At 30.6% G+C, this 57,671-nt stretch carries 54 protein-coding genes, 8 tRNA genes and 2 pseudogenes (2 of these 64 running past the window's edge); 18 read left to right on the forward strand and 46 right to left on the reverse strand.

All coding sequences use genetic code 11. The annotated features are described in order from the left end of the window. A protein-coding gene (gene ciaB, locus FBF22_RS04410) for an invasion protein CiaB (RefSeq protein WP_002885584.1) crosses the window boundary here: on the reverse strand, nucleotides 1-290 show its beginning. The gene continues 1,543 nt to the left of window position 1, outside the view; the window shows 290 of its 1,833 coding nt (coding positions 1-290); it begins with the start codon at nucleotides 288-290; its stop codon lies beyond the left edge, outside the window. 61 nt (nucleotides 291-351) lie between these two features. Here ciaB and FBF22_RS04415 point away from each other — a divergent pair, with 61 nt between their 5' ends. Next, nucleotides 352-765, forward strand: a complete 414-nt coding sequence (locus FBF22_RS04415; RefSeq protein ID WP_002853544.1) for an acyl-CoA thioesterase — start codon at nucleotides 352-354, stop codon at nucleotides 763-765. A 39-nt stretch (nucleotides 766-804) separates the two neighbouring features. On the opposite strand, the gene kcuS is transcribed toward FBF22_RS04415, so the two are convergent. The 9 genes from kcuS to FBF22_RS04460 form a co-directional block, all read right to left on the reverse strand. Further along, nucleotides 805-1,002 (reverse strand): KCU-star family selenoprotein, encoded by a 198-nt coding sequence (gene kcuS / locus FBF22_RS04420; RefSeq protein ID WP_002867452.1) that lies wholly within the window; start codon nucleotides 1,000-1,002, stop codon nucleotides 805-807. Next, a complete protein-coding gene (locus tag FBF22_RS04425) occupies nucleotides 983-3,094 on the reverse strand; it encodes a carbon starvation CstA family protein (RefSeq protein WP_165433268.1) in 2,112 nt (703 codons plus the stop codon). The genes kcuS and FBF22_RS04425 overlap by 20 nt, the downstream gene beginning before the upstream one ends. 166 nt (nucleotides 3,095-3,260) lie before the next feature. Then, entirely contained in the window at nucleotides 3,261-4,190 is a 930-nt protein-coding gene (locus tag FBF22_RS04430) for a ribose-phosphate pyrophosphokinase (protein WP_002853293.1), read from the reverse strand. Between the two features lie 107 nt (nucleotides 4,191-4,297). Beyond that, entirely contained in the window at nucleotides 4,298-4,957 is a 660-nt protein-coding gene (locus FBF22_RS04435; protein ID WP_002853290.1) for an amino acid ABC transporter permease, read from the reverse strand. Between the two features lie 10 nt (nucleotides 4,958-4,967). Next, a complete protein-coding gene (locus FBF22_RS04440; protein WP_002853332.1) occupies nucleotides 4,968-5,720 on the reverse strand; it encodes an amino acid ABC transporter permease in 753 nt (250 codons plus the stop codon). Between the two features lies 1 nt (nucleotide 5,721). Then, on the reverse strand, nucleotides 5,722-6,501 hold the full coding sequence (gene peb1A / locus FBF22_RS04445; RefSeq protein WP_165432993.1) for a bifunctional adhesin/ABC transporter aspartate/glutamate-binding protein PEB1a: 780 nt from the start codon (nucleotides 6,499-6,501) through the stop codon (nucleotides 5,722-5,724). Between the two features lie 21 nt (nucleotides 6,502-6,522). Next, entirely contained in the window at nucleotides 6,523-7,251 is a 729-nt protein-coding gene (locus FBF22_RS04450) for an amino acid ABC transporter ATP-binding protein (protein ID WP_052777659.1), read from the reverse strand. Nucleotides 7,252-7,386: 135 nt separating this feature from the next. After that, nucleotides 7,387-8,175, reverse strand: coding sequence for a CheR family methyltransferase (locus FBF22_RS04455; protein WP_002853285.1), 789 nt, complete (start codon nucleotides 8,173-8,175; stop codon nucleotides 7,387-7,389). A 15-nt stretch (nucleotides 8,176-8,190) separates the two neighbouring features. Further along, nucleotides 8,191-8,745 carry a chemotaxis protein CheB gene (locus tag FBF22_RS04460; RefSeq protein ID WP_002853263.1) on the reverse strand — a complete coding sequence of 185 codons (555 nt, stop codon included), beginning with the start codon at nucleotides 8,743-8,745 and terminating at the stop codon, nucleotides 8,191-8,193. Between the two features lie 165 nt (nucleotides 8,746-8,910). Here FBF22_RS04460 and rpiB point away from each other — a divergent pair, with 165 nt between their 5' ends. The 6 genes from rpiB to ychF are packed head-to-tail and all read left to right on the forward strand — an operon-like array spanning nucleotide 8,911 to nucleotide 13,388. Beyond that, complete coding sequence (gene rpiB / locus FBF22_RS04465) at nucleotides 8,911-9,348, forward strand: ribose 5-phosphate isomerase B (RefSeq protein WP_002885429.1); 438 nt, start codon at nucleotides 8,911-8,913, stop codon at nucleotides 9,346-9,348. After that, nucleotides 9,348-9,680 (forward strand): membrane protein, encoded by a 333-nt coding sequence (locus FBF22_RS04470; RefSeq protein ID WP_002853247.1) that lies wholly within the window; start codon nucleotides 9,348-9,350, stop codon nucleotides 9,678-9,680. The genes rpiB and FBF22_RS04470 overlap by 1 nt, the downstream gene beginning before the upstream one ends. Continuing rightward, nucleotides 9,677-10,225 carry an adenine phosphoribosyltransferase gene (apt, locus tag FBF22_RS04475; protein ID WP_002859569.1) on the forward strand — a complete coding sequence of 183 codons (549 nt, stop codon included), beginning with the start codon at nucleotides 9,677-9,679 and terminating at the stop codon, nucleotides 10,223-10,225. The genes FBF22_RS04470 and apt overlap by 4 nt, the downstream gene beginning before the upstream one ends. A gap of 18 nt (nucleotides 10,226-10,243) precedes the next feature. Continuing rightward, entirely contained in the window at nucleotides 10,244-10,840 is a 597-nt protein-coding gene (locus FBF22_RS04480) for a DedA family protein (RefSeq protein WP_002854047.1), read from the forward strand. After that, on the forward strand, nucleotides 10,837-12,288 hold the full coding sequence (locus FBF22_RS04485; RefSeq protein WP_002885430.1) for a leucyl aminopeptidase: 1,452 nt from the start codon (nucleotides 10,837-10,839) through the stop codon (nucleotides 12,286-12,288). The genes FBF22_RS04480 and FBF22_RS04485 overlap by 4 nt, the downstream gene beginning before the upstream one ends. Next, nucleotides 12,285-13,388 carry a redox-regulated ATPase YchF gene (gene ychF / locus FBF22_RS04490; RefSeq protein ID WP_002853275.1) on the forward strand — a complete coding sequence of 368 codons (1,104 nt, stop codon included), beginning with the start codon at nucleotides 12,285-12,287 and terminating at the stop codon, nucleotides 13,386-13,388. The genes FBF22_RS04485 and ychF overlap by 4 nt, the downstream gene beginning before the upstream one ends. A gap of 21 nt (nucleotides 13,389-13,409) precedes the next feature. On the opposite strand, the gene argH is transcribed toward ychF, so the two are convergent. The 5 genes from argH to FBF22_RS04515 are packed head-to-tail and all read right to left on the reverse strand — an operon-like array spanning nucleotide 13,410 to nucleotide 20,907. Then, complete coding sequence (gene argH, locus FBF22_RS04495; RefSeq protein ID WP_165433267.1) at nucleotides 13,410-14,792, reverse strand: argininosuccinate lyase; 1,383 nt, start codon at nucleotides 14,790-14,792, stop codon at nucleotides 13,410-13,412. Between the two features lie 9 nt (nucleotides 14,793-14,801). Beyond that, nucleotides 14,802-16,376 carry a phosphoenolpyruvate carboxykinase (ATP) gene (gene pckA / locus FBF22_RS04500; protein ID WP_002885431.1) on the reverse strand — a complete coding sequence of 525 codons (1,575 nt, stop codon included), beginning with the start codon at nucleotides 16,374-16,376 and terminating at the stop codon, nucleotides 14,802-14,804. Nucleotides 16,377-16,388: 12 nt separating this feature from the next. Then, a complete protein-coding gene (locus tag FBF22_RS04505) occupies nucleotides 16,389-18,188 on the reverse strand; it encodes a biotin/lipoyl-containing protein (protein ID WP_002859573.1) in 1,800 nt (599 codons plus the stop codon). 31 nt (nucleotides 18,189-18,219) lie between these two features. Next, entirely contained in the window at nucleotides 18,220-19,560 is a 1,341-nt protein-coding gene (locus tag FBF22_RS04510; RefSeq protein WP_011049815.1) for a sodium-dependent transporter, read from the reverse strand. Nucleotides 19,561-19,572: 12 nt separating this feature from the next. Continuing rightward, nucleotides 19,573-20,907: a sodium-dependent transporter gene (locus FBF22_RS04515; protein WP_165432991.1), complete on the reverse strand. Its 1,335-nt coding sequence runs from the start codon at nucleotides 20,905-20,907 to the stop codon at nucleotides 19,573-19,575. Between the two features lie 232 nt (nucleotides 20,908-21,139). Between FBF22_RS04515 and FBF22_RS04520 the strand changes: the two genes are divergently transcribed. From FBF22_RS04520 to FBF22_RS04530, 3 genes are all read left to right on the forward strand, one after another. Next, nucleotides 21,140-21,478 carry a F0F1 ATP synthase subunit C gene (locus tag FBF22_RS04520; RefSeq protein ID WP_002860554.1) on the forward strand — a complete coding sequence of 113 codons (339 nt, stop codon included), beginning with the start codon at nucleotides 21,140-21,142 and terminating at the stop codon, nucleotides 21,476-21,478. Between the two features lie 35 nt (nucleotides 21,479-21,513). Continuing rightward, a tRNA-Leu gene (locus FBF22_RS04525) sits at nucleotides 21,514-21,599 on the forward strand. A gap of 195 nt (nucleotides 21,600-21,794) precedes the next feature. Then, nucleotides 21,795-22,706, forward strand: coding sequence for an AEC family transporter (locus FBF22_RS04530; RefSeq protein ID WP_002873968.1), 912 nt, complete (start codon nucleotides 21,795-21,797; stop codon nucleotides 22,704-22,706). Between the two features lie 7 nt (nucleotides 22,707-22,713). On the opposite strand, the gene FBF22_RS04535 is transcribed toward FBF22_RS04530, so the two are convergent. The 12 genes from FBF22_RS04535 to secA all read right to left on the reverse strand — a co-directional run bounded on the left by FBF22_RS04535 (nucleotide 22,714) and on the right by secA (nucleotide 32,049). After that, the gene (locus tag FBF22_RS04535) at nucleotides 22,714-26,226 is read right to left on the reverse strand and encodes an acyl-[ACP]--phospholipid O-acyltransferase (RefSeq protein WP_002885671.1); all 3,513 of its coding nucleotides are present in this window, start codon (nucleotides 26,224-26,226) and stop codon (nucleotides 22,714-22,716) included. Between the two features lie 44 nt (nucleotides 26,227-26,270). Beyond that, nucleotides 26,271-26,651 carry a hypothetical protein gene (locus tag FBF22_RS04540; protein ID WP_002853267.1) on the reverse strand — a complete coding sequence of 127 codons (381 nt, stop codon included), beginning with the start codon at nucleotides 26,649-26,651 and terminating at the stop codon, nucleotides 26,271-26,273. 66 nt (nucleotides 26,652-26,717) lie between these two features. Then, nucleotides 26,718-26,794 (reverse strand) — tRNA-Asp (locus tag FBF22_RS04545). A gap of 51 nt (nucleotides 26,795-26,845) precedes the next feature. Further along, nucleotides 26,846-26,921: transfer RNA gene (locus FBF22_RS04550), tRNA-Val, on the reverse strand. A gap of 6 nt (nucleotides 26,922-26,927) precedes the next feature. Beyond that, nucleotides 26,928-27,003: transfer RNA gene (locus FBF22_RS04555), tRNA-Arg, on the reverse strand. A 19-nt stretch (nucleotides 27,004-27,022) separates the two neighbouring features. Then, nucleotides 27,023-27,098, reverse strand: a tRNA-Lys gene (locus FBF22_RS04560). 4 nt (nucleotides 27,099-27,102) lie between these two features. Next, nucleotides 27,103-27,179, reverse strand: a tRNA-Asp gene (locus FBF22_RS04565). Nucleotides 27,180-27,230: 51 nt separating this feature from the next. Next, nucleotides 27,231-27,306, reverse strand: a tRNA-Val gene (locus FBF22_RS04570). 7 nt (nucleotides 27,307-27,313) lie between these two features. Then, nucleotides 27,314-27,389 (reverse strand) — tRNA-Lys (locus FBF22_RS04575). Nucleotides 27,390-27,450: 61 nt separating this feature from the next. Further along, the gene (locus tag FBF22_RS04580; RefSeq protein ID WP_002885219.1) at nucleotides 27,451-28,236 is read right to left on the reverse strand and encodes an amino acid ABC transporter permease; all 786 of its coding nucleotides are present in this window, start codon (nucleotides 28,234-28,236) and stop codon (nucleotides 27,451-27,453) included. A 22-nt stretch (nucleotides 28,237-28,258) separates the two neighbouring features. After that, the gene (locus FBF22_RS04585; RefSeq protein WP_002853329.1) at nucleotides 28,259-29,464 is read right to left on the reverse strand and encodes an ABC transporter permease; all 1,206 of its coding nucleotides are present in this window, start codon (nucleotides 29,462-29,464) and stop codon (nucleotides 28,259-28,261) included. Next, nucleotides 29,461-32,049 (reverse strand): preprotein translocase subunit SecA, encoded by a 2,589-nt coding sequence (gene secA / locus FBF22_RS04590; RefSeq protein WP_002885216.1) that lies wholly within the window; start codon nucleotides 32,047-32,049, stop codon nucleotides 29,461-29,463. The genes FBF22_RS04585 and secA overlap by 4 nt, the downstream gene beginning before the upstream one ends. Before the next feature lie 99 nt (nucleotides 32,050-32,148). Here secA and lolA point away from each other — a divergent pair, with 99 nt between their 5' ends. Then, nucleotides 32,149-32,658, forward strand: a complete 510-nt coding sequence (lolA, locus tag FBF22_RS04595) for a LolA-like outer membrane lipoprotein chaperone (RefSeq protein WP_002885213.1) — start codon at nucleotides 32,149-32,151, stop codon at nucleotides 32,656-32,658. Here lolA and FBF22_RS04600 read toward each other — a convergent pair. Both FBF22_RS04600 and pif1 read right to left on the reverse strand, forming a co-directional pair. Further along, entirely contained in the window at nucleotides 32,655-33,389 is a 735-nt protein-coding gene (locus FBF22_RS04600; protein ID WP_002885211.1) for a hypothetical protein, read from the reverse strand. The two genes, lolA and FBF22_RS04600, sit on opposite strands and share 4 nt — an antisense overlap. Nucleotides 33,390-33,398: 9 nt before the next feature. After that, nucleotides 33,399-34,741, reverse strand: a pseudogene (gene pif1, locus FBF22_RS04605) (ATP-dependent DNA helicase Pif1). A 48-nt stretch (nucleotides 34,742-34,789) separates the two neighbouring features. On the opposite strand from pif1, the gene FBF22_RS04610 reads away from it, so the two are divergent. Then, on the forward strand, nucleotides 34,790-36,136 hold the full coding sequence (locus tag FBF22_RS04610) for an SH3 domain-containing C40 family peptidase (protein ID WP_002885209.1): 1,347 nt from the start codon (nucleotides 34,790-34,792) through the stop codon (nucleotides 36,134-36,136). Between the two features lie 11 nt (nucleotides 36,137-36,147). Here the strand turns inward: FBF22_RS04610 and FBF22_RS04615 are convergent, their stop codons facing one another. The 16 genes from FBF22_RS04615 to rpmH all read right to left on the reverse strand — a co-directional run bounded on the left by FBF22_RS04615 (nucleotide 36,148) and on the right by rpmH (nucleotide 50,131). Then, the gene (locus tag FBF22_RS04615; RefSeq protein WP_002885206.1) at nucleotides 36,148-37,020 is read right to left on the reverse strand and encodes an N-carbamoylputrescine amidohydrolase; all 873 of its coding nucleotides are present in this window, start codon (nucleotides 37,018-37,020) and stop codon (nucleotides 36,148-36,150) included. After that, entirely contained in the window at nucleotides 37,017-37,904 is an 888-nt protein-coding gene (locus tag FBF22_RS04620; protein WP_002853291.1) for a cation diffusion facilitator family transporter, read from the reverse strand. Before FBF22_RS04620 ends, FBF22_RS04615 begins: the two co-directional genes overlap by 4 nt. Next, nucleotides 37,901-38,878 (reverse strand): agmatine deiminase family protein, encoded by a 978-nt coding sequence (locus FBF22_RS04625; protein WP_002859225.1) that lies wholly within the window; start codon nucleotides 38,876-38,878, stop codon nucleotides 37,901-37,903. The genes FBF22_RS04620 and FBF22_RS04625 overlap by 4 nt, the downstream gene beginning before the upstream one ends. Before the next feature lie 98 nt (nucleotides 38,879-38,976). After that, nucleotides 38,977-39,411 (reverse strand): META domain-containing protein, encoded by a 435-nt coding sequence (locus FBF22_RS04630; protein ID WP_002860707.1) that lies wholly within the window; start codon nucleotides 39,409-39,411, stop codon nucleotides 38,977-38,979. 15 nt (nucleotides 39,412-39,426) lie between these two features. Next, the gene (locus FBF22_RS08655; RefSeq protein ID WP_002886201.1) at nucleotides 39,427-39,546 is read right to left on the reverse strand and encodes a hypothetical protein; all 120 of its coding nucleotides are present in this window, start codon (nucleotides 39,544-39,546) and stop codon (nucleotides 39,427-39,429) included. Between the two features lie 15 nt (nucleotides 39,547-39,561). Beyond that, nucleotides 39,562-40,095, reverse strand: coding sequence for a methyl-accepting chemotaxis protein (locus tag FBF22_RS08660; RefSeq protein ID WP_002867433.1), 534 nt, complete (start codon nucleotides 40,093-40,095; stop codon nucleotides 39,562-39,564). A gap of 456 nt (nucleotides 40,096-40,551) precedes the next feature. Beyond that, the gene (locus tag FBF22_RS08665; protein WP_002885201.1) at nucleotides 40,552-41,013 is read right to left on the reverse strand and encodes a hypothetical protein; all 462 of its coding nucleotides are present in this window, start codon (nucleotides 41,011-41,013) and stop codon (nucleotides 40,552-40,554) included. A gap of 98 nt (nucleotides 41,014-41,111) precedes the next feature. Further along, a complete protein-coding gene (gene purH, locus FBF22_RS04650; protein WP_002885200.1) occupies nucleotides 41,112-42,644 on the reverse strand; it encodes a bifunctional phosphoribosylaminoimidazolecarboxamide formyltransferase/IMP cyclohydrolase in 1,533 nt (510 codons plus the stop codon). 2 nt (nucleotides 42,645-42,646) lie between these two features. Then, on the reverse strand, nucleotides 42,647-43,417 hold the full coding sequence (locus tag FBF22_RS04655; protein WP_002885199.1) for a DnaJ domain-containing protein: 771 nt from the start codon (nucleotides 43,415-43,417) through the stop codon (nucleotides 42,647-42,649). Further along, nucleotides 43,414-45,600: a phosphoribosylformylglycinamidine synthase subunit PurL gene (purL, locus tag FBF22_RS04660; RefSeq protein WP_002885197.1), complete on the reverse strand. Its 2,187-nt coding sequence runs from the start codon at nucleotides 45,598-45,600 to the stop codon at nucleotides 43,414-43,416. The genes FBF22_RS04655 and purL overlap by 4 nt, the downstream gene beginning before the upstream one ends. A 10-nt stretch (nucleotides 45,601-45,610) precedes the next feature. Then, nucleotides 45,611-46,939: a tRNA uridine-5-carboxymethylaminomethyl(34) synthesis GTPase MnmE gene (gene mnmE / locus FBF22_RS04665; RefSeq protein WP_002853495.1), complete on the reverse strand. Its 1,329-nt coding sequence runs from the start codon at nucleotides 46,937-46,939 to the stop codon at nucleotides 45,611-45,613. Then, on the reverse strand, nucleotides 46,932-47,750 hold the full coding sequence (locus FBF22_RS04670) for a Jag N-terminal domain-containing protein (protein ID WP_002869900.1): 819 nt from the start codon (nucleotides 47,748-47,750) through the stop codon (nucleotides 46,932-46,934). The genes mnmE and FBF22_RS04670 overlap by 8 nt, the downstream gene beginning before the upstream one ends. Continuing rightward, on the reverse strand, nucleotides 47,747-49,339 hold the full coding sequence (yidC, locus tag FBF22_RS04675; RefSeq protein WP_002867428.1) for a membrane protein insertase YidC: 1,593 nt from the start codon (nucleotides 49,337-49,339) through the stop codon (nucleotides 47,747-47,749). Before yidC ends, FBF22_RS04670 begins: the two co-directional genes overlap by 4 nt. Continuing rightward, on the reverse strand, nucleotides 49,336-49,677 hold the full coding sequence (gene yidD / locus FBF22_RS04680) for a membrane protein insertion efficiency factor YidD (RefSeq protein ID WP_002869899.1): 342 nt from the start codon (nucleotides 49,675-49,677) through the stop codon (nucleotides 49,336-49,338). Before yidD ends, yidC begins: the two co-directional genes overlap by 4 nt. After that, nucleotides 49,674-50,000 carry a ribonuclease P protein component gene (gene rnpA / locus FBF22_RS04685; RefSeq protein ID WP_002859217.1) on the reverse strand — a complete coding sequence of 109 codons (327 nt, stop codon included), beginning with the start codon at nucleotides 49,998-50,000 and terminating at the stop codon, nucleotides 49,674-49,676. Before rnpA ends, yidD begins: the two co-directional genes overlap by 4 nt. After that, complete coding sequence (gene rpmH / locus FBF22_RS04690; RefSeq protein WP_002776864.1) at nucleotides 49,997-50,131, reverse strand: 50S ribosomal protein L34; 135 nt, start codon at nucleotides 50,129-50,131, stop codon at nucleotides 49,997-49,999. Before rpmH ends, rnpA begins: the two co-directional genes overlap by 4 nt. Nucleotides 50,132-50,261: 130 nt before the next feature. Here rpmH and FBF22_RS04695 point away from each other — a divergent pair, with 130 nt between their 5' ends. The 3 genes from FBF22_RS04695 to FBF22_RS04705 are packed head-to-tail and all read left to right on the forward strand — an operon-like array spanning nucleotide 50,262 to nucleotide 52,533. Beyond that, nucleotides 50,262-50,741 (forward strand): GNAT family N-acetyltransferase, encoded by a 480-nt coding sequence (locus tag FBF22_RS04695; protein ID WP_165433266.1) that lies wholly within the window; start codon nucleotides 50,262-50,264, stop codon nucleotides 50,739-50,741. Further along, nucleotides 50,738-51,346, forward strand: coding sequence for a uracil-DNA glycosylase family protein (locus FBF22_RS04700; protein WP_002859215.1), 609 nt, complete (start codon nucleotides 50,738-50,740; stop codon nucleotides 51,344-51,346). Before FBF22_RS04695 ends, FBF22_RS04700 begins: the two co-directional genes overlap by 4 nt. Beyond that, complete coding sequence (locus FBF22_RS04705; protein ID WP_002885195.1) at nucleotides 51,343-52,533, forward strand: hypothetical protein; 1,191 nt, start codon at nucleotides 51,343-51,345, stop codon at nucleotides 52,531-52,533. Before FBF22_RS04700 ends, FBF22_RS04705 begins: the two co-directional genes overlap by 4 nt. On the opposite strand, the gene FBF22_RS04710 is transcribed toward FBF22_RS04705, so the two are convergent. Next, nucleotides 52,525-52,899: a thioesterase family protein gene (locus tag FBF22_RS04710; RefSeq protein ID WP_002853400.1), complete on the reverse strand. Its 375-nt coding sequence runs from the start codon at nucleotides 52,897-52,899 to the stop codon at nucleotides 52,525-52,527. The genes FBF22_RS04705 and FBF22_RS04710 overlap by 9 nt on opposite strands. A gap of 142 nt (nucleotides 52,900-53,041) precedes the next feature. Here FBF22_RS04710 and FBF22_RS04715 point away from each other — a divergent pair. The 3 genes and pseudogenes from FBF22_RS04715 to FBF22_RS04725 all read left to right on the forward strand — a co-directional run. Continuing rightward, nucleotides 53,042-55,282, forward strand: a pseudogene (locus FBF22_RS04715) (hypothetical protein); the annotation flags it as partial. Between the two features lie 462 nt (nucleotides 55,283-55,744). After that, nucleotides 55,745-57,493 (forward strand): filamentous hemagglutinin N-terminal domain-containing protein, encoded by a 1,749-nt coding sequence (locus FBF22_RS08550; protein ID WP_002885188.1) that lies wholly within the window; start codon nucleotides 55,745-55,747, stop codon nucleotides 57,491-57,493. Then, nucleotides 57,414-57,671, forward strand: partial view of a hypothetical protein gene (locus tag FBF22_RS04725; protein ID WP_002885186.1) — the 5' portion only. The gene runs 255 nt beyond the window's last position; 258 of the gene's 513 nt are visible here — the first part of the coding sequence; the start codon lies at nucleotides 57,414-57,416; the stop codon falls past the right edge of the window. The genes FBF22_RS08550 and FBF22_RS04725 overlap by 80 nt, the downstream gene beginning before the upstream one ends.

The raw sequence follows: 57,671 nt of genomic DNA on the forward strand, positions 1-57,671 counted from the left end.
TCTTTTTCATAAAACTTTCTAATCTCTTCATAGAACTTATGTTTTAACTCTATAATCTTATCTTCCTTAAAGTTGTTTTTTTTCCATTCTTGAACTAAATTTTCTTCTTTTAAATCAACCAAACGCCTAAGTATGGCTAGCATAGTTGTTGTATCTTGTTTTAACTCACTTAAAGAAATCAAAGATCTAAAATACTCGCCCACATCTTCTTTGTCTAAAAACTCATATAACGCATTATTTCTTTCTTTGTATTTTCTAACCAATTTAGCTATTTCTTTAAAATTATTCATACTTTTATTCTCCTTTTTAACTTTTTTAATTATAATTCATTTTTTAAAATAAGGAGTAAAAATGAGAGATATGGGAGAACCAAAATTAAAAATTGTAGCCATGCCAAGTGACACAAATCCAGCGGGAAATATTTTTGGCGGATGGATACTTTCACAAATCGATTTAGCAGGAGCTATCGCAGCAAGAGAACTTTCTCCTGAACGCGTTGTAACCATCTCTATGGATAAAGTAGTTTTTAAAGAACCTGTTTTTATAGGAGATATAATTTCTTGTTACTCTAAAGTTGTAAATGTGGGCAACACTTCAATCAGCGTTGAAGTAGAAGTCACAGCTCAAAGAGTGGATTCTCAAGGTTGTACTTCTTGCATTAATGTAACTTCGGCTTTAGTAACTTATGTAAGTGTTACAAGAGATGGAAAGAAAAAGCCTATTAGTGAAGAACTTAAAAGAATTCATGGCTTTTTAAATGCTTAAAGCTTATTTTGTATGATAAAACTTTATCCTTTAAGCTTATCAGCATTTATTTAAACCGCCACTATTGTATTTTTTATCTAGACATTCTTTGAAAAATTCCCCTCTGGTTTTTGGAATTTTTCCTGGATGTTTTTGTTTCATGTGTTCTAAATACTTATCATAACTAGAAAGTCCCACCAAGGGATGAAAAAACCTTTCGGCTTTTTCATAATAATATTTAAATTTTTTGAAATTCATCAATCTTAATATACTTAGTTTCTTTAAGAGGAATTTTAATTTTACCTAAACAAATTCCTATACAAGAAATTATAACAAGCAAGGTAGCTATCATAAAGAACACACAAAGAATTGCATTAAGTAAATTTCCAACTTTATTTTGAGTGGCTATTGAAATTTCTTTTCTAATTGTAGAAATTTCTTTTTCATCTTTAGTATTATTTAATTTAAATTCTAAATCTTTAATTTTTTGACTTTGTATGCTAACGGCGGCTACATGACTTACCGCATTTGCTATTTTATTGCCTTCTTCATAAGGCATAATTTTTTGAATTCCTCCATACAGAGTTGCCACTAAGACAAATACCGCAGGTACTAAAGTAACCCAAGTATATCTTGCCTTGCCCATTTTTACAAGTATAGTTGTAGCAAGAAGCAAAGCCATACCCGCAAGCATTTGATTGCTCACGCCAAAAAGAGGCCAAAGTGTATAAATTCCTCCCTTAGGATCAATGGCGCCTTGATAAAGAAAATATCCCCAACCTGCAACACTTAAAGCCGTAGCCAAAAGTCCAGCTGGATAATTATGAATATCTCCTAAAGGTTTATAAACATTACCCAATATATCTTGCACCATAAAACGACAAGCCCTTGTCCCAGCATCCACCGCTGTTAAAATAAATAAAGCTTCAAACAATATAGCAAAATGATACCAAAAAGCCATCAAATCCACGCCGCCAAAAAGTTCATGCAAGATCAAAGCTACACCTATAGCAAAAGTCGGGGCTCCCCCTGTTCTTGAAAGTATAGTATGCTCTCCTATATTTGTGGTTAAAGTAGTAATTTCTTCAGGAGCAATACTAAATCCCCAACTTGAAATAGTTTGTGCTACATTTACAACATCTGTTCCTATCAAAGCAGAGCTTGAATTTATAGCAAAATAAAGACCTGGATGTAAAATACAAGCACAAATTAAAGCCATAATCGCCACAGCACTCTCAGCAAGCATAGAGCCATATCCAACAGCCAAAGTATGAGTTTCGTTTTCAAGCATTTTAGGAGTAGTTCCACTAGAAATCAAAGCATGAAAACCACTGATCGCACCACAAGCAATGGTAATAAATAAAAATGGAAACACTCCACCTGCAAATACTGGACCTGTTCCATCAAAATACTGAGTATTTGCTTTTGGCATTTGTAAATCAGGAGCAACCAAAACAATAGCTACAGCCATTACCACAATAACACCGATTTTCAAAAAAGTTGAAAGATAATCTCTTGGAGCAAGTAAAAACCACACAGGTAAAACAGAAGCAATAAAACCATAAGCCATCATAACAATTGCCAAAGTTGGAGCTTCTAAAGTAAATATTTTAGCCCAATAAGGATCAGCAGCTATAACGCTACCATAATGAATAGCCAAAATTAAAAGCACAAAACCTATTATAGAAGCCTCCCCTACTCTACCTGGACGGATAAAACGCATATAAATGCCCATAAATATTGCTATAGGAATAGTCATTGCGATAGTAAATAAACCCCATGGAGATTCTGCTAAAGCTTTTACAACCACCATAGCTAAAATGGCAATAATAATAAGCATAATGCCAAAAATCGCCACCATAGCAACTCCACCTGTAAATTTACCCATCTCATCCTTAATCATCTCGCCAAGACTTCTACCTTTTCTACGAGTAGATATAAAAAGAACAACAAAATCATGCACAGCACCCGCTAAAACTCCTCCTACTAAAATCCAAAGCATAGAAGGCAAATATCCCATTTGAGCGGCCAAGATAGGTCCTACTAATGGACCTGCTCCTGCAATAGCAGCAAAATGATGTCCAAATAATACAGCTTTATTTGTAGGCACAAAATCACGCCCATCATTTTCTACAAGTGCTGGTGTTGCACGATTTTTATCAAGTTCTAAAACCTTATAAGCTACAAAACGCCCATAAAATCTATATCCTATCATATAAATACATACAGCAGCAACCACCAAATAAATCGCTGATACACTTTCGCCATTTTGTAAAGCTAAACAACCAAAACAAATAGCGCCTAAAGTTGCAACAAACAACCATAAAATTTTAGTACTTAACTGAGTCATATTTCTCCTAAGAAAATAAAATATTTTTAAAGAATAGCAGATTTATAGATTAAATTATATAGAAAGATGTTTAGTTTTTTCACATTTTTAAAAAAATATATGTTTTTTGTTTCTTTAAGTAGCATAAAAATGAAAAGCTTAAAAATAATCTTTAAGCTTTTTTAATCTAAATAAAGAGAGAATTTACACTTTCGTTATGATAAACACGACGTATTACTTCAGCAAAAACAGGTGTAACGCTTAATACTTTAATATTTGGTAATTGCTCTTTTAAAGGTATAGTATCTGTTACCACAAGCTCATCTAAAACTCCACTTGCTATTCTCTCATAGGCTTTTCCACTTAAAACTGCATGAGTACAGCAAGCCATAACAGATTTTGCACCTTTTTCTTTTAAAGCTTCCGCGGCTTTAACTATAGTGCCAGCAGTATCAATAATATCATCCACTAAGATAACTTCTTTATCTTTTACATCTCCAATAATATTCATTACTTCACTTTCATTGGCTTTTTCACGACGCTTATCAACTATAACTATATCAAGTCCTAAATGCTTTGCAACACTCCTAGCTCTTGCAACACCCCCTATATCTGGACTTCCTATAATAGCATTTTTAAAATGTTTGGCTTTAATGTAATCATTAAAAACTATACTTCCATAAAGATTATCTACTGGAATATCAAAAAAACCCTGAATTTGTCCTGCATGCAAATCTATCGTAGCTACGCGATCAATCCCAGCTGCTTGAATCAAATTAGCCACAAGTTTAGCAGTAATTGGCACTCTAGGATTTGCTTTTCTATCTTGTCTCGCATAGCCAAAATATGGGATAATAGCCGTAATTGAATTTGCACTTGAGCGACGCAAAGCATCTGTAAGAATTAAAAGTTCCATTAAATTATCGTTTGTAGGAGCGCAAGTACTTTGAATAATAAAAACATCCTTTCCGCGTACACTCTCATCAATTTGAACACTAATCTCTCCATCACTAAACCGCTTTACTCCAGCATCACTTAAAGGCAGGGAGAGATATTTAGAAACTTGTCTTGCAAATTCGACATTAGCTGAGCCTGAAAAAATTTTATAACCTCGCATAAAAAACCTTAATCAATAAAATTATGAATTAATACAAAAGATTTTAATAAAAAAAATGTTAAAAACTGCTGTAAATTTAAAAAGCTTATATAAAAATATAAGCTTTTTTAAGAAATGTAAGCTGTCTTTTTGGCATAATATCTTACCAACATAGAAAGTGAAAAACATATTATAAAATAAATTCCCGCAACAACACCTATCATCGCTAAAATTTCTTCAAAACTTGTTAGTTTTGCCAATATAGTTTTTGAATTATAAGTAAGTTCAGCTATACCTAAACCCGCTAAATAAGCTGTATCCTTTACAGTGGTTACAATTTGAGATAATAAAGCAGGTATTATTTTTCTAAAAGTTTGTGGTAAAATAATATAAAAAAGAGTAAAAAATTTACCAAAACCTTGAGAATAAGCTGCTTCAAACTGACCTTTTGGTATAGAATTTAATCCACCTCTAATAATTTCAGCCATAACCGAACTCGTATAAAGTGAAAATCCTATAGTACCCCAAAAAGCTTGAGGAAATTGTCCAAAAAATACAGGTAGAACAAAACAAGCTGCAAGCATCCATAATAATAAAGGAGTGTTTCTAAAAATATCTATATAGCAAGCTGCTAAAAATTTACTTAATCTATCCCCATAATTTTTAGTTATAGCTAAAAAAGTTCCAAAAACAATCGAAATAATACAAGTTGCTAAGGCTATTTTTAATGTCAGAAATAAACCTTGCATTAAAAATTCAATATTTTGTGCATTAAAAACATTTTCCATTAACAACCCTTTATCTCGTTAAATGTGCTTTTTTTAATTTATTTTCATAAGCTTTTGCAAAATAAGCCAAAGGATAGCAAATTATAAAATATAAAACCGCTGCAAATATATAAGCCGGCGCATAATTTCCATAATCAGCTGCATAACTATCAGCAGAATGCATTAACTCAGCTCCACCTACAATAAGCAATACAGAGGTATTTTTAATTAAATTTACCATTTGATTTGTCATCGGCGGTAAAATAATTCTAATGGTTTGAGGTACTATAATATAACGCATTTGTTGAATATAAGTAAACCCTTGAGACGCAGAAGCTTCAAACTGACCTCTTGGCACAGCCAAAATTCCACTTCTAACCACCTCGCTTACATAAGCTCCGTGATACGCCCCAACACCCAATACACCAATAGTAAATATATCAAGCCTTATACCTAAAACAGGTAAGGCATAAAACAAAAAGAAAATTTGTATTACCAAAGGAACATTTTGAAAAAGCTCTACGTAAATTCTAGTGTAGGCTCTGATAATTTTAAATCTACTTGTAGCCATAACTCCGCCTATAGTTCCAAAAATTGTAGCTATAAGCAAAGCAAGAATGCTTACTTCTAAAGTATAAATAAAACCATTAATAAAAGCATCTTTATTATCCAAAGCATCTAAAAATTTCCATACCGCAAAAGGGCTTATACTATTTTCATCATATAAACCCCAAGAAGTAAGAATTTGTCTTAAATGTTCAACAAAACCTACACTTTCATTCATATTATAAACCCCATTTTTTCGCTAAAGCATCAATTTCATTTTTATGTTCTTTTACAAAATCATCAACATATTTTGCAAAAGCTGGATCATCTTTTTTGGTTACAATACCATAACTTTGTGGTTCAAAACCATCTGGCAAAATTTCACTTTTATCATCCACATAACCTAACAATATTGATTTGTCTACAGAAAACGCATCAACTCTTTTAGCATCTAAAGCAGCTTTTATACTTGGATAATCAGGAAATTCACTAAATTTAACATCAATGCCAATTTTTTTAGCAGCTTCACCTATAGCTTTTTTTGTAGTTGCAGCTTGAGCCACTCCAATATTTGCACCTTTCATATCAGCTAAAGATTTATATTTTTTTTCTTTTAAAACCAAAAGCCCTATAGCATCTTGATAATAAGGTTCTGAGAAATTATAAATTCTTTTTCTCTCTGGAGTAATAGTAAAAGTTGCTATCACTGCATCTACACTACCATTATCAAGCAAAGGGCCTCTTGTTTTAGCATTAACTGCAACTAGTTTTATTTTTTTATCATCACCCAATATACTTTTAGCTAGCAATTTGGCAACATCTACTTCGAAACCTTTAATTTCACCTGTTGCTTGATCAAGTAAAGCATAATGCGGAACATCATTTTTAACACCAACTATTAATTGTCCTTTAGATTTAATAGACTCAAGCTTACCTTCTGCTGCATTAGCATTGCTAAATGCAACACAAGCACCTAGAGCAAAAACTGCCAACTTTAACAAAGATTTTCTAAAAACCATTTTTTCTCCTTTCAATTTTGGTTAATTTTTAAGAATTTTCCCTAAAAAGAGTCGCGCTCTTTCAGTTTTTGGATTTGAGAAAAATTCACTAGGAATATTTTCTTCCACAATAGCACCATCTTCCATAAAAATAATCCTATCTGCTACTTCTTTTGCAAAACCCATTTCGTGTGTAACAACTACCATGGTAGTATTGCTTTGATGTGAAATTTCTTTCATTACATCTAAAACCTCTTGTATGGTTTCTGGATCAAGGGCTGAAGTAGGTTCATCAAATAAAATATAGGGTTTTTTAGTACAAAGTGATCTTGCTATAGCAACGCGTTGTTGTTGTCCACCTGAAAGGGTTGCTGGATAAACATTTGCTTTACCCAGCAAACCTACAACTTTTAAATACTTAAAAGCTGTTTCTTCAGCTTCTTTTTTAGATTTTTTTTGAAGTTTCATTGGAGCTAAGGTCAAATTTTGCAAAACCGTCATATGTGGATATAAATTAAAATGCTGAAAAACCATTGCACAATATTTTCGACAAATTTCAATTTTATTTTTATGATTTAAAACAAGATTGTTAACTACGACCTCGCCTGAACTAACTTCTTCAAGCCCATTCATGCAACGGATAGTTGTACTTTTTCCACTTCCACTTGGACCTATAATAACAAGCTTCTCACCTTCTTTAACAGAAAGATTAATATTCTTTAGAACATGATGAGTTCCGTAGTATTTGTTTACATTTTTTAATTCAATCAAGTTTTTTCCTTTATTTTTAACTAAATATAAAATTAATTAAAATTATTTTATCATTAAATAAAGAAAACTACTTCAAAATGTAACTTATTTTTACTAATAAATTTCCAAAGTGTAACTTTTAGTAATTTTTAGAATTTATACTTTTTCATAGTAAACACCTCTTGGAGAGAAAATCTTTTTAAAATAAATAGTCTCTGGAATTAAATCAGCATTGCCAACATAAAGCCTTCCTTTATCATTTAAAATTCTATGAAACCTCTCCATAAGTTTTAGTTTTGATTCATGATCAAAATAAATAATCATATTTCTAGAAGCTATAATATCAAATTTTCCCAATCTTGAAAATTTTTCTTCAAAAACATTGCAAAGTTCAAATTTACAAGTACAAAGCTCATTTTTATTAATAGTATAAAATTTATCTTCGCTTTCTAAAAAAAACCTTCTTTTTTCACTCTCGCTCAATCGCTGTAAAGTTCTTCCTTGATATTTTCCAAGTTTTGCTTTTTCAATCACACTTGAATTAATATCAACGCCTAAAATATACATATCTTTAATAAAATTCTGTGCAGCCAATAATGCCAAAGAATATACTTCTTCTCCACTTGAACAAGGGGCGCTTAGGATATTTACTCTCTTTTCTAAGCTTTTGGCATAATAAATTATTTCTTTCAATTGAGCCAATTCTCTTAAAAAATAAGTTTCACCTATGGTTACAAAATCTAAAGTTTCTTGTTTAAGTTGTCTATTGCTTTTTAATTTTCCCAAAAATTCGGAAAAATTTTTAGTATTAGTTCCTTCAAGAAATTTATTCAACTTTAAAGCTAGTATATTTTTTTTATCGGTTAAATCAATACCACTCATTTCGTTGATAATTTTTATAAATTCATTAAGTTCCAATTCGCTAGGAGTTATTTTTTTTTCCATGCAATTTTCCTTTTATTAATCCTGATCAATAAAATTTACAATTTCTTTTTTAATTTCTTTTAAGCTCATAGGTTTTAAATGCGGATTCATATCTTTTGCTCTTTTTGGCATACCATAAACGACGCTATCTGCTTCATTCTCACATAAACATCTAACTCCTGTTTTATAAAGCTCAAATAAACCTTTTGCGCCATCATCTCCCATGCCCGTTAAAATAATAGCAAGTATTTTATTTGTTTTTGCCAAAGAAACAGCGGAATGAAAAAGTAAATCCACACTCGGTTTAAAGCTTGAAGCCACATCTTGCCAAGCGGCTACAATATTTAAATTTCCAGATAAAATAGTATTTTTAGGGCAAATATAAATTTTATTGCTTAATATCTCTTTATCGTTCAATAAGCACACTTCACTAAAAGCTTCTTTATTAAATTGCCCCACAAAAGATGGAATAAAACTGGCACTCATGTGCTGAGCTATAACTACACAAGTATTTTTTACATCAATATCCTTTAAAAGAAATTTAAGCTGATTAGGACCACCTGTTGAAGATCCTATGAGTATGAGCTTCACTTTCTTCTCCTCTTAATTTATTGAAATTTTATTTTTCTTGTCACATGATTCTAACATATATAAAGAAAAATAAAGCTTATTTTTAAAACAAAGAAAAGCTGTTTTTATGATTTAATATGATAAGATTAGGTTTTTATCTTATTTTATATAGTAATTAGGAAACCAATGCTTAGGGAAAAAATTTATATTGCTAGTGATCATGCTGGTTTTGAATTAAAAGAAAAAATTTGCGTATTTTTAAAAGAAAAAAATATAATTTTTAACGATTTAGGAACAAACACTTGCGCAAGCTGCGATTATCCTGATTATGCGCATTTACTTGCCGAAAAAATAAACAAACGGAGCTTTGGCATTCTTATTTGTGGAAGTGGAATTGGAATTTCTATTGCAGCAAATCGTCATAAAAACATTCGTTGTGCATTATGCCACGAAAGCTTAAGTGCAGAACTTGCAAGAAGGCATAATGATGCCAATGTTTTGGCATTAGGCGGAAGATTAATTGGGGTTGAATTAGCTATAGATATTATAGAAAAATTCATTCAAACTCCTTTTGAAGAAGGGAGACATATACAAAGAATTCAAAAAATTGAGGTAAAAATATAATGTTTACAAACTGGCTTGTTTTAACTATATTGATTTGTGCAACTATCTATCTTATTGTAATGTTGTTTTACTATAAAACTCTACTTAATAAAGAAAAAACATCAAAAGATTTTATCAAAAACAATCTTGATGATACTGAGATTGTCATTAGAAAACTACAAATTCAACTTCAAAGAAGTCTTGGAAATATAGATATACTCACAGAAGAACTTAATAAAATCAAAGCAGACCTTACATCTTTAAGAACCAGAAATTCTCAATATCGCTTGGAAAATGACAAACTAAGACAAAGAATTAAAGAATTAGAAGCAAAAATCGAGGCATTATTATGATAAAACTAACACAAGAAGAAAAAAAATATCTGCTTGATAGCATTAGGATTATTCCTGATTTTCCAAAAAAAGGAATTATTTTTAGAGATATCACCACTCTACTAAATAACAAAGAAGCTTTAAATTTTCTACTTAGACATTTAAAAGAACGCTACAAAGATTACAATCTAGACTTCATAGCAGGAACAGAAAGCAGAGGATTTATCTTTGCATCTATGATTTGTGCAAAACTTAATCTTCCTTTTGTGCCTATTAGAAAACCTGGAAAACTCCCTTTTGAAACCTTTAGCTGCGAATACGATCTTGAATATGGCAGCGATAAAGTAGAACTTCATAAAGATGCATTTAAAAATATTCAAAATGCAAGAGTTTTACTTGTAGATGATTTAATAGCAACTGGCGGAACAGCTATAGCTTCATATGAACTCATTCAAAAAGCTGGAGCTAAATGTGTTGAAGCTTGTTTTTTAATGAATCTTAAAGATTTAAATGGAGCAAATAAACTTGAAAAACTTACTTCAGTTTATAGTGTTTTAGAAATTTAAAACTATAGAAAGGTACAAATGGAAGAATTTTTAAAAAATTTACTTTACCAATACAAAGATCTAGCTTATATTATTATTTTTTTATGGTGCATTTTAGAAGGAGAGTTAGCTTTAATTTTAGCAGGTATTTTTGCTCATCAAGGACATGTAAATTTAGGTTTTGTTATATTTATAGCAGGACTTGGTGGTTTTGTAGGTGATCAAATTTATTTCTATATAGGAAGATATAATAAACGCTACATACAAAAAAAATTAAAAACTCAAAGGCGTAAATTTGCAGTAGCACACCTACTTTTACAACGTTTTGGTTGGCCTATTATTTTTATACAACGCTATATGTATGGTTTTAGAACCATTATACCTATGAGTATAGGAATCACGCGTTATAGTGCAAAAAAATTTGCTATTATCAATCTTTTTAGTGCTTGGGTTTGGGCATCAATCACTATACTTTTAGCTTGGTATTTTGGAGAACAAATTTGGAAGATGGTGACTTGGGCTGAAGAACATTGGTATTATGCAGCCATTATTATTATAGCTTTTTTATCCCTTTTATTATTTGGTTTTAAACAAATGGAAAAAGCTATACTTAAAGATAAAAGGAAAAAATCATGAAATTTGAATTAAACGATAAAAAACTAGATGCTATAAAAGCAGACTTTGAACTTGTTTTTATACAGGATAAAAATTTAAAAATTTTTAACAAAGAAAAAGATTTTTTTAAACTTAATAATTACAAAGGCGAAGGTGCATTATTAGACTTAAACAATAAAAAGCTTTATTTAGAGCTTAAAAGTCTTGCTTATGAGGATATAAGATTAAGTCTTTGCACAGCATATAAAACTCTTGAGAAACTTAATATTAAAAGCGTAAAACTTCCTAGCATAATAGGAGATTGTGTAGTTAGAAGTTTTGCATCTTTAGTTGAAGGCGTACTTTTTGGAGCTTATAAATTTGACAAATATAAAAGCGAGAAAAAAACAAGTACTTTGGAAAAATTTATTATTTCAAGCGAAGAATTAAATGGTAAGAAATTTAATAAAGATGAAGCTAAGATAGGTTTAGAGCGTGGAGAAATTTTAGCTAATGCTACAAATTTTACTAAAAATATAGTCAATGAAATTCCTGAAATTTACACCCCTTTAAAAATGGCAGAAGATGCGCAAAATTTAGCTAAAGAAAATAAAAACATTATTTGTAAAATTTATGATGAAAAATTCTTAGCCAAAGAAAAAATGAATGCCTTTTTAGCGGTAAATCGCGCCTCGATACACCCACCACGCCTCATTCATCTAAGCTATAAAGCCAAAAATGCAAAAAAACGTGTTGTATTTGTTGGAAAAGGCTTAACTTACGATAGCGGTGGATTAAGCTTAAAACCAGCTGATTTTATGCTTACAATGAAAGCTGATAAAAGCGGTGCAGCAGCAGTAATGGGAATCATAAAAGCCGTAGCTGAACTTGCTTTAGATTTAGAAGTGCATTGCATTTTGGGCGCAACTGAAAATATGATAGGGGGCAATGCTTATAAGCCTGATGATGTGTTAATCAGTCGTGAAGGTGTAAGCATAGAGGTAAGAAATACAGATGCAGAAGGACGCTTGGTTTTAGCTGATTGTCTTTCTTTTGCACAGGATTTAAAACCTGATTTACTTATCGATATGGCAACTCTTACTGGAGCTTGTGTTGTAGGACTTGGAGAATTTACAAGTGCTATTATGGGAAATAATGAGGAATTGCAAAATGATTTTTATCTAAGCTCTAAAAAAAGCGGAGAATATACCACAATCTTACATTTCAACCCTTACTTAAGAGAACTTATAAAATCAAATATTGCCGATGTTAGTAATACTGCCTCTAGTCGCTACGGAGGTGCAATTACCGCAGGGTTATTTTTAGATAAATTTATTCGTAAAGAATATAAAGATAAATGGCTACATCTTGACATAGCAGGACCTGCTTATACAGAAAAATCTTGGGGATATTCTAGTTTTGGCGCAGGTGGAGCTGGAGTTAGAATGTGTGTTAATTATTTAATTCAAATTTTAAGGAAAGCTAAATGAGTTTAAGCGTAGGTATAGTAGGACTTCCAAATGTTGGCAAATCAACAACTTTTAATGCTTTAACTAAAGCACAAAATGCCCAAAGTGCAAACTATCCTTTCTGCACCATAGAGCCTAATAAAGCCATGGTTGAAGTTCCTGATTTAAGACTTAATGAACTTGCTAAAATAGTAAAACCTGAAAGAATTATGCATTCTTTAATAGAATTTGTAGATATCGCTGGACTTGTTAAAGGCGCAAGTAAAGGCGAAGGCTTGGGAAATAAATTTCTTTCAAATATACGTGAAACTGAGGTTATTTTGCATATAGTACGTTGTTTTGATGAAGAAAATATTACCCATGTTGAAGGTGGAGTTGATCCTTTACGTGATGTAGAAATTATCAATACAGAGCTTATTTTAGCAGATATTGAGCAACTGAGTAAAAAAATAGAAAAACTCACCAAAGAAGCCAAAGCCAATCAAAAGGGCGCCAAAGAAAGTCTCGAACTTGCAAATTCCTTACTTGATCATTTAAACAAAGGCTTAGCTGCAAGTTCTTATCCTGAAAAGGAAAGTGAAATTTATCAAGCCCTAATCAAGGAATTAAGACTGCTTTCTGCTAAAGAGGTGATTTATGGTGCAAATGTTGATGAAAATGGTATTAGTGAAGATAATGATTATGTAAAAGCTTTAAAAGAATATGCTAAAAAAAATGATCATGAAGTTATCAAGCTTTGTGCAAAAATCGAAGAAGAATTAGTAGGATTAAGCGATGAAGAAAGTCATGAATTTTTAAGCTCTCTAGGAGTTAACGAAAGCGGTCTTGATCAAATCATACGCACTGCTTTTGCTAAGCTTGGACTGATCAGTTATTTTACCGCTGGTGTAGTTGAAGTGCGTTCTTGGACAATCAAAAAAGGCTGGAAAGCACCAAAAGCAGCAAGCGTGATTCATAATGACTTTGAAAAAGGCTTTATAAAAGCTGAAGTTATTTCCTATGAAGACTATATCCAATACAAAGGCGAAAATGGCGCCAAAGAAGCAGGAAAGCTACGCCTTGAAGGAAAAGACTATATCGTTTTAGACGGCGATGTAATGCACTTTAGATTCAATGTTTAGGCAAAATAGCCTAAACAATATTTATAAATTTTGAATAAAACCTTCCAAAATTTGAATTTGCTTTTCTACGCTTGCAATAGAACTTGAGCCTTCACTTTGCTTAGAATTTAAAGAAAATTCAAAATTTAAAAGTTCCATAGCTTTTTCATCAAATACAGAATCTATTTTTGAAAGATCTTTAATTTCACTTATATCAATACCTTGTGCTTCAGCTTGTGCAACAACATTTCCCACTATAAAATGTGCTTTTCTAAAAGGAATATTTTTTTCACGCACCAAATAATCTGCCAAATCGGTAGCCAATAAATGACCTTTTTTACAAGCATTAAGCATATTTTCTTTATTAATTTGTATTTCTTTTAGCATTGCATTTAAGATGATTAAGCTATCTTTAGCGGTTTTTACACTATCAAAAATCCCTTCTTTATCTTCTTGCATATCTTTATTATAGGCTAAAGGTAAAGCTTTCATTATAGTTAAAAGAGAAATCAAATTTCCATAAACACGCCCTGTTTTTCCACGTATAAGCTCACAAACATCAGGATTTTTTTTCTGAGGCATAATAGAACTTCCTGTTGAAAAGCTATCACTTATAGTTATAAAAGAAAACTCCGAACTTGAAAATAAGATCATTTCTTCGCAAAGTCTTGATGTGTGCGTAAAAATAACTGCTATATCATAAAGCAAATCAAGAGCAAAATCCCTATCACTCACTCCATCCATAGCATTTAGCATAATATCTTTAAATCCTAAAATTTCAGCACTCAACTCACGATTGGTTCTATAGCTTGTTCCTGCACATGCACAAGATCCAAGTGGCGAAAAGTCTGCGAGTTCTAGGCTATTTTGCAAACGCTTAATATCTCGCATTAACATAAAAGCATAAGCTAAAATATAAAAAGAAAAACTCACAGGCTGAGCGTGCTGTAAATGTGTAAAACTTGGCATAATAGTTTTTTTATGCACTTTAGCATGTTCGAGCATGGTTTGAATCAATTCTTTTAAAAGCTTTATAAGTTCAATATGAGATTTTTTGACAAAAAGTTTAAAATCAGTAGCCACTTGATCATTTCTACTTCTTGCAGTATGAAGTCTTCCACCAATTTCACTACCTATAATCTCGCTTAAACGCTTTTCTACGGCCATATGAATATCTTCATCTTTAATATCAAAAATAAATTTACCTTGCTCTATTTCACTTCTAACCTGCTCTAAACCTTTTATAATAGCATCTAATTCTTCTTTTTTTAAAATACCACAACTTTCAAGCATTGTAGCGTGTGCTATAGAACCTTGTATATCTTCATTGAACAAAGTTTTATCTACATTTAAACTTGCATTAAATTCTTTTAAAAGCTCATCACTTGCATCACTAAAACGTCCTGACCACATTTCATTTTTCATTTAAATGCCTTAAATTTTTGGTCCAAATTTGCTAAATTCAATGCCTTCTTTGACATCTTCATAACGTTTAAAATTTTGTATAAACATATGTGCTAATTTATCTCTTGTTGCAATATAAGCATTTTTATCTAACCAAGTATTTATAGGATTTAAAAGTACACTTTCTACACCTTCTAAAGCTTTTGGAATAGCTAAATCAAACACTTCAAAATTTTCAAATTCGCATTTTGTAATACTTCCATCTAGAATAGCATTAATGCAAGTCCTAGTAGCCTTAATGCTCATTCTTTTACCCACACCGTAGCTTCCGCCACTCCAACCCGTATTAACAAGATAAACATTAACTTCATGTTTTTCAATCTTTTCACCAAGCAATCTCGCATAAACCGTTGGATGTAAAGGCATAAAAGGTTCTCCAAAACAAGCTGAAAAAGTTGCTTGAGGCTCTGTTATACCGCGCTCAGTTCCAGCTACTTTTGCTGTATAGCCACTTAAAAAATAATACATAGCCTGCTCTTTGCTTAGTTTGCTCACCGGGGGTAAAATTCCAAAAGCATCTGCACTTAAAAATATAATATTTTTTGGATGCCCTGCTTTTAGACTAGGCTCATGATTTTCAATATGCTCTATAGGATAAGAAACTCTCGTGTTTTCTGTTTTTGAGGCATCAGCATAATCAACACTCTTATCAGCTCTTAAAACTACATTTTCTAAAAGTGCATTTCTTTTAATGGCTCCATAAATTTCAGGCTCATATTCAGGATCAAGATTGATTGTTTTTGCATAGCAACCGCCCTCAAAATTAAACACACCTTCATCATCCCAGCCATGCTCATCATCACCTATGAGTCTTCTTTTTGGATCGGTTGAAAGCGTAGTTTTTCCTGTACCGCTAAGTCCAAAGAAAAGTGCCACATCGTCTTTTTCTCCGACATTTGCACTACAATGCATAGAAAGTTTATTTTCTAGTGGCAACCAATAATTCATCATAGAAAAAATACCTTTTTTCATTTCTCCACCATACCAAGTTCCACCAATAACCGCTATATTTTCTTCAACATTAAAGATCACAAAAACCTCTGAATTTAAACCATCTTGTTTGTAATCTTCATTGATGCATTTGCAAGCATTATAAACAATAAAATCTGCTTTAAAATTCTCAAGTTCCTCTTGACTTGGGCGAATAAACATATTTTTAACAAAATGCGCTTGCCATGCAATTTCAGTAACAAATCTTACTGCTTTGCGACTTTGCAAAGAAGCACCGCAAAAAACATCTTGAACATAAATTTTCTTTCCGCTTAATTCTTGCTTTGCTTTAGTTAAAAGTTTATCAAATAATTCTTTTGTAATAGGCTGATTTACCTTTCCCCAAGCTATATATTTACTAGATGGATCTTGTTTTACAAAATATTTATCTTTAGGACTTCTACCTGTAAAAATCCCTGTATCTACACAAAAAGTATCATTATCCGTGCTTAAACCTTCATTATTTGCTTTTTCATGAGCATTTAATTCATCATAACTTAAATTATGAAAAATTTCCTTTATATTATCCAAACCTAACTTATCAAATTTTTTCATTTTTCCCTCACTTTAATTCTTGTAAATAGCTAATACTTCGCCTTCATTAACAGTATCACCTATTTTAATACAAAGCTCTAAAATAATTCCATCTTTTGGGGCATTAACCTCAATCTCCATCTTCATTGCTTCTAAAACCATGATAGCTTGACCTGATTTTACTTCCTCACCTTCGTTAACATAAATTTTAAAGACATTACCTGAAATACCTGCTAAAATTTCATTTTCAGCATCGACAGAACTTGTTGAATTTGAAGAAATAATATTTTTATTTTCTTCTACTTTTTTTACACTCTTAACATTAACATCTTTATCAAAACCATAACTCACTTCCACATGATATTTATTACCATTTACAGCTACAGTAAATTTGTTTTCATCTACACTCATAGGCTTTGGCATGCTAGCTAATTTGCGTATATTTACCTTTGCCTCTCCTTTTAAAAATGCTATACCTTTTTCTTTACAAGCTGCTGCAATAAATATATTTTCTTCACTCGTTTCTATACCCTCTTTTTCAAGCAAGGTTTTAGTATAAGCTATGCTTTTACTCTCATCTTTATCGGCTATATTAATAGCAAGCTCTGTAGTGGGTTCTAAATTAAGTTGTTTTGAAGCAAGTTCAACAATGTTTGCATCGGGTGTAACAGGAGTTTTTCCAAAATAACCAAGCACCATTTTTCCATAACCTTCTGCGATTTTTTTCCAAGGCCCAAACATAACATTATTAAATGCTTGTTGAAAATAAAATTGAGAAACTGGAGTAACCGAAGTACCAAATCCACCTTTTTCCACAACTTCTCTCATAGCATGAATGACCTGTGGAAATTTATCTAAAATATTATTATCCCTCATCATTTGTGTATTTGCTGTTAAAGCTCCTCCTGGCATAGGAGAAAAAGGAATAAGTGGATTTACCATAGTAGCTTCAGGGGGTAAAAAATACTCTTTTAAACAATCTTTTAAAACTTCTTCGTATCTTAAAATTTTTTCTTCTTCAAGTCCACCTAAATCATAATCTTTGCCTTTTAAAGCATGCATCATGGTTAAAATATCAGGCTGAGAAGTTCCACCACTTACAGGAGCTGCAGCCAAATCAATACCATCAACCCCTGCTTCAAGCGCTGCAAGATAGCAAGCTATACTCACCCCTGCGGTTTCATGCGTATGAAGTCTAATATGTGTATCTTGAGGTAAAATTTTTCTAGCCATTTTAATGGTTTTATAAATTTTATTTGGATTAGAAGTTCCACTTGCATCTTTGAAACAAATACTATGAAAAGGAATTTCTGCTGTTAAAATTTCTTTTAAAATTTTTTCATAAAAAGGCACATCATGAGCACCTTTGCAATTTGACGGTAAATCCATTAAAGTAATAGTAATTTCATGCTTTAACCCATGTTTTACTATACATTCACCACTAAATTTTAAATTATTTACATCATTAAGGGCATCAAAATTTCTTATCGTTGTAGTACCGTGTTTTGCAAAAAGTTTTGCATGCAAATCAATAAGTTCACTATTTCCAGTATCTAAAGTAACGGTATTGACTCCTCTTGCTAAAGTTTGAAGATTAGCATCTTTTCCTACAATAGCCCTAAATCTATCCATCATGGTAAAAGCATCTTCATTAAGATAAAAATACAAGCTTTGAAATCTAGCACCACCACCAAATTCAAAATGAGTAATACCCGCTTCTTTTGCTGCTTCTACTGCAGGAAAAAAATCATCCATTAAAACCCTAGCTCCATAAACAGACTGAAAACCGTCCCTAAAGCTTGTATCCATTACATCGATGAATTTTTTAGCCATTATTTTTCCTTAAAAAAATATTTTTTCATTATTATACAAAAATTTGATAACACATTACCAAAATTATTGCTATAGGCGATATAAAACGAATAAAAAACAACCAAATTAAGAAAATTTTTCGACTTATAAATTTAGAAAAAATTTTATAAATTTGTTTTTTATTCATAAAAAAACCTACAAATATAGAGCATACTATAGCACCAAGTGGAAGTAAAAAATTTGAAGTTAATTTATCTAATAAAGTAAAAAAATCTTTGCCAAAAAAACTAAACATAGAAAAAAAATTTAAATTTAATGACAAGATACAACAAATTCCAAAAACAAAAACAAATAAACCTATTAAAAATAGAGCTTTAACACGAGAAATTTGATAGTTATTAATCATATAAAAAGTTAAAGGCTCTATCATTGAAATAGCTGAAGTAATACCAGCAAAAAAAAGTGCTAAGAAAAAACAAAATGCAAAAATATAGCCTAAAGCTCCAAGTTGATTAAACAAACTCATCAAGGATACAAAAACAATTCCTGCTCCTTGAGTATGCGGATCGGCTCCAAATTCAAAGATAAAAGTAAAAACAATAAGTCCCATAATAAAAGAAATCAATAAATTAATCAAAACAATATACACTGAACTTTTTATAAAATTTGTTTTTTTATCCAAGGCCGATGAATATGTAACTATACAACCTATTCCCAAGCATAAGGTAAAAAATGCAAGCCCTAAAGCTTCGGCAATAGAGCTGAATTTAAAATGTGAAAAATCGGGATAAAATAAATAAGAAAAAGCATTTGCAAAACCTTGCTTAAATCCCATGCAATAAAACAACATAAAAACAAGCATTAAAAATAAGCTAGGCATTATAACAACGTTTAATTTTTCAATCCCTTTGATTAAACCTTTAGATACTATCAATAAAGTAAGAAAAAAAGATAAAGTGAAGAAAAAAACAGAACTTGTCAAATTTGTAGTAATTACATTCTGAAAATTACTTGCTGCTTCATCTAAAGTTTTAGGAAGATAATAAAGACTCACTACAGTATATTTTAAAACCCATCCCATGATAACTAGATAAAAAGAGAGGATAAAAATACCACCTAACATAAAAACGCCGCCATATCGCCATCTATTGCCATATTTTATGGCAAGATTTGAATAAGCATTTGCAAGATCACTTTTACTTAAACGTCCCATAGCCACTTCAGCCAAAAAAATACTAAATCCTATAGTTAAAGTAAAAAACAAATATAAAAGCACAAAAACAAAACCACCATTTTCTGCGCTTAAAGTTGGAAATTTCCAAGCATTACCTAAACCAACGGCTCCACCAGCAACAGCCAATACAAAACCGATTTTTGAAAAATATGTTCTCATTATTTTTCAAACTCACTTTAAAAAAGCGGCTATCATAACTATAACAACAGCCGAAGGGGAAATAAATCTCAAAAACACATACCAAAGTTCAAAAAATATACCCCTCATATAAGGTTTAAATAAAATTTTTAAAGCTTCTTTTTTCATCACAAATCCCACAAAAATAGCTGCCAAAATTCCACCTAAAGGCATAATAACCTTGCTTGAAACACTATCAAGCAAATCAAAAAAACTCATTCCAAAAAATCCAAACTGAGTACTTTTTAAAGAAGATAAAATACACAACATTCCTAAAATATAAACAACAATTCCTATTAAAATCAAAGCTTTTTTACGGCTCATACCAAAAGTATTAATAAGGTAAAAAGTGAAAGGCTCTATCATTGAAACAGCTGAAGTAATACCAGCAAAGATTAAAGAAATAAAAAACGCTGCTCCAAAAATACAACCAATCACTCCAATTTTTTCAAATAAAGTAGCTAAGGAAATAAAAACAAGTCCTGGTCCTTGCTGATTAGGATTGTAACCAAATTCAAAGATAAAAGTAAAAACAACCAAACCCATTAATAAACCAACTAAAAGATTGATAAAAATAATATTTAAAGTACTGGTAATAAAATTAGTTTTATCAGGCAGACTAGCAGAATAAGTAATAACCGTTCCAACGCCCAAAGAAAGACTAAAAAAAGCAAGTCCTAAGGCTTCAAGAACGTTTGAAGTGTTGATTTTGGAAAAATCAGGTACAAAAAGAAATTTAACCGCCATTATAAAACCATCTTTGCTAATAGCATAAACAAGCATCAAAATAAGTAAAATAAACAATGAAGGCATCATCCAAACATTTAACTTTTCAATCCCATTCTTAACACCTTTAGAAACAATATAAAAAACACATAAAAAAACCAAAGTAAAACAAATAAACTGACTTAAAAAATCCTCACTTATAAAAAATCCAAACTGTGCTTTACTTACTTCTAGATCCATAGGCAAATTTCCAGTGATACTTAAAAACACATATTTAACTATCCAGCCAATCACCAAGGTATAAAAAGAAACTATTAAAATCGCCCCCACCATAGTAAAACCAACATAAGACCAAGCTTTTTTATTTGAAGGTGCTAACTTTTCATAGGCATTAACCGGATCTTTTTCACTAATTTTTCCTATGCTAAGCTCAGCTAAAAATATCACAAAACCTACACCTAAAGTAAGAATTATATAAAGCAAGATAAAAGCAGATCCACCACTTTGACCTACTAGTGTTGGAAATTTCCAAGCATTACCCAAGCCCACCGCTGAACCTGCTACCGCTAAAATGAAACCTATTTTTGAAAATTTAGAACTCAATGTTGCAACCTTAACTTAAAAATTATTTTAAAATATTATTAAAGCAAAAAAACTTTTAAGCTTTATTGAAAACAATCAAATTTAAATCAAAAATGTGAATTTTTGTAAATTTCAATAAAAATAAAGATACCTTTGGTTATAATTCGGCTTTATTTTTAAGTCTTAAGTAGGGATACGCAAGCCGAACTGATTTAAAAATTGAAAAAAATTTTTTTATAGAAAGGTTAAGATAATGAAAAAAGTTCTTTTTTTATTATTAGCATGTGCAGCAGTAGCTTTTGCAGCTGAAATTAATGCTCCAGTAGAGCAAGAAGCTATTAATGTATGGATTAAAGCATTTTCAGTTCTTGCAGCAGGCTTAGGTCTTGGTGTTGCAGCACTTGGTGGTGCTATCGGTATGGGTAATACTGCAGCGGCAACAATTGCAGGAACAGCTAGAAACCCTGGTCTTGGGCCAAAATTAATGACAACTATGTTTATCGCTTTAGCGATGATTGAAGCACAAGTTATCTATGCTCTTGTTATCGCGCTAATAGCACTTTACGCAAATCCTTTTATAGTTTTACAATAAAACTTATTAAAGCCCTTTTTTGGGCTTTTTTCTATGCGGTTATGGTGGAATTGGTAGACACGCCATCTTGAGGGGGTGGTGCGCTCCGCGTGTGCGAGTTCAAATCTCGCTAACCGCACCATTATTTAAAATTATAATCATTCAACTTAAAATACTAACTATTCAAAATCAAATTTCAACTTACAATTTCTTAAAGTTACAAAAAATAAAAAATATTGGTTTTTTAAAAAACTTAAAAAATATTAAGATTTTTTTTAAGTATAAAGAATATAATTCTATCCGTTTTCAAAAACCATCCCTTAAAAAGGATTATTCAATGTTTGTTTTTATACCATTATTTACAATTTTTATTTTACTTGCAGGCGGATATTTTGCCAAAAGAATTGGCGTTTTGAAGCAAAAACAAGCTAGGACTTTTTTAGATTTTGCTATTATTTTTGCTTTACCTTGTTTGATTTTCGATAAAGCATATCATTTAAATTTTGATTTTTCATTGATTATTTTTATTTTTATTGGATTGTTTAGCTGTATACTAGCAGCTTTTTTTGCTATTTTTATTGGAAAAGTTTTTCATTTTTCTAAAGTAACTTTAGTCAGTATGTTTTTGCTTTCTTGTTTTGGAAATACTATATTTGTGGGTATGCCTATTGTTGCTGGTGTATTTAATGACCCACAATTTAGCGCTGAAGTTATATTTTACGATGCTTTAGCCACAACTTTACCTATATCACTTTTTGGACCTTTTATACTTTCTTTGGGAAATGGAGAAAAAGTCAGTTTGCTTGCTAATGTTAAAAAAATTCTTAGTTTTCCACCTTTTTTAGCTTTGCTTTTTGGTTTTTTGTGCAAATTGATTACTTTACCTGAATTTATTTTCTCTCCTATTCGTTTATTTGGCGCTTCTGCAACCCCTGTTGCACTTTTTGCCATAGGTTTAGGACTTGGCTTTATGGCGATTAAAACCTCTTACAAACCTACAGTAATTGTCATCTTTGCTAAAATGATTTTAGCTCCTTTATTTTTTGTATTTTGTTTGAAAATATTTAATTTAGAATTAAAAGATTCTACTATCGTTGCTATTATAGAAAGCGCAGCTCCTACTATGACCTTAGCAGGAGCTATGGTAATGAAAGCTAAACTAGATAGCAATTTAGCCGTAAGTGCTGTAGCCTTTGGAGTTCTTTTTGCTTTTGTTTCTATGCCAATTTTAATTTGGACTTTGTTATAAGCTCAAATTATATAGCTAAATTTTTAGCTAATTCTTTAACTTTTTTAAGATCAACTTTTCCTGAACCTAGGAGGGGAATTTTTTCTATTTGAAAATAATATCTAGGTTTAAAAAGTGTAGGTATATTAGAATTTTTTATAGCCTCACATACTCCTTCAAAAATTTCATTATTGCATTCTATGAGTAAAACAATTTGTTCCCCTTTTTTCTCATCTTCTAAAGATGTGGCACAAAATTTAACCACTTCAGTGTCTATAAATTTGGCAATTTCTTCTTCTATTGCACCCAAAGAAATCATCTCTCCGCCAATTTTTGCAAAGCGAGAATAACGATCGACAATATATAAAAAACCATCTTCATCCAAATGTCCCTTATCTCCCGTGTTGTACCATCTTATGCCATCAATTTCTTTAACCACTTCATCGGTTTTTTCTTTGTCATTAAGATAGCCTACCATAACTTGATGACCGCCTATAAGTATGAGTCCATCTTCATTTGTTTTTAAATTTTCATAATTATTTGGATCAACAATACGTACCGCAGTTCCAGGTAGAGGCATTCCTACGCTTCCTTCTTTATTGGCACGATGTATAAGCCAATAATCCGCATCAAAACGATTCGGTAAATTTACACTCGCTACAGGTGTGGTTTCCGTAGCTCCATAACCTTCAAAAATGCTTTTTTTAAACTTCATTTCAAAAGCAGTTCTTACTTCATTTTTTAGTTTTTCAGCACCTGATACAACTATTCTTAAGCTTTCAAACATTAAAGCATCAAGCTTTTTATTTCTTGCATAAATTCCTAAAAAGGTTGAAGTTCCACACATAATAGTGACATTATTTTTAGCAACAGCTTTGGCAACCCCTAAGGCATCGGTTGGATCTGAAAAAGTGATGCTTTTAATACCTTCAAGCAAAGGCAAAAATGTAGTTACGGTAAGTCCAAAAGCATGAAAAGGTGGTAAAGATGAGAGAATGACATCATTATTTCTTGTGCAAAGCACATCAGAAATTTGTGCTATATTGCTTAAAATATTACGGTTATTGAGCATAACACCTTTTGGAGAACCTTCACTTCCACTACTAAATAAAATAGCTGCGATGGCAAGATTGTTTTTTGAAGGAGTGAAGATGCTTTTGAGTATAAAACTAGGTATAATACTAACTGCTAGCATCATGCTAAAAATTTTAGTTTTTTGCATTTTAAAATCTTCTACAATATCTTCAAAATAAATTAAATGTATATTTGTATCGAAATTTAGGTTTATACCTTTATTTGCTAATTTTTCTAAAAAAGTTTTAGAAGTATAAATTTGTGAAATTTGCGCATTTTTTATAGCTGCTTTTAGAGCTTTTTCTCCAGCAGTGAAATTAAGATTTACTGCAATTTTTTCTGCGATTAAAACAGATAGATTGGTTAAAGAACTTGCAAAAGAAGCAGGTAGTAAAATTCCTATAGCTTCCTCTTTAGGAGCGTAACTTCCACGCTGAGGGTTAATGTTTAATTCTTTGGATTTTCTTTTAATAAAAAAATTAAGAATTAAACTAAGACTCAACATTTTTCTATAAGAAATATCTCCAGCTAGCGTATCGATAATAGCTATTTGATTTAGATTTTTTTTAGCTGTATCTATCCAAGCTCTTGCTATAGTATGCATAGCTTCACATTGTGATTTCCAAGCCATAAAAGAAAGTTCAAAAACTTTAGCTTTAACTTCATCTTTTTTAGAATGCAAAGACATAGCTTTACCAAAAGCTATAGCAATTTTTCTTTTATTTAAAGTGCGGTTTCTTGCTGAAAATTCTTCATCGCTTCTTGAAAAAGCGCTACCCCAAAGTCCTCTTATATAAAAAGGAATAATTTTTCCATCATCTTCGCTTAAATATTCACAAGCTAATTCAAATCCTGCTTTAAATTCATTTAATTGTCCATGTCGTGAAAGTGTACCTTCAGGAAATAAGCAAACTAAATTACCTTCTTTGATATGCTTTGCTATCAGTTCTAAACTCGTCTTACTTCCTGTACTTGATACAGGAATAATACCAAATTTATCAAGAAAAAATTTAATATACCATTTAGAATAAATGCTTCTTTCCATAACAAAATAAATTTTTCTTGGAATTGCCATTTGTACAACAGCCCAATCAATAAAAGAAATATGATTACCCAAAAGTAAAGCTCCACCTTTTTCTGGTATATTTTCAAAACCTTCTACAAGTAAGCGGTATCGTTGTAAAAAAGCTATGCTTAAAAGTATACGCACTAAAGAAAAGGGAAGTTTTAAAAGTATATAAAAACTTCCTATAAAGGTTACTAAAGCAATAAAATAAAACAAATAAACCACATTGATTTCAAATTTTGCAAATAAAGTTGCTAAGAGTAAAAATCCTAACATGGCAATATTTTGAAAAAAATTATTTCCTGCAAGAATTTGTCCCAATTCATTTTCTTTGGCATGAAATTGGATTAAAGTATTTAAAGGAATGATAAAAAGGGCTCCGCAAAATCCAAAAAAGAAAAATAAAAAACTATAACTTAATAAACTTATAAAACAAGGCATTAAAAAAACCATTAAAAACATACCCGATGCACCAAGTGGAATAAGTCCAAGTTCTATATAATTTTTTGAAAATTTACCAGCTACTAAAGAGCCTAAAATCACTCCTATACCAGAAAAAGCGAGTGAAATTTGCACATAAAAAGTATTTTCTATGAAAAGTTCATTTTTGGCAAAGACAGGAAAGCTGACAAGATAAAGTTGAGATATAGCCCAAAAAAATGAAATTCCAATTATGCAAAACCAAATAGTTTTATTTTTAAAAACAAGCTTAAGATTATTTATTAGAAGTTTTCCACGGATATAATCTTTTTTATTAAAAACTAAATCTTTATTTGTTTGTTTGAGCTTAGGTAAACGACATGCAAAAAATACTTCGATACAAGAAAATAAAATTAACACAATTCCTAAAGGTGCTACTTCTTTTAAAATTTCATCTGTTTGATTATACATAGAACTATAAAGACTTTCAAAGCTTAAAGAAAATAAAGCCATTCCCGCTAAGATTGCCACAATGCTTACCGCATTAATTACACCATTACCCATAGCAAGAAAGTCTTTTCCTACGAGTTCTTTAATAAAACCGTATTTACTTGGTGAATAAATCGCTGCTTGTGCTCCCATTATAAAAGTAAAAATAAAAGCCATCCAAAAAGCACCGCTATAGTAACAAATGCAAATTATTAAAGTGAGTATAACATTGAAAATTGCTGAAATTTTCATTACAATATTTTTTGGATATTTATCCGCTAAAAAACCCGAAGGAGAAAGCATAAGAATAAAAGGAAGTAAAATCAAAGCATTAACTATAGCATTTAAAAATAACTGCTCACTTCCTTCATAGGCCTTATAAATAGTATTTTGAATAATAATTTTATGTCCCAAATCCACAAAAGCATTGATGAATGCTATAAGTAAAAAAGGAATTAATCCGTAAATTTTCAAAAAAGATTTTTTTTGCATTATTTAAACCTCGTCAATTAGCACTTATTTTACAAAAGAATTTATCAGTTTTTAGGAAAATTATCTATATTATCTTTTAAAATAATTCCATCGATTTTTAATTTATAAAATTTTTTAAAATTCTCTAATTTATCAACAATCATTAAAACCCTACTATCAAAAACATAAAATTCTGCAACCTTACTAGCAAATTTTGCAAGTTTTTTATCATTACAAAGCAAAAACTTAGCTCCTAAAGCATTGGCTAAAAATATCTCATCTTTATTTTGAACTAAAATAGCAAATTCAAAATCATTTTGACTTAAATAAGAAATCAATTTTTCATCATAAACAATACAATAAACTTTATTATCTTTAACTTCTTCAACACTTTCAATAAAAGAAAAATCTAAATTTTTTAATAATTTATGTCCAATAATAAGCATTTTTTTCCTTAGCTCTATTTTTTATTATTTTGTAAATTATACTTATAAAATTGTTACCAAGCAAGATGGCGCAGCGGACGGGGCTCGAACCCGCGACCTCCGCCGTGACAGGGCGGCATTCTAACCAGCTGAACTACCGCTGCATCCAAAGTAAAGAAGTAGAGATTATAAAACCTATTTATGATTTTATAAAATGGTGGTCACTATAAGACTCGAACTTATGACATCCACCTTGTAAGGGTGGCGCTCTACCAACTGAGCTAAGCGACCTATGATTGGCGACCCCTAGAGGATTTGAACCTCTGTTTCCACACAGAGAGAGTGTTGTCCTGGGCCACTAGACGAAAGGGTCATAACCCTAACAATAAAAATGGTGTCCCGTGTTGGATTCGAACCAACGGCCCCCTCCTTAAAAGGGAGATGCTCTACCGGCTGAGCTAACGAGACAATATGGCGCAGCGGACGGGGCTCGAACCCGCGACCTCCGCCGTGACAGGGCGGCATTCTAACCAGCTGAACTACCGCTGCATCCAAAGTAAAGAAGTAGAGATTATAAAACCTATTTATGATTTTATAAAATGGTGGTCACTATAAGACTCGAACTTATGACATCCACCTTGTAAGGGTGGCGCTCTACCAACTGAGCTAAGCGACCTTTATAATGGTGTCCCGTGTTGGATTCGAACCAACGGCCCCCTCCTTAAAAGGGAGATGCTCTACCGGCTGAGCTAACGAGACATTTTCTGAAATAAAAATGTGATTATGCCAAAATTAGCTCTATTTGTCAAGCTTTTTTAAATCATTTTTGGCATTTTCTCTCCAAATAACGAGAAAATATACTTATAGGTAAAGTCAAAACAAGATATGTAATAGCCAAAATTACATAAGCTTCAAGAGTAGCAAAAGTATAAGAATTTATCTCTTGCGCACTTTGGGTTAATTCATTTACAGCAATAACGCTTAATAAGGAACTATCTTTAATTAAATTTGCAAATTGTCCACTCAGCGGTGCTAAAATATTTTTTAAAGCTTGGGGAAAAATTACATACGCAAAAACCTGCATCTCTTTTAACCCTAAAGCCCTAGCGCTCTCAAGCTGAGATATAGAAATACTTAAAATTCCAGCTCTAAATATTTCAGCTAAGTAAGCAGCAGAAAAACATGATAAAATAATAACTCCAGCCACATATCGATTATCAAGTCCTAAATTATTTGCAATGATATAATATATCAATAATACCTGCACTAGTAAAGGGGTTCCTCTGACAAGCTCTATGTAAAATGTAGATAAAAATCTTAAAAAAACAATCGAACTTAAAGAAAAAGTACAAAAAACTCCACCCAAAATTATACTCAACAATAAAGAAAAAAAACTGATTATTAAAGTATTTAAAAAACCTTGAAGAAATTTTTCTTTATAGGTTGCAATTGCGCTAAAATCAAAATGATAAGCACTTATACTAAAACTACAATAACAAAACAATATTAAAAATAAAATCAAAAGAATTAAATTAGTGATTATTTTTGACTTTGATAGAGGTTTTAAAGGTTTAAAATTCTTATTTTTTTGAGTAAACAAAGACAATAAAAATCTCCAAAATTACAATTTATTCATTTCTTAAAGTATCTAAAATATTAATTTGAGTTGCTTTTTTTGCAGGATAAAAAGATGATAAAGCTATGATTATTAAAGCACCCACAATGGTTAAAGAAAAATCCATTAAAGATAAATCAAGTGGTAATTTACTGGTTCCATAAACATCAACAGGTAAAGTTACAATATCAAAATTTCCCAAAAGCCATAAAGCAAAAAATGCAAGTACCACACCCACTATCATACCACCACCACCAATAAGCATACCTAAGGCAAAAAAACTCTTTTTTACCTCATTTTTGCTTGCACCTAGAGCAAGTAAAAGTGCTATTTCACTGCGACGATTCATTACTATCATCAATAAAGAACTTACTATATTTAAACTTGCAACCAAAATAATAAGCATCAACACTATAAAAAGCGCTCTTTTTTCAAGTTCTAAGGCTGAAAAAAAATTTTTATTTTGCTCCCACCAACCCACCACAGCATAATCATCTTTTAAATAAGATTTAATTTTTTCAACATCCTTAAAAGCATTATCGCTATATACATGAATTCCATCATAATTTGGATTTTTAGGTATTCCAAGTACTTTTTTCAATGCATCAACATCTGTGTACATATAAGCTTTATCATAAAATGCAAGCCCTGAAGTAAAACGCGCTTTAACATCAAAACGTTTAGTTTGCGGTACTAAAGAAAATCCACTAGGATTAAGATTTGAAAAAATAAGTGAAAGTTTGTCATTTTTATGCAAACCAAATTCATCAGTAAGTGCTGATCCTACAAGTATATCAAAACCACTTAAATTCTCATCCTTTAAAGCTTTAGCAACCACTTCGTTTATTTTTTTTTCATCATTAAAATTAACGCCAAAAAGCACACCACCTTCAAAACGATTATCTCCCTTTACAACAACTTGAGTGCTTAAATAAGGGCTAAATAACAAATTTGGAAATGTTTTTCTTAACTCATCTATAAATTCATCATTTACAGGAGCGTAGAATTTAGGCAAAATAGTAATAGGATAATTCATCACAAAAAAGCGTTTTTCAAATTCTTTATCAAAACCATTCATAATTGCCATAGCTACAAGCAAAACGCAAAGTCCTACACAAACTCCTAAAAAGGCCAAAAGCATAGAAAGATTGATAAAGGGTTGCTCTTTATCAAATCTTAAATACTTAAAAAGTAAATATTTTAAAACGCTTTTATTCAAGCTAAAATTCCTTGCTTAGGACCACTTTTTCCATGGCATTCTTTAAATTTTTTTCCACTTCCGCAAGGACAAGGAGCATTGCGTGGAACTTTTTTAAATTCAGCTTCGCCAAGATTATCTTCGCTTGCGCCCATTTCTACTGAGCTTTGAAGTAGCTTTTCATTTTCTTCATTGGCTTTATTTTCTAAATTTTGCGCCTCTTCTTGATTAAATTGCACGCTAAAAAGTAGTTTAATACTATCAAATTTAATACGATTGACCAACTCCAAGAAAAGATTATAACTTTCTTTCTTATATTCCACAAGAGGATCTTTTTGATTGTATCCACGAAGTCCTATTCCTGTTTTTAAAATATCCATTTGATACAAATGCTCTCTCCAAGCATTATCCAAAACTTGCAAATATAAAATACGCTCTATATTACGCAATTCTTTAATCTCAAGTCTTAACATCTTTTCATTATAAGAATTTTCAAGAATTTGACTTAGCTTGTCTTGCATTTCAATGACGCTTAAATTCTCAAAATCTTTTTCACTAATCTGAGTTGAACATTCATACAAAATTTTTGCTTTCAAATTTTCAAAATTTACATTAGAACCGCTTTCGTCAAGCATATAATCATTCATTACATTTGCGCTATATTCAGCGATATTTTGAGAAATTTTAGCTCTAATATCATAGTTTTCATCTAAAAGCTCATTACGATAACGATAAATAGTTTTTCTTTGTTCATTTGCTACATCATCGTATTCTAACAAATGCTTTCTGCTTTCAAAATGCAAGCTTTCAACTTTTTTTTGCGCATTTTCAACCGCTCTTGTAACGATTCTTGATTCTATGCTTTCGCCCTCTTCTATGCCCAAGCGATCCATAATACTTTTAATACGATCCCCACCAAAAATTCTTAAAAGATTATCTTCTAAACTTAGATAAAAACGACTTATTCCAGGATCACCCTGCCTTCCTGCACGACCACGAAGTTGATTATCAATACGGCGGCTTTCATGTCTTTCTGTACCGATGATATAAAGCCCACCCAAAGCCCTAATCTCATCATCGATTTTTATATCTACACCACGACCTGCCATATTTGTAGCGATAGTTACAGCACCTTTTTTACCTGCATCTTGGATAATCAAAGCTTCTTGCTCGTGATTTTTAGCATTTAAAACATGATGAGGGATTTTCTCTTTTACAAGCATATTGTGAAAAACTTCACTGCGCTCTATACTTGCGGTTCCTACAAGTACAGGCTGACCTTTAGCATTGGCTTTTTTAATCTCTTCAATTACAGCTTTGAATTTTTCATTTTGAGTTTTATAGATAAGATCATCTTTATCTTGTCTTTTAATAGGAATATTTGTCGGTATAGAAATAACATCTAAACTATAAATTTGAGAAAATTCAGTCGCTTCTGTTTGTGCAGTTCCTGTCATACCTGCAAGTTTATTGTACATTCTAAAATAATTTTGAAAAGTAATATCTGCTAGAGTTTGGCTTTCTTCTTGAATTTTTACATTTTCTTTAGCTTCTAAAGCTTGATGCAATCCTTCGCTAAAACGACGTCCTTCGCTTAAACGCCCTGTAAATTCGTCAACGATGATAACTTCATTATTTCTTAAAACATAATGCACATCTTTTTCAAAAAGATTATGTGCTTTTAAGGCTTGATCAAGCTGATGAGCTAAGATAGCATTATCAAGACTGTATAAATTTTCTACGCCAAAAAGTTTTTCAGCCTTAGCAATACCTGCTTCTGTAATTAAAATATTACGATTTTTCTCATCTACTACAAAATCACCCTCAGGTTTTGCAGGGGGTAAAACTGCTTCACCTTTTTGCATTTGTTTAGCTACTTCATTGGCTTTAATATAACCATCTAAAGTACGATTTGTAGGACCACTGATGATAAGCGGAGTTCTTGCCTCATCAATTAAAATACTATCTACTTCATCTACGATAACAAAATTATGCTCTCTTTGAACTTTTTCAGCTTTTGAAAATTTCATATTATCACGCAAATAATCAAAACCAAACTCATTATTGGTTCCATAAGTAATATCACAATCATAAGCTTGCTTGTGTTCTATATCACTATTTTGAGAAGAAAGCACCACGCCAACACTAAAACCTAAAAAATTATAAATCGCACTCATTTGCTCAGCATCTCTTTTGGCTAGATAATCATTTACTGTAACGACATGTACGCCTTTGCCACTCATGGCATTTAAAACAACAGGTAAGGTTGCTACAAGAGTTTTACCTTCTCCTGTTTTCATTTCTGCGATTTTTCCATCGTGCAAAATCATACCACCGATTAACTGCACATCAAAATGACGCATATTTAAAGTTCTCTTACCTGTCTCTCTGACTATAGCAAAAACATCATTTAAAACATCATTTTCGTTTTTTTCTCCGCTTAAAATTTGCTCTTTAAATTTTGCAAATTCGGCTTTTAATTCATCATCGCTTAAATTTTGATAGTTGCCTTCTAAAGCATTGATTTGTGCTACACGCTTGAAATATTTCTTAACTTCACGATCATTTTTTGTGCCAAACACGGCTTTTAAAGTATTTAAAAACATTTTTAAACCTTTATAAATTTTTCAAACTATCATTATAACGATTATTTAATTAAAATTAGCTAGAATGACATAAAAAATATATTTTTTTAAGGAAAATAAATGAAAAAAACATTCTTGATATTTTTTATTTTTATAGGACAACTTTTTGCCCTTGATCTTAATTTTAATACCTTTTCAAGCAATTTTACCCAAATAGTGAAATCCAAAAACTCTACACTTTCTTATTCTGGGCATTTTATACTGAGCAAAAATCAAGCATATTGGAGTTATGATACTCCTAGTAAAAAAGAGATTTATATCAACAAAAATCAAGTAACCATAGTAGAGCACGATCTAGAACAAGTCATTTTCTCTCATCTTGATAACATTCCAAATCTTAATGAAATTTTCAAAAAAGCAAGTCTTATAGATAAGGATAAACTTGCAGCAAAATATGATAATATAAACTATACAATTAAGCTTAATGAAGAGCAAATTCAAAGCATATCCTATAAAGATGAATTTGAAAATGATGTTATAATCAATCTAAATAATCAAATTAAAAATCCAAAAATCAACTCCGATATTTTCAAGGCAAAAATTCCGCAAAATTATGATATAGTTCGCTAATTTTGCGTTGAATTTTCATCAAGCTTTATATCATAGCCTGTTTGTGGCAAATGATAAGGCTTGCTTGCGTTATTTTCTTTGAATATTTGTGGAGGATTGGCGATTAAATCTCTTTTAATTTTTTCTTCTATATCTGGAGTCATTTTAGGTGTATTTAAATTATCTATATTGATTTCTCCATTGTCATTTTTATTTTCTTCATCTGGATCTTTGAAAAGCTGTTCAACTTGCTTGACTTCTAAATTTGGAACACTAGGAGTTGGGATCTTTTCAACACTAGGAACTTGAGTTTTAGGAACTTCTAAGTTTTCAAGTGCTTTTTTTACCTCGCTACCCATACCCTTCTCTTTAGCCTCAGTACTTTCTAAAAAGCGTTTAAACTCCTCTAAATCAAATTTTTCCACTCCGCTTAAAGATATGATATATATATCATCTAATTCAATCTTATACTTCTTATCTAAAAATTTTTCTAAAGTTTTTTTGAAATTATTTTTTCCAATTTCTGTAAAAATATCTTCGTAAAAAAACCCTGAAATTACCGTATTTACAGCATCAATTAACTTATTTTCATTTTCTTTTAAATTATTCCCATCAAATTCCAAAGAAATTTCAACTTTTTTAAGAACATTTGCTCCACTTTTAGAATACAAATCTGTTCTTATTTTATCTATTTCAAGATTTTGAGCATTTAAACTCAAAACCAAAAAAACACTTAAAAATATTTTTTTCATTTAATGCCTTTAAATGATTTGTTCTTGTATTTCGAGATCTAAAAAATTATGTTTTTTATAAAATTCAATCACATTAGAATCTATTTTTAAAATATTAGCAAAATAAAATCCAAAATTTATCTTTTTTGTAGAATAAATTTTTAAAGTATTTGGGTTTGTAGCGCGAGAAAGAGCGACATAAAGCTGTCCATTTTCAAAAATATGATCAATATCACACACTAATTTTTCAATACTCATACCTTGTGATTTGTGTATAGTAATAGCATAAGCTAATTTAATAGGAAACTGTGTAACACTTGCGAGAATATTAACAACAAAATCTTTACCTGATTGCTCAAGTTCTTCCATGAAAAAAGTATAAGGTTCAAGTAAAATTTTTATCCCATTATTTTTAATAATGCTAATATAAATTTTCTCCTCTTCATAAAGAATATCTTCTATAATGCCTTGCTCTCCATTATAATAATTCTTATCCCAATTATTTACACAAAAAATAATACGAGCGCCTATTTTAATATTTAATTCTTCCAATATATTTAAGCTTCTAATCCAAGAATCAAGCTCTTCATCTTTTATTCTCTTATCTTCTTTTTTAACCTGAGCCTTAAAGCATACAAGCGGGGTATCAAGTTTGCTTAATTTTTCTTGATTGATATTGTTTACTTTTTTATTGATACCACAAAGCAAAGTATAATCATCTTCTAAATTTTTTAATTCTTTATAATCAATTCGCAAAGATTTAAAAAAGCTTAAAATTTTTTCATCTAAAAAACCTTGTCTAATCAAAGATAAATGGTTATAAAATTCCATATTTTGCGTTCTTTTAGGTTGAGAAAGTTTAATATTCTTAAAATTTAAATCTTGCCAAAAAAATGAAGAAAAAACATAATAAGAATGGTTAAATAAAGTTTCTTTTTTTTCTTTAATTACTGGAGGCAGTTGAAAAAAATCTCCAACAACTAAAATTTTTCCATTAAATTGAGAATTTTTAAGTCTAAAGCCTATCATTTCAAAAACATTTGCGCTAACCATGGAAATTTCATCGATAATAATAAGCTCAATCGTTTTTAAAAGCTCTTTAAGTTTTGTTAATTTTTCTTTTTGTTTTTGATTGCGATCCAATGCACTTAATTTCATCATATCATCACAATACCCTAAACAAAAAAAGCTGTGTAAAGTAACACCGCCTATATTAAACGCCGATAGAGCACTAGAACCAAGAGCTATGGCTAATTTTTTTGTTTTCTATAAGATTTGATAAGCTCATTTGTCAAAAAGCTTTTACCAACTCCAGCGCCACCACTTAAAAAAACATTATCATAAGCTAAAATTTTTTCTAGTTTATCAAGCATTATATTTCCTTAGCTTTAATTATAACTATTTTTTCTAAAAGGTTGATTATGAAATCTTGTTTATATTTTACTTTTATAGTGCTATTTTTAACAGCTTGTTCAACAAAAAATTTAACTTCACTCCATCATGAAAATTTAGAACAAAAAAATGAAAATAAACATTATGCAAAACTTGAATACGAACAAAATGTAAGCATTTTGCCACAATTTACTTACGATATTAATTTTGATGCAAAACGATATAAAAAATATTTCTTTAACCCTTGGCATGATTCATTTAAAAACTACAAAGGACAAAATATTTTTTGGTCCTTTCCTTTATATTTAAATTCAAAAAATACTTATTATTTTTTCAATAAACAAATTATTCCGCTTTCATGGTTTAAAAATGCTATAAATAACGCAAATATCCAAGAATTTGGCAAACTTAATCAAAAAGCTTTGATTATCCAAAATACAATCATTAAAAATCTTCCAACCCAAAGAGCTATCTTAAAAAATCCTTTTTTTGAAAATGAAGGAATTCCTTTTGACTATGCAAGCGATGGCATTTTAAATACTGGATCCCCTGTCTTAATTTCACATTTTAGTAAAGATAAGCGTTATGCTTTTGTTTTAGGTGAAGCTGGATTTGGATTTGTTGAAAGTAAAAATTTGGAATTTTTCTCAAACGATAGAGCGAAAATCTATGAAAATCTCAACTTTATCACACCACTAAAAGAAAAATTTGCTATCTATAGCGAGGATGGTAAATTTTTCTTTGAAAGTAGAATTGGTGCTATCTATCCTTACTACAAAGAAGATAAAAACTATTTTTATGGAAAAATAGGTTCTAAAAAATATAAAATTTCTAAAAAAGATGTATCTAAATTTCCTTTACAATTCAATGATAAAAATTTAAAAAATCAACTTTCACAAGTTTTAAATTTGCCTTATGGCTGGGGCGGTTATAATTTTGAAAGAGATTGTTCTTTACTAACTCGTGATATCTTTTCAGCTTTTGGACTTTATCTACCAAGAAATTCAGCTGCACAAAAAAATTCTTTTAATCATTTTGATATAAGCACTCTTAGTAATTCTCAAAAAAAAGATTTTTTAAACCGCTTTGGGAAAGCTTATCTTAGTTTACTTTATTTACCTGGACATATTATGCTTTATGCAGGACAAATTACAGATAATAATATTGCCATACATAATATATGGGGCTTAAGAAAAGATGCAACCCAAAGACTTCTCATAAGTTCTAGCGTCATCACTTCTTTAGAAATAGGAAAAAATGAAATTTTAGAAGATAATTTGCTTTTATCAAGACTTAAAGAAATAAGTTTTATAAATTTAAATGAACAAGAAAAAGAGCAAATAAAAAGCTATCTTGAAAATATACAAAACAAATAAGATTTATTGATTTAATCAATAAATCTTTTAGTTAAATCTGCAAAATATTCTATGCGTCTATCTCGCAAAAAAGGCCACCAACGACGCACATTTTCACTTCTTTTTTTATCTATTTCTATGATTTTTACACATTCGTTTTGAGAATCTAAAAGACAAAGTTCTTCACCTTGAGGGCCAAAAACAAAAGAATTTCCCCAAAATCTAATGCCCTCTTCTATCCCGCTTACATCTTTTTCAAAACCTACTCTATTGATAGCTGCTACATATAAACCATTAGCTATAGCATGTCCTTTTTGTACGCCAAGCCAAGCATTGAGCTGTCTTTGTTTTTCTTCATCTTTATCCTTATCAAACCAACCAATTGCCGTGGGATAAATAAGAATCTCAGCTCCTTTTAAAGCCATAATTCTTGCTGCTTCAGGATACCACTGATCCCAACAAATAAGCACTCCAAGCTTACCTAAACTTGTATTTATAGGTTCAAAACCCAAATCTCCAGGAGTAAAATAAAATTTTTCATAAAAACAAGGATCATCGGGTATGTGCATTTTGCGATATTTGCCTGCTATAGAACCATCTTTTTCAAAAACCACTGCAGTATTATGATAAAGTCCGGCACTTCGTTTTTCAAACAATGAAGCAATAAGCACTATTTGATTTTTTCTAGCTATATTTGCCCAAAATTTCACATCTTTTTCATAATCATTAGCATAGTCAAAAAAATCCACATTTTCACTTTGACAAAAATACTCACTTTGATGAAGTTCTCCCAAGCAAACAAGCTCAGCTCCTTGTTTAGAGGCTTCTTCTATAAATTCGCAAGTTTTTTTTATAGTTTGTTCTTTATTTAAATGAAATTTTTGTTGTATTAAAGCGATTTTCATTGTCTTTGCCTTTCTTGTTCTGCATCATCATAAGGATCTAAATGAATTTGTATATCCCATTTTTCATTTTCAAACATCTTACGCACACCTTCTTCTATTTCATCTGAAATTTTATGCGCATTTAAAAGCGAAATTATAGGGCAAAAAACCAAATGCACGCTTAAATAATTACAACTTGGAGTTTTACGCGTCTTTAATTCATGATAGGAAATTATTTCAGGATTATTAGAAATCAAAGTACAAATTTTATCCACTTGTTCCTTAGGTAAAGCCTCATCCATTAAAAAAGCTAAAGCTTTTTTAATGATTTTAAAAGCAGAAAATGCCGTATAAAGACTGATCACTATCCCAAAAATAGCATCAATAATATGTAAATTTGTAAAATAAATCAAAACCAAAGCCCCTAAAGTACAAGTATTGGTTAAGCAATCTGTTTTGTAATGCAAAGCATCACTTTCTATAATCAAACTTTTGGTTTTTTTAGCTACATAATTTAAAAAAAGTACAAGAAAAAAAGTCATAATTAAAGCAAAAATCATCACATAGATGCTTGAATTTAAATCTTTAATTTCTTCTTTATAATAAATCTTTAAAATACTCTCATAAAAAATAAAAATCCCCACGCCAACTATAAAAACACCTTCTAACAAACCCATTAAAGCTTCAATTTTAGAAAAACCAAAATTATAATTTTCATTCGCCTTTTGTGAGCTTTTTTTAAGAGCCAAAAAATTAAAAGCAGAAATAGCAAAATCCATTAAAGAATCAATCGCACTTGAAAGTACTGCAACAGAACCACTTGTTAAGCCTACTATAAATTTAACCAAGGCTAAAACAATGGCACATAAACTTGCTACAAGAGTTGCTTTTTTTTGCAAACTCATCTTAAACCTTTGAAACGATTTTGACAAGAACAATGCAAAGAACCGTTTTGTCGTAAAAACACTCTTGCATCTACTCCTATAATTTTATGACTAGGTAAAGCTTTAGAAAGTCTTTTAGCTATGATTTCATCATTTTTATCCTTATAAAAAGGCACAATTAAAGCATTATTTATAAAAACAAAATTCGCATAAGTTGCGCCCAATCTTCTTCCTTCATAGTATAAAGGATTAGGTATAGGAAGTTCTACTAAATCAAAGCCTGTTTTTTTAAGCTCTTCTTTCATTTTTTGCAAAGGCAAATAATGTTCATCCTCTTCATCTTCACAAATACAATGTGCTATGGTATTTTTATCTATAAATCTTGCTAAGGTATCGATATGATGATCTGTATCATCACCTTTTATGAAACCATTTTCTAGCCAAATAATTTGCTTTAAACCAAAAATTTCTTTTAATTTTATATCAATTTGAGTTTTGTTTAGATGAGAATTTCTATTTTCATTTAAAAGACAATGAGAGCTTGTAAGCATCACACCCTCTCCATTAAAGTCAATACTTCCTCCTTCTAAAATAAAATCAACCTTTTTAAGTTCCTCTTTAAATTTTTCTTTAAAAAGCTTAGAATTTACAGCATTATCAAGCTCACTTTGAAATTTATTTCCCCAAGCATTAAAAGTAAAATCAAGAGCCTTTAAACGACCATTTTCTATTATATCTATAGCTCCAAAATCACGTATCCAAGTATCATTGGTATCACATTTAAAATACTCTACATTTTTTATATCTTTAAAATTTTCAAAATCACTCTGTTTAGGAGCTATAAGTAAAACTTTTTGAAATTCACTCACTGCTTTTACAAATTCTTTATAACTTTGCAAAATTTCCTCTAAATAGGGATTCCAATCGCTTTTTTCATGGGGTAAAGAAAGCATGAGGTATTCTTGCTCACTCCATTCAGGAATTGATTTTATCATTTAACTACCTTTTTTGATAATAAAATTATAATTGTATCATTTTTTAGACTTTTGTCAAATTTAAGAAGATTACCTCGATATTTCGAGGCTTTAGGGTATTATTTAAAAAAGATCTTCATTTCATCATTACTTAAAACAAGTTTTCCATTTTCATTTGAAATTTTAAAAATTCCTTTGAAATTTGAAAGGAAAGAATTTTCAAAATCCATTACATCCATTGGATGACAAAGCATTTGAGTTGAAGCTACGCGATCACCTTCGATTTGCAAAGTATCCGCCTTAGTTTGGTAAGAACCAAAAAAACGATTACACCCTGAATAACCATAAAATTTATTATTTTCAAAACTAATATTTGGACTTTCCTCTGCGTTTTTTGGATCAAAAGTTTTACCATTAACTATAATTTTTTCTATTTTGAAAAGCTGATTTTGTACAAGTTCATTATTACCTTTAGAAGTAGATGAAGTAACAGAAGTACTAGCACAACCTGCAAAAAAAGTTGCAGCTAAAGCAATTTGAAGCGTTTTTTTCATTTTATTCCTTTAAATTTAAAATTGGTTAAGTTCGCTTTCGAGATTATGACACACTATTTTTAACTCATCTACAACTTGAAGTAGAATTTTAGAAATTTCTTCATTCTTTTCACTTACTTCAACATTTTCTTGCATACGAGAAAGTAAATTTTATATATTCTCTTGGGAAATTTTTATTTTTTCAGTACATTGAGTTACCAAAGCCCTAGCATCTTCGTTACATAATTTAACCTCATTAGCATCATCAACCAATAAAGCGGTGTCATCATTTAAAGCTTGTATACTTTGAGTATTTTTCTTTAATTCTGCGTTAACCTCATTAATACTTTGCAAAAGCTCTTTTGTAATTTGAGCTACATTTCCCAAAAATTCTTCACTGTTCTGAGCCAACTGCCTATCATCCTCAGCAATTACAGAAAAACCTAGTCCAAATGCACCAGCCCTAGCTACTTCTATGTCAGCATTTAGGGATGGTAATTTTGTTTTATCTGCGATCTTATCCATCATTTGAGTTGCTTTTTGTATATTACCTGCTTGATTAACCATGTTTTCAACTTTTTTAGCCAATTCATTTTCATTTTGGGATACTATTGATACTTTATTAGCAACATTAAACAAAGATTTAAGCATTTGCTCTAATAATAAAAAGGATTTTTCATTGGCGCTATTTGCCTTATTTGACAAACTAGCAAGTTCTCTAAGTTCATTGCCAACATTTGCACCAAGTTTAAAACTTTGATCTATTTGCTTATGACTTTGTGAACTGATATCACTTAAAAAATAGCATTTGAATTTAAAAGATTGCTTTGTTTTTCTACATTTTTTAAATTATGACTTGCACTGCTAACTGCCTTGTGAGTTTTTTCGATAAATTGATTGATATATCCACAAGCTAAAGCAATTTCATCTTGACCTTTAACTGAAATACGAGCTTTTAAAATTGCCGCTTCCTTGAGCTAATTCTTTAGCATGATTTAAAAGCTCTAAAACGGGCTTTCCAACAACAACTTTAAGCATTAAAAGAACCACCACAAAGGGTAAAAATCAAAGCAATAGTAAATATTATAATATAAGATTGACCGGTTTTGCTTATATCTTTTTAAACACCTTCTAAAGAATGTGATATATCCATAACCCCAATCACACTTCCTGTATTAGCATTTCATGACAAGTAACACAACTTTCATCTGCAATCAAAGGGCGTATCAATCTTAAATACACAACACCATTTATATTTTCTTCCAAAGCTTGAATTTTAGGATTTGAAAATTGTTCTATAATACGCTTATCATTTGAAATTTGAGGGGCTTTCATCTCAAAAAGATCTATAGTATCTTTTGAAGGATAAATTTTAATATCACTAATACCCTCTATACTTTTTACATCTTCAATGGCTTCTTTAATTTTTTCAGGATCTCCTAAATTCATAGCCATTCTCATTGTTTGAAAAACAGAAGTACTTACGGTATTTAAATTTGCCCTGCTCATTTTATTGGCAGTATTTTCAAAATCCAAATTTAAAATCACTTGCATTACAATGAAACTTATAAGCAACACCACAAAAATTGCAGCAGAAACCTTAAATCCTATAGTTTTAAACATCATAGTTTCCTAAAAATAAAATTTTTCGGAAATATTTTACACATAATTTATTTAATTTTTATTGAATTATGTGTAAAAAACATAACATTCCATTAAACTTAATGTAAGAAATGTCTTACTCCTGTAAAATAAAGCGCCATACCATACTCATCAGCCGCCTTTACCACTTCATCATCTCTTATACTTCCGCCTGGTTCTACTATAGCTTTAACTCCTACTTTACTTGCTTCATCTATGCTATCTCTAAAAGGAAAAAAGGCTTCACTTGCTAAAACGCAACCTTGCAAATCAAGCCCCATTTCTTTAGCTTTAGCGATTGCTACCTTTGCTGCATCGATTCTGCTTGTCATACCCATGCCTATAGCCACCATAGCGCCATTTTTTACATAAACAACATTGTTTGATTTGGTAAATGCTGCTATTTTCATGGCGATTTCAAGATCTTTTAATTCTTCCTTACTTGCCTCTCTTTGACTCATAAGCTTTGCATTTTTAAACTCATCTTCGCCAACTTCATCGCTGTTTTGATATACAAAACCCCCATCAATATGTTTAAAATCATATTTATCAAAACTGCGGATTAAAAATGAGCTTTCTTGAGTGAAAATTTTAATGCGTTTTTTACCTTCAAACACAGCTAAAGCTTTTTCATCTACATTGGCTGCGATGATTACTTCTACATAAATTTCATTGATTTTATTTGCTAAAGCCTCATCAAGAGTTCCATTGATTGCAACCACTCCTCCATAAGCACTAACGCTATCGCATTTTAAAGCATGTATATAGCTTTGTACTAAATTTTCTTTTATAGCAAAACCGCAAGGATTTCCATGTTTTACTATAGCAATAGCTGGAGCTTTATCGAAACTACTAGCCAAATTTAAAGCTGCGTTAATATCGGTTAGATTATTAAAACTTGCTTCGCCTTTAAGGGCTTTGAAATTTGCACTAAAAAAGGCATCAAACTCGTATAAAGCCCCTTTTTGATGTGGATTTTCTCCATATTTTGCATCAAATACTTTTTGTCCTACTATAAATTTACTCGCTCCAAAACCTCCGTTAAAGCGTTCATTCATATAATTTGCAATATAAGTATCATAATTTGCCGTATGCTCATAAGCTTTTATCATCAAATTTAAACGAAAATTCTCATCAATTTGACCTTTTTTTAAAGTCTCGATGACTTTTTCATAATCAAGCGGATCGCAAAGTACCATCACATCTTTATAGTTCTTTGCTGCACTTCTTATCATCGCAGGCCCACCTATATCGATATTTTCTATAATTTCATCAAAATCATCACTCATGATAGTGGTTTTTTTAAAAGGATATAAATTCACACAAACTAGATCAATTCCTAAAATTTCATTTTCTTTTGCTTGTTTGATATGATTTTCATTGCTTCTTTTGTGTAAAATTCCACCATGAATCTTAGGGTGTAAAGTCTTTACACGCCCTTCAAAAAGCTCAGGACTTTTTGTAAAATCACTCACTTCCATAACTTTTATTCCATTTTCTTTTAAAAACTTAAAAGTCCCACCTGTTGAAAGAATCTCAAAGCCTAAATTTTCAAGCTCTTTGCCAAATTCTACTATACCTTCTTTATCACTCACACTAAGCAATGCTCTCATTTTTACCTTTCTAAATGTTTTTTAACTTTTTCGTAAGCTTCGTTGATTTTTTGAAATTTCCCTACACCGATTTTAAGCTCTTCTTCACTAACATTGTTTGCATTTAAAATATCAGGATGATATTTTTTTGCTAAATTGCGGTATTGTTTTTTTACCGCATTTAAATCTGCATTATTTGGAAGTTCTAAAATAGTAAAAGCTTCATCAAGACTTAATTCTTTTTTAGAACTTTTTAAATTTGAAAGACTTGCTATAAAAGCGTCTAATTCGCTTTTTGCTATATCAAAGGCTTTAGCGATTTGCTCTAAAATTTCACGCTTTTTAGCATTAAAATCTGCATCGATTAAAGCCATAAAAACAAGCACACGCAAAACATTAAAACGCTCATTTTTAGGTAAAGGTACTTCTTTTAAAAAATCTTTTGCCACGTAAAAAGCATCGCTTAAATTTTCTTTATGTTCATTAAAACTTGCTTTTAAAAAAGCTCTTTCTTTTTCATCTTTGGCATTTGCATCTAAAAGATCTTTGATCATTTCAGCTTCATTTTCACTTACTCTGCCATCGCTTTTTGCAATTTTTGCCAAAAGTGCGATAACATAGTAATTCATACGCCTTTTAAACTCATCCATTCTTTCTTCCATAACCCCACGAGCAAAACCCTTAGCAAAGCCTTTGGCTCCTCTTGTAGCTGAGTTTAAAAAATCCTGTTTTCCCCAAGTTTTATAATACCAGTAAAACACCAAAACAACGAGTATAATTAAAACTAAAGTCATTGGATTTGCTCTTTAAAACTTTCAAAATAAAGCTTATCAAGTTCAGCCTTGCTTAACTCAATGCTATCAAGTTTAAAATGTTTTTGGCTAGTACTCACACCTAATTTATAAGCTTTTACTCCAAATTCTTTAGCTAAATTTAAAAAAGCTTCTTCATTTTCTTTACTAAGCCCTACTATAGCACGACTTGCACTCTCATCAAAAATCATTTTTTCATCATCAAAACCACTTGTTAAATTTGCACCTACACTAGAAATAGCAAACATTTTTGCCAAAGTCATAGCAATACCCCCTATTCCTACGCTATTGGCACACTCAAGTAAAGAATTTTGATTGGCTTTATAAAGCAAATCCCAAAGTGCAATTTCAGCTTTATAATCAAGCTCTTTAAGACTTCCTGATACTTTTTTATCTTGGATTTTCATTACCATAGATCCACCAAATTCCCCTAAACTTTCACCCAAAAGATAAACACTTAAATTTTCTTTTTCAAAACTAGCTTTTAAGGTTTTATTTGCATCTTCTAAAACCCCTACGCTTACTATAGTAGGACTTGGATAAATACTTACGCCTTCAGTTTCATTATAAAGTGAAACATTGCCGCTTACTACTGGGGTATTTAACTCTTTACAAGCTTCTTTAATGCCTTCGCAACCTTGTGCAAATTGCCACATCACTTCAGGATTTTGCGGATTTCCATAATTTAAACAATCACTTATTGCCAAAGGCTTAGCCCCCGTGCAAGCAACTTTTCTTCCTGCTGAAGCTACTGCTAAAGCTGCTCCTATTTTAGGATTTACATAATTTAAGCGTGAGTTACATTCTATAGCCATAGCCACACTTGCACCATTTTCTTTGATACGAATGGCACTAGCACCTAATCTTCCATCAGCTTTTATAGTATTGGTTTGCACACTTGAATCAAATTGATCATAAATAAAAGCTTTGTTGTTAATATTTTCATTTTGAAGCATTTGTATAAAAAGCTCTTGAATGCTTAATTTTAACTCAAATTTATAATCTTTAATTTCACTTAAATATTTTGGCTCACTTATAGGACGACTTAAAATCGGCGCTTTTTCACTTAGAGGCTCGATAGGAATAAGCCCTACAAGCTCATCATGCCAAAAAAGCTCCATTTTTCCTGTATTGGTAACTTCACCTATAACCACAGCATCTAAATCCCATTTTTTGAAAATTTCTATAACCTTATCTTCATAGCCTTTTTTCGCACAAATAAGCATTCTTTCTTGAGACTCGCTAAGCATTAACTCATAAGGAGTCATACCGCTTTCACGTATAGGAGTTTTATCTAAGTAAAGTTTCATGCCACTGCCACTTCTTCCTGCCATTTCAAAAGAACTTGAAGTAAGCCCTGCAGCACCCATATCTTGAATACCCACAATATAATCAGTTTTAAAAAGCTCTAAACAAGCTTCCATAAGAAGTTTTTCACTGAAAGGATCGCCAATTTGCACTGTGGGACGCAAAGATTTGCTTTCTTCATTGAAGCTATCACTTGCCATAACCGCTCCACCAAGTCCATCACGCCCTGTTTTTGAACCCACATAAATCACAGGATTTCCTACACCTTCAGCCTTAGCATAAAAGATATCTTCACTTTTACAAACCCCTAAAGCAAAGGCATTAACTAAGATATTTCCATTAAAACACTCATCAAAAGCACATTCTCCACCTATAGTTGGCACACCCATGCAATTTCCATAATGAGAAATTCCATTTACCACACCTTTAACAAGGTATTTTTGATGTTTGCCGCATTTTTCATTATGAATATTGCCAAATTTTAAAGAATTTAGCCCTGCAACCACTCTTGCACCCATAGTAAAAACATCACGTAAAATTCCCCCTACTCCTGTAGCCGCACCTGCAAAAGGTTCAATAAAGCTAGGGTGATTGTGACTTTCTACTTTAAAAACTGCTGCCATACCTTGCCCGATATCAATAACCCCTGCGTTTTCACCTGGGCCTTGAATCACCCAAGGTGCTTTAGTTGGAAAACCATTAAGATATTTTTTACTAGATTTATAAGAGCAATGCTCACTCCACATCGCAGAAATAACCCCAAGCTCTAATAAATTTGGCTCACGTCCTAAAATTTCTAAAATTTGTGCATATTCTTCATCGCTAATTTTGTGTGCTTTTATGGTTTCTTTGTCCATTTTTATCCTTTCATTTTCCTAAACAAAAATTACCAAACATTTCGTCTAAAATTTCATCTCTTTGAAAATCTTTGGTAAATCTTGCAAGTTCATTAATCGCTAAATTAAGTTCAAAAGCAAAAAGTTCTAAAGAACTTTCCTCTAAAAGCCCCTTAGCTCTAAAAATCGCTTCACTTGAAATTTTACAAGCATTAATAAGATCTAAAGAACTTACCATAATACCTTCACTATCAAAAGAATTAAGATAATTTTGCAATTCTTCTTTTAACAAAGTGATGTCTTTTTGAGCACTAAGCTTGATAAAATTTTTATTTTGAGTATTTTTGAAAACATTTTCTAAATCACTTTTATTTAAAATCCAAAAGATTTTTTTATCAGTATTTGCTAATAAGTCAAAAATTTTCTCATCTTCTTTATCTTGCACTCTTGAAGCATCAAAGACTGCCAAAATAATATCTGCATCTTCTAAACTTTTTTTACTTAAAGCTACGCCGATTTGTTCTATAACATCTTTACTTTCCCTAATACCCGCTGTATCTATAATGCGTAATAAATGCGTTCCTAATTTAAAGCTCTCTTCTATAGTATCACGAGTGGTGCCTGCTATATCTGAAACAATAGCTCTTTCATAAGAAAGCAAGGCATTTAAAAGCGAAGATTTGCCTACATTTGGCTTACCTACAATAGCGATTTTAAAACCTTCTATGAGTCCTTTTTTGCTTTGAGAAAGCGTATAAATTTCTTTTAAAATTTTAGAATTTTCTTCACACATAGTAGAAATTTGTTCTAATAAATCAGAAGGTAAATCATCATCAGCATAATCAATACTAGTTTCTACAAAAGCTAAAGTTTTAACCAAATCTGTGCGAATTTTTTCTAAAAGTTCTCCTAAGTTTCCTTGCATGTTGCGTGCTATAATTTTAGCTGCAAGTGCAGATTTTGAAAGTATGAGATCTTGTATATTTAAAGCTTTTAAAGGAGTCATTTTGCCATTTAAACACGCTCTTTTGCTAAATTCCCCTGCTAAAGCAAGTCTTGCTCCTAAACTCACAAGTTCTTCGAGTAAAACTTCACTCACACTAAATCCTCCATGAGTTTGAAACTCTACTATATCTTCCCCTGTAAAACTATAAGGGGCTTTAAAATATATCATTATAGCTTCATCGATAATTTCATTATTTTGATTAAAAAGTTTTGTAAAAGTAGCATGGCGTGGGGTAAGTTTGGTTTTGTGGCTAAGCTTTAAGGCAAATTCTAAAGCCCTTTCACCGCTTAATCTTACAATAGAAATCGAACCCACACCATGAGCTGTGGCAATAGCCGCTATAGTATCACTCATCTTTTTTGAAAAAGTCGTTTATTACAACAAATCTTTGATCATTATTTTGCTTAATTCCTACATACTTATCTGGAAATTTAGCTCTTAACTGCTCTAAAGCGATTTTTATCAAAACCCCATCCAAAGGTTTGGTTTGTCCGCGTCCATGAATTTTAATTTTTTCAATCACGTTTTGTAAATAAAGCTGCATACCTTGAATTTGATTTTCTAAAAATTGAGCGATCTCAAGGCGCACTAAAAGATTATATTTTAAATTGATCCAATTATGTAAAAGATAAGAAATAGCCTTGTAACGATGTGCTTCTTTACCTATCATCAAAGCAGCATCTTCCCCATCCAATCGAATCAAAACGCAATCTTCATCATACATTCTAAGTTCACTAAGCTCTATTTTAAACTGGGAGCTTTCTAAAAGTTTTACAAGCTGAATGCGAATCTCATCTAAAATATCCTGAGTATTACGCACTCCTTTGCTTTCTCGATGAAAACTATCAAAAATTTCATCACTTTTTACTGTATATTTTTCTTTTTGACTTTTATTTTTTTCATTTTTTGTTTCAATCTTGTTTTCTTGTTTTGGCTCATGTGTTTCTGGTTTGTGATTTTTTGAACTTGTAAATTCTTTTTTAGGATTTTTTTTCAAAATCCTTTTTTTTGCTTTAGCCTCTATAATTGCCTTTTTTCTTCCAAATCCAAAAAAACCTTTTCTTGGATGCTGAATAATCTCATATTCTAAGTCCATCACAGAACATTCTAAACTTCTTGAAGCTTCTGTTAAGGCACTTTGAAGATCAATGGCTTCGATTTTCATTTTTCATGCTCCGCTTGTTTTTTGTGATGTTCTTTAGCAAATATTTTATTGATAACCCATTGTTGAACCAAAGAACAAAGGTTATTTACAAACCAATAAAGCGTAAGTCCTGCTGGGAAAGTGATAAAGAAAAAAGTAAAAATCACTGGCAAAAATTTCATAATCTTAGCTTGCATAGGATCTTGTATAGTCATAGGTGTAATAAGTTGTTGTAAAAACATCGTTGCACCCATTAAAATAGGCAAAATGAAATAAGGATCCATTACCGATAAATCATGTATCCAAAACGCCCAAGGAGCTGCTTTTAGCTCAATAGCATTAAGCAAAACGCGATAAATAGCAAAGAAAATAGGAATTTGTAAAAGTATAGGCAAACAACCACTCATAGGATTTGCACCATGTTTTTTATAAAGCTCCATCATGTGCATATTCATTTTTTGTGGATCGCCTTTATAACGCTCTCTAATATCTTTCATTTTAGGAGCAAGATCTTTAAGTTTATTCATAGAAATCATAGACTTATAAGTTAGCGGGAATAAAATAATACGCACAATTAAAGTCATCACAACGATAGCCCAACCCCAATTTCCTATATACTGATGCAAGAAATTCAAAAACTCAAACATAGGCTTAGCAATAAAAGTAAACCAACCATATTCAACAACTGCTTCAAGGCGTGGATCTATACTTCTTAAAATCACATGTTCTTTAGAGCCTATATAGCCCCCTGCTTTAAATTCATTATCACTATAAGCAAAAACTATAGGGTTTTGATTAGCATCCTTGCTGATTGCCACATTTAAAGGTTTATCAAAATTATAAAAGAAAGTTGCATAGTATCTATCAAAAGCCGAAGTCATTACGACATTATTAGCACTTTCATCCTTTTCTACATCTCCATCTTTATAAGTTTCGATGGTTTCTTTATTATCCATTACCAAAGCACCATGAACTGTATAACTATCTACGGCAATATTTGGACGATATCCTGGACTTATAAAATAATTTGCATTCTTGCTGAGTTTAACTTCTATCTCATAATTTCCTTTTGGATAAAAAGTAATATCTTTTTCGATTTTCAATCCAGAAAGATTTTGAGTGAGTTTTAAAACTTGACTTCCATTTTCATCAACAAAAAGATTGCTAGCGTTAGCAACATAAGGAATTTTAAAAGCCTCTGAGTTAATACTTGGATCACTAAAACGCATTTCTAAAGGATAAGGACTATTTTCCTTGCTAACAAGATTTATAAATTCTCCTTTCTCATTTTGGTATTTTTTATCTTTTAAATAAAAAGCAGAAATTCTACCAAAAGAGTCAATTTGTGCTTCAAAATGCTTGCTTTGAACCTTAGATATCACACTATCTTGTGAAACTAAAGCTGCACTTGGAGTATTTGTGGTGGTATTTTGTATATTAGGAGTGTTATTTATGCTTGTGTTTTGTTGATTTTGTTGTGTAATGTTTTGTTCTATTTTTAAAGGTTGTTTTGGAATGAAAAAATAATCGTAAACAACAAAAAATAAAAAAGAAATCACAACAGCTAAAAGTATACGCTTTTGCTGAAAAATATTATTTGAATTATTCACTGATTTGTCCTTTTAAAGATGATTTTTATAAGATAAAAACTTTTATTTTTATAAGGTATATATAAAAAACAAAGTTGTTTTTTTGCTAAAAATATAGGCTTAAAACATAAATTTATAGGATAAAAATTTTTAGAAACTCTAGGATAATCAAAACCCCCTTTAAAAAAAGGGTTGCATCTTAAAACTCTAAAAAAAGTAGAAAAAAAAGCTAGAAAAAAATTCTTTTTTTGAAACTGCCAAAGCGCATACTCAGAACAACTAGGATAATACCTACAAGCAGCGGGTTTTAAAGGGCTTAAGAATTTCTGATAAAAACGGAGTATTTTTAGGCATATCATTTGAAACATTCTAGTTTTTTCAATCCCCATTTTAGATTTTTTTCTAACCTAGAAAAAGAAAGTTCAGTGATTTCATTTTTAGCTACAAAAATATATTTGCCATCTCGAAGATATCTTTCAAACTTAGCAAACAAAGCCCTTAAAATTCGTTTTGAACGATTTCTAACCACTGCTTTTCCAACTTTTTTACTAGCAACAACTGCTATTTTTTTTTCATAACTATTCAGATAAAAAATAATCACACCTTCGCAATGCCATTTTTTACCTATTTTGTATACAGATGAAAATTCCTCGTTTGTGCTAAATTTATCAAAATTTTTCACACAGCAAGTCTTTTTCTACCTTTAGCGCGTCTTGCATTGATCACCTTGCGACCATTTTTAGTTTTCATACGAACACGAAAACCATGAGTACGTTTTCTTGGAGTGCCATGTGGCTGATAGGTTCTTTTCATTTGATTTTTCCTTAAAAAATTATAAAATAAACTTGTATTTTATCTTAATCTTACTTATAAATTGCTTTTGATTAAGAGTAATTTTTAAATTCTTTTGATAAATTTTGAAATTATTTTTAAAAGGTTAAAAATGTCAGAATTTAAAATTATTGATTTAAGACAAGAAGATTTAGATATTTTACAAGAAATGATCATAGAATTTGCAAAATACGAAGATATGTTAGATTTTCTTCAATGCACGAAAGAAAAACTGGAACATTCTTTACTAAAAAATAAATTTGTTCGTGCTTTTTTGTTAAAAGAAAATGAAAAAACTATAGGCTATATGATTTATTTTTATACTTTTTCGTCTTTTTGGGGCAGCGGTGGAATTTATCTTGAAGATATTTATATACGAGAAAATTTTCGTAAAAAAGGTTATGGAAAAGCTGTGTTTAAATTTTTAGGAGAAATTTGCAAAAAAGAAAATTTAAAAAGACTCGACTGGGTTTGCTTAAATGATAATATTTTAGGTATTAATTTTTATGAAAGTTTAAACGCTAAACATCTTAAACAATGGAGAAATTATCGTCTAAGTGGAGAAAATTTAGAAAAATTGTGTGATTTATGATAAGAAGTCTTTATTATTTAAAAGCTATGGGATTTAACTTTGTTGATACACATACAAACCACTTTGAACAAGTACAAAATTTTCAAGAATTAAAACAACTTGTTTCATCTTGCACCTTATGCCAATTTTCCAAAACAAGAAAATTTAGTCTTATGGAACCTAAGATAAAAAATGTCAAATTGCTAATTCTTGATGTTTTTGGGCAAAAGAGTGAAAATGAAAGCGGAATTTTACTTAATTCAAAAAAAGGTGAAAAATTAAAACACTATATTTATCAAATTTTAGGGCTTTGCGATGAAGATTTTTATTTTTCTTATTTATTTAAATGTTTTTGTAATGGAAAATTTGATGATTTTTCGCTACAATCTTGCTTACCATTTTTCTGGAACGAACTAAAACTGATTCAACCTGCTTTTTTGCTTTGTCTAGGAGAATACACATTTAAAAACTTGGGATTTAAAGATTATCACATTTTAAAAGGTGAAGTTTTTGCTTATAAAAATTTTTTCATAATGCCAAGTTATGATTTAGATTTTATAGAAAAAAATCCAAGTTATGAAAAAAATTTCATACAAGATTTAAAAAAAATTAAAGGATTTTTATGAAAAAAATATTTTTAATATTTTTCTTATCTTGCTTTTTGCTTAATGCAAAAGAGCAAAAATTAGTCGATGTAAAACCTGTTGAAAATTTTTATCCTAAATTAAGCGTTCAAGAATGCAACACAAATTGTCTTTTTGATCTTTTAGAATCAAGATTGTATCTCAGTTTTTTAAGTGAATTTGCAGACCAAAACGATCAATTTTTATCCAATGTTTATGCAAAATTATTAAATTCCATTACTGATTTTGAAAAAAATGTTCAAAAAATTACTTCTGTTAAACTTGCGATAATTATCCCAGAAAAAACCATAAAAAGCTACTCAAATACTATAATAAATTCAAGCATAGCCTATCTTTTAAGACAAAGAGCCGAAATCAAAGTAAAAGTTTTTTTAACCGGCACAGAAGATAGTGATAAAATTCGAGCCGCGCTTGATGCAGTACAAGCTCAAGGATATCAGTATGCCATAGCTGGATTTACTCTAAAAGGTGCTAATGAGTTGAAAAATTACTCAGGAAATATGAAAATTTTCATACCGACTATCCATAAAAACAACATACAAATTTCAAATCAAAATATTATTTTTGGAAGTATTGACTATGATACTCAAATTGCCACACTTTTAAGCAAATCAAATGCTAATATCGCAATATTTAGCGATGGCTCTGCCTTATCAAGCAATCTAAATTCAAGAATTCTTGCTCAAAATAATAATGCTAGAATATATACTATAGAAGGAGAGAAGCTTGATTTTAGCAGACTTTTAAGATCACAAGGCGGAGTTAATAATGCCTCAATATTTTTTAACACTCCATTGATCAAAACAGCTCTAGCAAGTTCTCAACTAAGAATTTATAACATTCATCCTTATGTGCTTTTATCCACTCAAATCAACTATAATCCAACATTTTTAAGTTTAACACAACAAGGAGATAGAGAAAATTTCATCATTGCTAATTCCATCAATAACCACGATGATAACTTAGTCTATCTTAATGAAATTTTTAATCAAAGTATAGATTATAACTGGATTGCTTATGCTACTAGTATAGGAGTTGATTACTTTTATACCGAATTCTTAAATAAAAAAAGCGAAAGTTTATTTGATGAGAAAATCAAAAATTCTCAAGTTGATTACAAAGTGCGTCTTATGCAAGGCAAACAAGCAAGCTTTGAAGAATTAAAATAATTCTTCAAAGAGCTTTTTTAACTGCATATCCATTCTAGCTGGTTTTTCGTTTTTAATAAAAGCTAAAGTTAATTCCATTTTAAAAAGCAAAATTTCATCTTTATAAATTTCTTGTAAAATTTCCACAGAAGCATTTTTGACTTCTAAAATTTTTGTTTTAATCTCTATCATATCTCCAAGTTTTGCAGGTTTTAAGAAATTGCAATTTGCTTTTGCAAGCAAAAAATGTCCCTTAGACGCATCAAAAATATCTACTTTTTTATTGAAAAAAATTTCACTTCTTGCTCTCTCGCAAAATTTTAAATAATTACTATGATACACCACTCCACCCGCATCAGTATCTTCATAATACACACGCATTTTCATCGCTTTACCTTAAAAAATATTTTACATTTAAAAAACATTAGATTATACAACGGAAATTCTTTGATATCACTTTTTAGTTTATATTAAAAAATTCCGTCCAATCTTAATTTAATAAAGCTTTTTAACTTCACGGGGGGGGGGTATAGAGAAATTTTGTTTTAAACTTTCTATTGTTACCTTCTTAAGCATCAACGCTTTTGCAGCCACTCAAGCAAATACTATAGACAATCGAAATTTCAATATTCCAAAGCATTATTTTAATGATAACGAACTTTATGATAAAACCAATTCTACTTATAAAAAATTCCAAGGTATAAATTATTATGCTAAGAGTTCTAAACAATATATTAACAATATTTAACAATCATAAACCAAATATTACAAATATAAACGATTTAAATTTTAAACATTATTTACTTACTCCTGATATGAGAGAAGATGAAGTTCTTTCTTTTAAAGCAAGGCATGGTGTTAATACAGCCGATCATAGTATAAAAACAGTTAGAGTGCTTCCTTTTTTAATCACAGTAAAAACCGATCATGCTGATGCAAGTTATAATAAACTTATATTAGAACAAGGAGAACTTAGTTCGGTTTTTTATCTTAAACCTAAAGATACTCATATAAAAAACCCTAGTAATTCTAAAAGCAATCAACGCATGAATTTCTTAATGAGTTCTACCTTTACTCATTATGGTAATGCAAGCTATAACCAAACCATACTTCAAAAAGATGCTCATATTAGTATGGGAGTTGAGAACACTTATGATTTAGCCTTAAATGGTGCTCCTTATTTAATCGGAGCTATAGCCACTTATGGAGATTCTACAAATAATAGTTTAAATATAGAAGCAGGTCGCAGTGTAGAGTTTTTTACTTCCTTACCTAAAAAAGATAAAAATGGTAATAATACCTTTGATGAAAGAATCACTCACCTTGTAGGTGGTTTAGCTTATCAAGGCAATGTAAAAAACAATAAAATCTTTATCAAAGATGCTAATATGATTATCCATGGTCCAAGCAAAGCTTATGCTAGTTCAGCTGCTGCTTATATTAGCGCAGGTTATATAGATAGCGGAACAGATAAAAACTTTCAAGCCAGTAAAAACCTTTTAGACATAGATGGTTTTAATCTTGATATGTATATGAACCATGATAAACAACCCCTAGCTTATAATTCTATTTTATTTGCTGATTTTTGGGGTGGAAAAACCGAACAAGGACAAGCCTTAGATAATACTATCAATTTAAAAGATATTAAAAACCTAAAAAAAGATAAAAACAATGAGAACATTTTTGCTCAAGCTTTGTTTAACTTCTATGCAGGAGCTTCTAATAATGGAGAAGCAAATTATAATACCTTAAACATAGAATTAAAACATCCTTTAGAAATCGCTAATAACTTCTTAGGTTATAACCAACATTCTTTTTATGGTGGCTTTGCAACTAAAGGAGCTAATCATAATACCATTAACATTAAAAACGATCTTACCACAACCGATCTTTCTAAAGCTATAAAGATGCTTTAAATATTGTAGCTGCTAGAACCTTAGAAGGCAGTGCGGATTATAATAAAGTTTATATTAATAATTCTATGTCAACCTTACCTGTATACATTTATACAGCTAAGAAAAATATTCTTAATAATCAAGACTTTTATCCTAGTAGTGCTAATAACAATGAAGTAGTGATTAAAGACTTTGCTTCTTTTAGAAATTTAACTGTATTAACAGAAGCTAAAGAAGCCTCTTATAATACTATAAATTACAACAATGTTCAAAGCATTACCGATGTAAGTAATATAGATAAAGCCAATCATAATACCATAGATATAAAAAACTATTCTTCTAATGCAGCTGATAATGCTTATTTGATTATGGCTTACAATGAAGCAGCTTATAATAAAATCATTATCAATGATACTTTATTTGGTGTAGCTTCAGATAAAAGAGAAGGAATTTTAAGTATTATAGCTGGACTTTCAAACAATGCCCATGATAATACCTTAATCATAAACAATCTTAATCTTGATGAGTATAAAAATAACAATTCTATTTTTATAGCTCCTTCAGCCATTACAGGTTTAAGTGAAGCTAAATCTTATAATAATACCTTATATATAGGCGGGAATTTAAATATATTTAAAAACACTTTCATAGATATATTAGCAGGGGCTTTAGTGTATTATGAAGATAGCAATAGTGCTTCTAATGCTGTAGCTCCTTCAGATATCAGTTTAAGTAAAAACAATAGACTGATTTTAAATACTAAAGTTGAAGCTAGAATTATTAATAACTTTGAGCATTATTATCTTATTGTATCCAATAAAATCAACACAACTCCCCTTTTGAAGTCATACGATACTCCTATTAATATTTCTAGCGAGGGAGTATTAGCTCTTTACACCCTCAAAGAGCAATACCCCTACCTTAAAAATAAAGAAATCTTAATCTTACAAAGTGAGCAAGGTTTTATAGATGAAAATTCTAATACTTTAAATCAAGAAGAACTTCAAAGCTTTATTGAAAAAATGCAAAAAAACAAAGAAGATTTTAAACTAAGTTCTATAGATAGATTAAAAAAGATGAATTTACAAAAACTTTCTTATGAAGTAAGAATATCCCAAGATGGTAAAAGCATTTACGCAAAGATAAAGTAAATAAGGATGGACAATAAAAACAATAACAAATCAAAGTTATCAACAATTAATAATCCTAGAGAAATCTAGGATTAAGAACTTATTTTTGTTTTTAAAAAGAAAAAATAAAACAAACAGATAAAAAAAGAAAAAAAGAAAAACAAAGATAAGTTCTTAGAACTAAACCAAACCAAGAAAGGATAAACCATGAAAAACAATAAAATCGTTTTATCAATTGTTGTAAGTTCTTTACTTTTCTCCCAAAGCTATGCTTTACCAAGTGGGGGTAAGTTCACTCATGGAACAAGTGGAACTATAAATGTAAATGGTAATACCATGAATATTACAGGTAATAAAGTAAATTCTGTTATCCAATGGGGTGGTGGTTTTAATATAGCTAAGGGTGAAACTGTAAATTTTGGACAAGGAAAAACTAACCAAAACTACCTAAACATTGCTTATGGAACCAAAAGTTCTACAATAGATGGTTTACTTAATGCTACAGGTAATAATGTTTATCTTATTAATCCTAATGGTGTGGTTATAGGCAAAAGTGGAACTATCAATGCAAATAAATTTGGAGTGTCTACTTCAAGTATAGATAGCAAAGCGATGCAAGAATTTGCAGATAGAAGTACCTTTGAAAGTCCTGTGTTCTCTCCTAAATTTACAGCCAATAAAGGCAATGTGATTAATATGGGAAATATCAAGGCTAATGATGTTTTAATTATTGGGAATGAGGTGGGCAATGTAGGTGCAGATGGAGTGGGAAATTTCAATCTCCAAGATAATGGTAAAGTCCAATTTGTAGGAGATAAGGTTAAGGTTAATGTAGGAAGCATTAAAAATGCAAATAGTATTATCGTATCAGCTCAAACTGCAGCTACTTTAGGACAATCAACTACAGATGTTTATAAAAACAATACGAACAATCTTGATAGCAGAGTTCAAGCTCAAAACTACAATGGTTCAACGAACTATTTACAAACAATTCAAATGACTAAAAAAACCACTATAGCCAATGTAGAAGACTGGGCTTATTTCGCAAAGGGGATAAATGAAGGTAAAACAGGTATGAAATCTGTGGATACCTTTGATCTGATTTCTGATATTGACTTTGGGGCAAATTGTAACTCAGAAGGAGTTTGCACAGGACAAAATTATGCAAATTTCAATGTAGCAGAAAATAGTGAGCTTCAAGGTGTGAATATGATAGCAGGGAAAGATGATAGTCATGTTTTTTATGCAAATTTTAATGGCAATGGTCATACTTTAAGTAATATTAATATAGATACGACAGTAAGAAATGATATAAATAATGCAGGGTTGTTTGGTTATATAGGTGACGATAATAGTAATAATAGTGTAATAAAAGATTTAACTGTAGATTATAAGGGTGGCGGTATAAAATCAAATGGTTATAATGCAGGTGGATTTACTGGGAATACCTATGGTACTTTTACAAATATTAGTTTGAATAATATAGGCAATATTGACGGTGGTGATTATATAGGTGGATTTGCTGGAGAAGTTGGAGATGATGATAAATTTATAAATATTAGCTTAAATAATATAGGAAATATGAGTGGTAATAGTAAATTGGGAACCTATGTAGGGGGATTTATAGGATATCTTAGAAATATCTCAGGTTATACAACTTTCTCCAATATCTATATATTTTTAAATAAAAATACAGAAATTATTTCAGATGGTTCAGATGGTAGTGTTAGATTGTTTGTTGCTCTTAATGCAAATAAATTAAATAAACCCGATAACATCCATATATACAAATATAATACTGATTTTACAGATTCTAATAAATATGTTGATAATAGTTTTTGGAATCTAGTTTCTGGCTTTGATGATGCAGGTCAAGATGGTAAAATTAATATTCACAGTTATATCGAACAAGCTAAATGTAGTTTTAGACAAATTAAAAGATATAAAAAAAGATAAAAATGGAAATCTTATCCTTACTACAGATTTTACAGTAGAAGCTCCTGATATCAACCCAAATGCTAACCAAAAACTGGTTACCAGTGAAACTAACAATAAAATCTCTCAAGATGATATTGATAAAGATGTCATTAATAGTATTTTAGCAGATGCTAATGTAGATTCTCGGATTAATGTC

Origin of the sequence: Campylobacter sp. CFSAN093260, from assembly GCF_012890095.1 — a bacterium.
GTDB lineage: Bacteria > Campylobacterota > Campylobacteria > Campylobacterales > Campylobacteraceae > Campylobacter_D > Campylobacter_D jejuni.

What these genes read in the sequence shown, in the direction of transcription:
- FBF22_RS04620 (WP_002853291.1), bottom strand. Translation starts at nt 37,904, where the DNA reads ATGAGTTTGCAAAAAAAAGCAACTCTTGTAGCAAGTTTATGTGCCATT.
- FBF22_RS04510 (WP_011049815.1), bottom strand. Translation starts at nt 19,560, where the DNA reads ATGAGAACATATTTTTCAAAAATCGGTTTTGTATTGGCTGTTGCTGGT.
- apt (WP_002859569.1), top strand. Translation starts at nt 9,677, where the DNA reads ATGATAAAACTAACACAAGAAGAAAAAAAATATCTGCTTGATAGCATT.
- peb1A (WP_165432993.1), bottom strand. Translation starts at nt 6,501, where the DNA reads ATGGTTTTTAGAAAATCTTTGTTAAAGTTGGCAGTTTTTGCTCTAGGT.
- FBF22_RS04615 (WP_002885206.1), bottom strand. Translation starts at nt 37,020, where the DNA reads ATGAAAATCGCTTTAATACAACAAAAATTTCATTTAAATAAAGAACAA.
- FBF22_RS04480 (WP_002854047.1), top strand. Translation starts at nt 10,244, where the DNA reads ATGGAAGAATTTTTAAAAAATTTACTTTACCAATACAAAGATCTAGCT.
- rpiB (WP_002885429.1), top strand. Translation starts at nt 8,911, where the DNA reads ATGCTTAGGGAAAAAATTTATATTGCTAGTGATCATGCTGGTTTTGAA.
- FBF22_RS04415 (WP_002853544.1), top strand. Translation starts at nt 352, where the DNA reads ATGAGAGATATGGGAGAACCAAAATTAAAAATTGTAGCCATGCCAAGT.
- FBF22_RS04600 (WP_002885211.1), bottom strand. Translation starts at nt 33,389, where the DNA reads ATGAAAAAAATATTTTTAAGTGTTTTTTTGGTTTTGAGTTTAAATGCT.
- FBF22_RS04705 (WP_002885195.1), top strand. Translation starts at nt 51,343, where the DNA reads ATGAAAAAAATATTTTTAATATTTTTCTTATCTTGCTTTTTGCTTAAT.
- kcuS (WP_002867452.1), bottom strand. Translation starts at nt 1,002, where the DNA reads ATGAATTTCAAAAAATTTAAATATTATTATGAAAAAGCCGAAAGGTTT.
- FBF22_RS04530 (WP_002873968.1), top strand. Translation starts at nt 21,795, where the DNA reads ATGTTTGTTTTTATACCATTATTTACAATTTTTATTTTACTTGCAGGC.
- secA (WP_002885216.1), bottom strand. Translation starts at nt 32,049, where the DNA reads ATGTTTTTAAATACTTTAAAAGCCGTGTTTGGCACAAAAAATGATCGT.
- lolA (WP_002885213.1), top strand. Translation starts at nt 32,149, where the DNA reads ATGAAAAAAACATTCTTGATATTTTTTATTTTTATAGGACAACTTTTT.
- FBF22_RS04485 (WP_002885430.1), top strand. Translation starts at nt 10,837, where the DNA reads ATGAAATTTGAATTAAACGATAAAAAACTAGATGCTATAAAAGCAGAC.
- purH (WP_002885200.1), bottom strand. Translation starts at nt 42,644, where the DNA reads ATGAGAGCATTGCTTAGTGTGAGTGATAAAGAAGGTATAGTAGAATTT.
- FBF22_RS04430 (WP_002853293.1), bottom strand. Translation starts at nt 4,190, where the DNA reads ATGCGAGGTTATAAAATTTTTTCAGGCTCAGCTAATGTCGAATTTGCA.
- FBF22_RS04630 (WP_002860707.1), bottom strand. Translation starts at nt 39,411, where the DNA reads ATGAAAAAAACGCTTCAAATTGCTTTAGCTGCAACTTTTTTTGCAGGT.
- yidD (WP_002869899.1), bottom strand. Translation starts at nt 49,677, where the DNA reads ATGATATGCCTAAAAATACTCCGTTTTTATCAGAAATTCTTAAGCCCT.
- FBF22_RS04435 (WP_002853290.1), bottom strand. Translation starts at nt 4,957, where the DNA reads ATGGAAAATGTTTTTAATGCACAAAATATTGAATTTTTAATGCAAGGT.
- FBF22_RS04470 (WP_002853247.1), top strand. Translation starts at nt 9,348, where the DNA reads ATGTTTACAAACTGGCTTGTTTTAACTATATTGATTTGTGCAACTATC.
- FBF22_RS08655 (WP_002886201.1), bottom strand. Translation starts at nt 39,546, where the DNA reads ATGCAAGAAAATGTTGAAGTAAGTGAAAAGAATGAAGAAATTTCTAAA.
- FBF22_RS04425 (WP_165433268.1), bottom strand. Translation starts at nt 3,094, where the DNA reads ATGACTCAGTTAAGTACTAAAATTTTATGGTTGTTTGTTGCAACTTTA.
- FBF22_RS08550 (WP_002885188.1), top strand. Translation starts at nt 55,745, where the DNA reads ATGAAAAACAATAAAATCGTTTTATCAATTGTTGTAAGTTCTTTACTT.
- FBF22_RS04670 (WP_002869900.1), bottom strand. Translation starts at nt 47,750, where the DNA reads ATGAAAATCGAAGCCATTGATCTTCAAAGTGCCTTAACAGAAGCTTCA.
- FBF22_RS04440 (WP_002853332.1), bottom strand. Translation starts at nt 5,720, where the DNA reads ATGAATGAAAGTGTAGGTTTTGTTGAACATTTAAGACAAATTCTTACT.
- FBF22_RS04540 (WP_002853267.1), bottom strand. Translation starts at nt 26,651, where the DNA reads ATGCTTATTATTGGACATAAATTATTAAAAAATTTAGATTTTTCTTTT.
- FBF22_RS08665 (WP_002885201.1), bottom strand. Translation starts at nt 41,013, where the DNA reads ATGTTTAAAACTATAGGATTTAAGGTTTCTGCTGCAATTTTTGTGGTG.
- FBF22_RS04505 (WP_002859573.1), bottom strand. Translation starts at nt 18,188, where the DNA reads ATGGCTAAAAAATTCATCGATGTAATGGATACAAGCTTTAGGGACGGT.
- FBF22_RS04695 (WP_165433266.1), top strand. Translation starts at nt 50,262, where the DNA reads ATGTCAGAATTTAAAATTATTGATTTAAGACAAGAAGATTTAGATATT.
- FBF22_RS04610 (WP_002885209.1), top strand. Translation starts at nt 34,790, where the DNA reads ATGAAATCTTGTTTATATTTTACTTTTATAGTGCTATTTTTAACAGCT.
- FBF22_RS04700 (WP_002859215.1), top strand. Translation starts at nt 50,738, where the DNA reads ATGATAAGAAGTCTTTATTATTTAAAAGCTATGGGATTTAACTTTGTT.
- FBF22_RS04655 (WP_002885199.1), bottom strand. Translation starts at nt 43,417, where the DNA reads ATGACTTTAGTTTTAATTATACTCGTTGTTTTGGTGTTTTACTGGTAT.
- FBF22_RS04625 (WP_002859225.1), bottom strand. Translation starts at nt 38,878, where the DNA reads ATGATAAAATCAATTCCTGAATGGAGTGAGCAAGAATACCTCATGCTT.
- purL (WP_002885197.1), bottom strand. Translation starts at nt 45,600, where the DNA reads ATGGACAAAGAAACCATAAAAGCACACAAAATTAGCGATGAAGAATAT.
- FBF22_RS04710 (WP_002853400.1), bottom strand. Translation starts at nt 52,899, where the DNA reads ATGAAAATGCGTGTGTATTATGAAGATACTGATGCGGGTGGAGTGGTG.
- mnmE (WP_002853495.1), bottom strand. Translation starts at nt 46,939, where the DNA reads ATGAGTGATACTATAGCGGCTATTGCCACAGCTCATGGTGTGGGTTCG.
- ychF (WP_002853275.1), top strand. Translation starts at nt 12,285, where the DNA reads ATGAGTTTAAGCGTAGGTATAGTAGGACTTCCAAATGTTGGCAAATCA.
- pckA (WP_002885431.1), bottom strand. Translation starts at nt 16,376, where the DNA reads ATGAAAAAATTTGATAAGTTAGGTTTGGATAATATAAAGGAAATTTTT.
- FBF22_RS04455 (WP_002853285.1), bottom strand. Translation starts at nt 8,175, where the DNA reads ATGGAAAAAAAAATAACTCCTAGCGAATTGGAACTTAATGAATTTATA.
- argH (WP_165433267.1), bottom strand. Translation starts at nt 14,792, where the DNA reads ATGAAAAATGAAATGTGGTCAGGACGTTTTAGTGATGCAAGTGATGAG.
- FBF22_RS04535 (WP_002885671.1), bottom strand. Translation starts at nt 26,226, where the DNA reads ATGCAAAAAAAATCTTTTTTGAAAATTTACGGATTAATTCCTTTTTTA.
- rpmH (WP_002776864.1), bottom strand. Translation starts at nt 50,131, where the DNA reads ATGAAAAGAACCTATCAGCCACATGGCACTCCAAGAAAACGTACTCAT.
- FBF22_RS04520 (WP_002860554.1), top strand. Translation starts at nt 21,140, where the DNA reads ATGAAAAAAGTTCTTTTTTTATTATTAGCATGTGCAGCAGTAGCTTTT.